This window comes from Dietzia alimentaria 72, from assembly GCF_000226215.1.
Taxonomy (GTDB): domain Bacteria; phylum Actinomycetota; class Actinomycetes; order Mycobacteriales; family Mycobacteriaceae; genus Dietzia; species Dietzia alimentaria.
The window spans coordinates 340,952-396,675 of sequence record NZ_AGFF01000007.1; the positions used below are offsets into that span (position 1 = coordinate 340,952).

Below are 55,724 nucleotides of genomic sequence, written 5' to 3' on the forward strand. Positions count from 1 at the left end.
GGCTTCGAGATTCGCGCGTGCTCCTTCGTCGAAGTCGAGGACGGGGTCGTCACGCGGTGGGCAGACTACAAGAGCATGAAGAGCATCGACGAGATCGTCGGCTGATGGTGTCGCCGATCCGACTGCGCGGGGAGCGATATGAGTGAGTGTCAACCGTCGGCGGAGGGGCCGGGCAAGGTCGCCAGGAAGTTGATCGAGGCCGCGTTCTCGAATGACTTCGAGACCGCCAGAGAACTCTGCGCGCGGGACCTGGTCCTCAACATCGAGAGCATCCAGACCGTCAGGGGACACGACGGGTTGCGTCAGGTCATGGAATTCAATGCTGAGTTCTCCACCGACGTGAGCGTTGAGATCCACCACGTGCTCGAGTCGGGGGACACGGCTGCTATAAACCGCACCGTTAACTTAACTATCGCCGGTACCCCTCTCACGCTGGAGGTCGGTGCGTTCTTCACCCTGAGGGACGGGCTAGTCACCGAGTGGACTGACTACCAGGACATGCAGAAAGTCTCACGCGCGCTCGGGCATTGACTGCGGGCGGCTAAGAACCCAGGTGGGTCGGCGAACCCGCACTACTCACGCCTCGGGGACGAACTCACCGTGACCGAGCTGACGAAGTTCCCTCCGGATGGTCTCGGCCGCAGCGTCCGATTCCGCGGCTGGGGCGTCGGGATTCGCCAACGACAGGTCGAACCCGGACATGTCGTTGGCGGGGAAGACGTGAATGTGAGTGTGCGGGACCTCGAATCCGGCGATCAGGTAGCCGGCACGGACCGCGTCGAAGCCCTTCAGTACGGCCTGGCCCACGGCCTGGGCGACTTCGTTGAGGCGGGTGAGCAGCGCGGGCTCGAGATCGGTCCACTTGTCGATCTCCTTGCGTGGGACCACAAGGGTGTGGCCCGCCGCTACCGGGGCGATCGTGAGGAACGCGACTACCTCGGGGTCCTTCCAGACGAAGCGGCCCGGTAGTTCTCCGGAGATGATCTTGCCGAAAACCGATGTCATACGATTAGACTACAGATTCCGGCTATCGGGAAGACTTGGTTCCGTGGTAGTACGGGGCCTGATGGGTCAACGGCCGTTCACGCCCGTGGCGGTATCTGGTCCCCTCACCAACGCGAAGGAGCATCGACATGGTCGCGACAAGTGTTCCGACAGCAGAGGGCGCGCTGAAGAAGAAGTCCTATCACCACGGCGATCTGAGGAACGCGATCATCCAGGAGGCCACGGTCCGCGCCCGGCACTCGGGTGAGAAGGCGATCGTCCTACGAGAAATCGCCCCGCAGATCGGAGTCTCGGCGACCGCCGCGTACCGACACTTCGCGAACCGTCAGCAGTTGGTCGAGGAGGTCTCCCGACAGGGCTTCGCCGAGATGGGTAACCGCGTCATCGTTCCCGGGGTCCCCGCGCGACACGACAATCCGGCGCTGGCAGCCCTCGTGGACCTGCGCAATGCGGCCGTCGGCATGGTGGAGTTCGCGGTCGCGGAACCAACGTGGGCACGGATGATGGTGGAGAACATGGCGGGCTCCGAGCTCGTCGCGGAGCAGGCGGGCAAGGTCCGTGCGTTCCTCCAGGAGATCATCGAGCGGGGTGTCGACGCCGGAACCTTCCGCGCGGGCACGCGCATAGAAGACCAGCGCGCTTTCTGGGTAGCTGTCGACGGGCTCTCCGTGCATGCCATGTTCGGTGTGCATGCGAATGACTCGGCAGAGGCCGGGTGGGCTGCCGGTCGCACCATCGACCTCTGTATGACGGACATGCTCACCGATGAGGGTCGCCGGCTCCGCGACGATGCCGCGCTCGGGGGCGGTATCGTCACCGAACTGCCGCGCTGAGCAGGAGCCCCACCGTCGCCGACGCGAACGTGTGCGCGTTGATGTTGGGGGGCCGCGGGGTGATCTTGCCGGGCCAGATGGGGTCGTGTCGCGTGCGGGGCTAATGTATGCATGTGCGCATTCTCGTGATCGGTTCCGGTGCCCGTGAGCACGCCATCCTCGTCGCCCTCGCTGCGGATCCAGCGGTGACGGACCTCCACGCCGCGCCGGGTAATCCCGGCATGGTGCAAGCGACGTGTCATGACGTCTCAGTGACTGATCCCGCCGCTGTCACCGCGCTCGCACGGAGGATCGAATCAGATCTCGTGGTGATCGGCCCCGAGGTTCCCTTGGTGGCGGGCGTGGCCGACGCTCTTCGTGCGGCCGGTATCGCGGTGTTCGGGCCATCCGCGGAGGCCGCCCGTATCGAGGGATCCAAGGCTTTCGCCAAGGACGTGATGGCCGCGGCGGGCGTCCGCACAGCGCGCGCCGAGATCGTCGATTCTCCCGCGGATCTCGACGATGCCCTCGACCGCTTCGGCCCCACGTGGGTGGTCAAAGACGACGGGCTCGCGGCGGGCAAGGGAGTCGTGGTGACCCCCGATCGGGCGGCTGCCCACGCCCACGCGTTGTCCTGCCTGGACGACGGCCATCCGGTGCTCCTGGAGTCGTTCCTCGATGGCCCCGAGGTGTCCCTGTTCTGCCTGGTAGACGGCGAGACGGTCGTACCGCTCCTGCCGGCCCAGGACCACAAGCGCGTAGGCGAGGGCGATCGTGGGCCCAACACCGGGGGTATGGGGGCCTACACTCCTCTGCCCTGGCTGCCGGAGGGCATGGTCGAGCGGATCGTGACCGAGGTCTGTGAGCCGGTGGCCCGCGAGATGGTCGCCCGTGGGTGCGGGTTCTCCGGACTGCTGTACGCGGGTTTGGCGATCACCGCCGAGGGGCCCGAAGTGGTGGAGTTCAACTGTAGATTCGGCGACCCCGAGACCCAGGCGGTTCTCGCACTGCTGGAGTCCCCGCTGGGTGAAATCCTGAACGCGGTGGCCACCGGCCAGCTCGCGGGGCAGCCGCCTTTGGTGTGGAGGGACGGATCTGCAGTGACCGTGGTGTTGGCGGCTGAGCACTATCCGGCCACGCCGCGTCGGGGCGATCTCGTCGAGGGTTCAGAGCAGCCCGGTGTCTTCCATGCGGGCACCTCGCGGGACTCCGAGGGCCGCTTGGTCTCGGCGGGAGGTCGCGTGCTCTCCGTCGTCGGCACCGGCGACGATCTGGCGGGAGCGCGTGCAGAGGCGTATCGGATACTCGACGGCGTGTTGCTCCGGGGCGGGCATTTCCGACGCGACATCGGGCAGGCAGCCGAAGAGGGACGCATCAGCATCCCCGGCTGACTCTCTCGGCCACGCGCGGGCACTCTCGTACATCCAGACAGCGCATCCGCCACCACTCACGCTGCATTCCCGGCTTACGCTGGGGAAATGGACGATAATCGGCCCATAAACTGCCAGAAATCGGACAAGCAGGCAGCGTGACTCGCGGAGCCAGCACAACTCCCAGCGGGTGCGCTGGCGACGTGTCCGCGCCGCCCTGGAGCCGGATACTCAGCGGGCGTAGAGATCCATTTGCGGCACCTGCGCCACCATCCAGGGGCTGAATACGAACGGGGTGGCGTCGACGGACGTTCGGATGTCCTCGGGCCGGGCCCAGTGATGGGCGCAGACCTCCTCCGGTCGCGGGTGGAGATCGCCTCGGATCCGCGCGGTGAACACGGGGCAGATCTCGTTCTCCACGATCCCTGAATCGTCGACGGCCAGGTAGCGGAAGTCCGGGATCGCGGGCTCAATCGAGTCGACGCGTGCGCCGAGTTCTTGTTCGGCCCGGCGCACAATCGCGTCGGTCACATTCTCGCCGGGGGCAGGGTGGCCGCAGAATGAGTTGGTCCAAATTCCCGGCCATGTCAGCTTGCTCAGCGCGCGCCGACTGAGAAGGACGCGCCCGTCGTCGTCCACCAGGTGGCACGAGAAGGCCAGGTGGAGCGGTGTCTCGCTGGAGTGGATGACGGCCTTGTCGGCGGACCCGATGGCCTGGCCGTCTTCGTCGAGGAGCACCACCAGTTCAACGTCGCCGGAAGTGGTGGTGGGGGCGTCGGAGTGCGGTGACATGGTGCCCACACTAGGCGTTCGGTGGAGGCGGGGCGCCGAGTCTCAGTTGGTGAGGCCGCGAGCGATCACCAGCCGCTGGATTTGGTTGGTGCCCTCGAAGATCTGGGTGATCTTGGCTTCGCGCATGTACCGCTCGGCCGGGAACTCGCGGGTGTAGCCGACACCGCCGAGCACCTGGACCGCGTCCGTGGTGACCTTCATGGCGGCGTCGGTGGCAGTGAGCTTGGCGATCGAGGCCTCGCGTGAGTACGGGCGGCCGGCGTCCTTGCGGCGGGCGGCGTCGAGGTAGGTGGCGCGGGCGGAGCCGACGGCCGCGGCCATGTCGGCTAGTAGGAAGCCCAGTCCCTGGTGGCCGATGATGGTTTTGCCGAACGCCTCCCGCTCGTTGGCGTAGGCCACGGCGTCGTCCAATGCCCTCTGGGCGATGCCCGTGGCAACAGCGGCGATGCCGAGGCGGCCGGAGTCGAGGGCGGAGAACGCGATCCTCAGGCCGTCGCCCTCGGCGCCGATCAGGCGGCCGGCGTCGATCCGTGCCCCCTCGTACGAGGCAGTGGTGGTGGGCACGCCGTTGAGCCCCATCTTGTCCTCGGGCTTGCCGAAGTGCAGGTTCTCCGTGTCGCCCGGGACGAGGAGGCAGGAGATACCTCCCGAACCATCTCCGGTGCGGAGAAAGGTGTTGTAGACGTCGGCGACCCCGCCGTGGGTAATCCACGACTTGGTGCCGGTGACCACGTACTCGTCCCCCTGCCGCTCGGCCCGACACCGCAGCGCCGCCGCATCAGAACCCGCCTGGGGCTCCGACAGTGAGTACGCCCCGATCTGCTCACCGGCGAGCATTCCCGGCAGCCACTCGGCCTTCTGCTCGTCGGTGCCGACCGTGGCCAGGGGGAAACAGGACAGTCCGTGGACGCTGGTCGCCACCGCGACAGCTGCCCACCGGGCACCGAGCTCCTCGAGCACCTGCAGGTACACCTCGTACGGCTGGTCGCCGCCACCGAACTCCTCCGGGTAGGGCAGGCCGAGCAATCCGACTTCGCCGAGCTGGGCGAACAGCCCCTCCGGGTAGGTGTGGTTGCGCTCGTGCTCCGCGGCGACGGGCTCCAGGAGCTTGTCCGCGACGTCGCGGGTCATCTCTAGCAGCTCGTACGCCTCGTCGGTGGGGAGCAGTCGATCCACGGCCATGGGGTCCTCCGGTTGCGTGCAGGTGTTCTCGCCTTCTCATTAGAGTGCACGCGGTCGCACCGGAAGTGCCAGCCCCGAAAGCGGGGGTGCCCGTCGGTGGGTGGTGGTGGCGGTCAGTCCGACCTCTACGCCAGACTCTGGTGGTATGACCCAGAACACCGCGTCCACGCCCCTGTCCCCGGAGCAGTTGCTGGCTGTCTACGACGTCCCCGGCGCGAGTGCCGCGGAGTTCCTCTGTGACCGTCACGATCCGTCGGCGGTCGCCTTCACGGTGATCGACGCCGACCTCTCCGGTCGGGACATCACCTACGGCGAGCTGAAGACGGAGAGCGAGAAGGTCGCCGCGGCCCTGGCGGAGCTCGGGGTGGGCGAAGGCGACAGGGTGGCCACACTCATGTCCAAGTCGGTGGATCTGGTCTTCACCCTCATGGGAATATGGCGCCTGGGTGCCGTGCACATGCCGCTGTTCACCGCCTTCGCATGGCCGGCCATCGAGATGCGGCTGAACGGCGGCGACGCCAAGGTCATCGTCTCGGACGCCGACCAACGCGGCAAGATCGAGAAGACCCAGGCACCAGTCGTGGTGGCCGGTCTGGCCGACTGCCCCGAGGCCCGCGAGGGCGACATCGACCTGGCGACCCTCGTAGCTGCGCAGAAGCCCGGCCGTGCGGCCGCGGTCACCGGACCCGAAGCCGGAATGGTCATGCTGTTCACCTCTGGCACCACCGGAAATCCCAAGGGTGTCGTGGTGCCGGTCCGCGCGCTGGCCGCGTTCCACCAGTACATCGAGACCGGTCTGGACGTCCGTCCCGACGACGTGTTCTGGAACGGTGCCGACCCGGGCTGGGCATACGGTCTGTACTACGGCATCCTCGGACCGCTGACGGTCGGTCGCCGAAGCCTGCTGCTGCACGCCCGTTACTCACCGGAGCTGGCGTTCGCGGTCCTGCAGTACTTCCACGTCACCAACTTCGCGGCAGCGCCGACCGTCTATCGGACGATGCGAGCCAAGAAGGACATCGCGCCCACGGGTGTGCGCCTGCGCCGCGCCTCGGCAGCCGGTGAGCCGCTCACGCCCGAGGTCATCGAGTGGTCGATCGAGCAGTTCGGTGTGGAGGTCCGCGACCAGTACGGGCAAACTGAGCACGGCATGTTCATCATCAACCCGTGGCACGACTCGCTCCGAGAGGACGTCCGCCCCGGGTCCATGGGTGTGCCGCTGCCGGGTTGGTCGTGCGCGGTCCTGGCCGCTGATGCGGACGAACCCGCCGAGGTGGGCGAGATGGGTCGGGTGGCGATCGACGTTCCCGCCAGCCCGCTCATGTGGTTCACCGGTTACCACGAGGCCCCGGAGAAGACCGCCGAGCGGTTTAGTCGGGACGGCCGTTGGTACTACACCGGTGACGCTGCCAAGCTCGACGACGACGGGCACTTCTACTTCTCGAGTCGCGATGACGATGTGATCATCATGTCGGGCTACCGCATCGGGCCCTTCGACGTGGAGTCGGTCCTGGCCAAGCACGCAGACGTCCTGGAGTCCGCCGTCATCGGTGTCCCGGACGAATTGGCCGGTGAGGTCCTCGAGGCGTACGTCGTCCTGCGTGACGGCGTGGCGGGAGACGCAGAGAAGGAATCCGAGCTGCAGAAGTGGGTCAAGACCGAGTTTGCCGCGCACGCGTTCCCGCGCCGTATCCACTTCAGCCGTGAGCTGCCCAAGACGCCTTCCGGAAAAATTCAACGATTTTTGTTACGGAAGGAACGCGCGGGGCAGGAGTGATCCGGGAGTGAATTGGGTCTAGCCACCGTGGGCCGAAGTCTATAAGTTCGCAGCTATGACGCTCGCGGCCCGTGCACGGCTTCTCGCAGCGGCGGCGCTCGTCGTCGTCGTTCCCCTCGCCTCGGCGACCACCACCGCAACGGCCGCCGCCAACCCGGTGATCTCGTCGGTCGCGCCCGATCCGTCTGTCCAGCGGGGGCCTGACGGGGCGTTCCACGTCTATGCGACCTCGGACGACTGGGCGGACGGGGCCGGGCATCGGCTCGTCCCCCATTTCCGGTCTTTCGACCTGGTGGAGTGGGAGTACGTGGGCGACGCGTTTTCCGCCCTGCCCGCCTGGGCCGGGCGCGGAGCGTTCCTCTGGGCCCCCGACGTCCATATCACCAACACCGGCGCCGCGGTCATGTACTACACGACCGGGGGATCCGCGCCGTGCATCGGCCGCGCCTCCGCGCCGGGCATCGAGGGGCCGTGGAGCCACGACGCCGCGCCGATCGTCTGCTATGGCGCAGCGAAGCCGTACCAGGATCTGGACCCGATGGACCCCGAGGTCGTGGTCACCGATGACGGTCCGGTCATGCTCATGGGCAACTTCGAGGGAATCCATGCGGTGCCGATGACCACCGACGGGACAGCGCTGGACGGCGACCCCGTTCTCGTCGCCGGCAGGGGAGTGGAGGCGCCGGCCGTGGTTGCCAGAAACGGGTTCACGCACCTGTTCACCAGCGCCGGGCTCTGCTGCGACGGCGAGGCGTCGCAGTACCGCGTGCTCGGCGGGCGTGCCGAGGGGCTGTTCGGGCCGTACGAGGACCGAACCGGGCGAGCGCTGGTACAGGGGCCGGGTGCAGCACTTCCGGGTGACGTTGTCCTGCGCGGCAACACTGACTGGGTCGGGCCCGGCCACGTCGATGTGGCCACCGATGATGCCGGACAGGACTGGATGCTCTACCACGCCGCGCCCCGCGGCAACGCCGTGCTACCCAACGGTGTCCAACGGCGCTACATGATGCTCGACCGCCTGGACTGGGTGGACAATTGGCCGGTAGTCGGTGTGGATGGGACGCCGTCCTCGACGCGAGAGACTGACCCCGCCGTGAACTTACCCGTCCGACTCAGCGCGGCGGGAGAGGCCGAATTGCGGCGGGGCGACGACGGCGAACTGCTCGACCTCTCCGTGCGGGTCGACTCCACCGGCGCCGCGTACTCCGGCCAGCTGAAGGCCACCATCACCGGGCCCGACAAGTTGCGGCGCCAGCTGCCCATAGTCACAGACTCCGGAGACCTGCAATCCTTACCGGTGACAGTCTCCGCCGGTAATTCGGTGGACCGGGCACTGACCCTGAGGCCGGCCGCGCCACTGGCCCCGGGCCGCTACGAACTCGTAGTGTCGATCGGTCCTGCCGACGGCGCAGCGCAGGAACTGGCAGTGTTCGGACTCCTGGTGGCCCCTGACGGCACGCTCTCGCTCGGATCGGGCGCACTCGGCTCGGCACCGTTGGGTTCGCTCGGCAGCTAAACGGATGAACCGGGAGGGGATCACCAATAGTCTGATCCCACAGCACCCCGTTGGGAGGCCTCGGGGTCGGTGAATCGCCGAGGAGATCGCTATGGGAACCGACGAGCACGATCGTCCTGACGGTCGCAAGATGGTGATGGCCCCGCATCTGACGGGGTTGGACCCTGACCCGGACCGCGGCATGGAGGTCGACCAGAAGTCGCCTGGAGAACTTGACGAGGCGGTGCCGCGGGGCGAGTTCCTCCGCAGTGTCATCGGCACCGTCGCCGGCCTGGCGGTGGCCCTGATCGTGTACCTGGTGATGCCGGGCGATCTCGAGCACAATGCGCGGCTCACCGCGGCGGTCGCGGTGCTGCTGGGCATCTGGTGGATGACCGAGTGCATCCCGATCCCGGCGACCGCCCTGGTTCCGCTCATCGTCTTTCCGGTGCTGGGGGAGGACATCTCGGTCAACGACGTGGGCGCCGAGTACGGCAACAACATCATCTTCCTGTTCATGGGCGGGTTCCTCATCGCGATCGCCATGCAACGCTGGAACCTGCACCGGCGGATCGCCCTGCTCACGGTGCGCGCTATGGGCACGCGGTCGACGCGGGTCGTGGCCGGTTTCATGATCGCCACAGCCTTCCTCAGCATGTGGGTGTCCAACACCGCGACGGCCGTGATGATGCTGCCGATCGGTGTGTCGGTGCTGATGCTCGCCTCTGAGCTCGGATCCGAATCGGCGATGCCGAAGATCGATGCGTCGGCTGATCCCACGTCGGATTCGGTCAAGGAGGCGGTGATCCGGTCCAACTTCGGAACCGCGCTAATGCTGGGTATCGCGTACGCCGCGTCAGTCGGGTCGCTGGCGACGATCATCGGCACCCCGCCCAACACCCTGCTGGCCGGGTATCTGGAGAGCGAACACGGAATCGAGCTCGGATTCGGGCGGTGGATGCTCGTCGGACTGCCGTTGGCGGTGGTCATGCTTGTCATCACCTGGTTCCTGCTGACCAAGGTCCTGTTCCGGCCCGAGATCGAGGAGATCCCCGGTGGACGCAAGCTCTTCGACGACGAACTGAACAAACTCGGCCGCACTTCCTCCGGCGAACGCCGCGTGCTCGCGGTCTTCATCGCCGCCGCGGTCGCGTGGGTGGCGGTGCCGCTGGTGTGGGAGGACGCGCCGATCTCGGACGCGGGCATCGCGTTGGTGGCCGGGCTGGTGCTGTTCCTGGTGCCCGCGGGTACCGCGCGGGGGGTACGGCTGCTCACCTGGGAGGCGGCGCTCAAGCTGCCCTGGGGTGTGCTGCTGCTGTTCGGTGGCGGATTGGCGCTGTCGGCGCAATTCTCCGGGTCCGGGCTCACCGACTGGATCGGTGAGCAGTCTTCCGCTCTGGGCGGCCTTCCGGTCATCCTGCTGATCGTCGTGGCAGCCGGCGGGGTCCTCCTGCTCACCGAGCTGACCAGCAACACCGCGACAGCGGCCACCTTCCTCCCCGTGGCCGGTGGTGTCGCCCTCGGGCTCGACCTCAACCCGATGTTGCTCGCCGTCCCGGTGGCGCTCGCCGCGACCTGCGCGTTCATGCTTCCGGTCGCGACCCCGCCCAATGCGATCGCTTACGGCTCCGGGTACGTGACGATCGGCCAGATGATCCGCGGTGGGGTGTGGCTCAACCTCATCGGGCTGATCGCCATCACCACGGTCACCATGACGCTGTTGGTGTGGGTGTTCGGGTTGACCCTCTGATGTGGGTGGCTGGCCCGCACTTCTCACGGCGGCGCTAGCGTCGGGTGCATGACCGTCGCACGTGAACCCTCCCTCCGGTCGGCCGTCGAGCCGTTCCACGTCATGAGCGTCCTGGCCGCGGCGGCCCGGCGGCAGGAGACCCACGGGGATGTGATCTCCCTCTGCGCGGGGCAACCCTCCACCCCTGCCCCCGGCCCAGTGCTGGCCGCCGCCCACCACGCTCTCGACACGGAGATCCTGGGGTACACCGAGGCGCTCGGCATCCGGCCCCTTCGCGAGGCGATAGCCGGGTATCACCGGCAACGGGATGGCGTGAACGTGAACGCTGACGACGTCGTCGTCACCACCGGCTCCTCCGGCGGCTTCACCGTGCTCTTCCTCGCCGCGTTCGACCCCGGAGACACCGTCGTCATGGCGCGCCCCGGGTACCCCGCCTACCGCAACACCCTTCAGGCACTGGGCTGCCAGGTCCGCGAGATCGCGTGCGGACCCGAGACCCGATACCAACCCACGGTCGCGCAACTCGACGCAGTCACGTCGGAATTAGGCCACGCGCCTGCCGGGCTCATCGTCGCCAGTCCCGCTAACCCCACCGGCACGATCATCGACGCGGGAGAACTCGCGGCGCTCGCACGCTGGTGTGAGGCAAACGGCACGCTTCTGGTCAGCGACGAGATCTACCACGGCGTCACCTACGGCCGCGAGTGCGCGAGCGCCTGGGAGACCAGCCGCGAGTCGGTGGTGATGGGGTCGGTGTCCAAATACTTTTCCATGACCGGCTGGCGGATCGGCTGGATGCTGCTCCCGGCGTACCTGCGCGATCCGGTGGACAGGCTGATCGGCAATCTCACCATCTGCCCGCCCGCAGACGCGCAGTTCGCCGCAGTGGCGGCGTTCACCCCGGGGTCAGCCGAAGAACTGGACGGCCACGTGAAGCGGTACGCGCGCAATCGCGAGCTGGTTTTACGCAGGCTCGGGGAGCTGGGAGTCGAGGAGGTGGCGCCGCCGGACGGCGCCTTCTATGCCTACTTCGACGTCTCCCGCTGGACCCACGACTCGGTGGCGTGGTGCGCAGAGATTCTCGAGCGAACCGGTGTGGCGCTGACCCCGGGAGTCGACTTCGACACGGTCGACGGGACGCACACCGTCCGATTGAGCTTCGCCGGGGGGACCGCCGAGCTCGCCGAGGCCATGGACCGGCTCGAATCGGTTCTGCTGAGATAGGCGCGAGGGCCCCATAGGTACCGGTCCCGCGGGCGGTCCCGGGAGGCTACCGTCGGCCCATGGGTTCCACAGAGATCATCACGAACATCGTCTACTTCGTCAGGCCGTGGCTGCTGCTACAGGCACCGCTCACGGTAGAGCAGGTCTACCTCAACGCCCGCGAGATCCTGGCCGGCTCGACCGGCGGCGCGGTGATCTCCTGACCGGGCTGCGATACTGGGGTGTGTGACCGTCAAGCCGCGCATCTCCAACGTCCTCGCCTCGCGCTACGCGAGCGCCGACCTGGCCACCCTGTGGTCCGCCGAGTACAAGATCGTGCTCGAGCGTCAGCTGTGGATCGCGGTGCTTCGCGCCCAGCGTGACCTCGGCATCGAGGTGCCCGACGGGGTGATCGAGGCCTATGAGGCCGTGGTCGAGGAGGTCGATCTGGACTCGATCGCCGACCGTGAGCGGGTCACCCGCCACGACGTGAAGGCGCGCATCGAGGAGTTCAACGCGCTCGCCGGTTACGAGCACGTGCACAAGGGCATGACGAGCCGGGACCTCACCGAGAACGTCGAGCAGCTACAGATCGTTCGCTCGCTGGAGCTCGTGCGCGACCGCGGTGTGGCCGCCGTCCGCCGTCTGGCAGAGCACGCCGTCGCCCACCGCGACACCGTGATGGCCGGGCGCAGCCACAACGTCGCGGCCCAGGCCACGACCCTCGGCAAGCGATTCGCTTCTGCGGCCGACGAGCTGCTCGGGGCTCTCGAGCGGGTGGAATCGCTGCTGCAGCGCTATCCGCTGCGCGGCATCAAGGGCCCTATGGGCACGGCCCAGGACATGCTCGACCTTCTCGGCGGAAACGCCGCCCAACTGGCGGAGCTTGAGAACCGGATCGCCGAGCACCTGGGCTTCTCCCGCACCTTCGACTCGGTCGGCCAGATCTACCCACGTTCCCTGGACCACGAAGTCGTCTCCGCGCTGGTGCAGCTGGGCGCCGGGCCGTCGTCCCTGGCCCACACCATCAGGCTCATGGCCGGGCACGAGCTCGTCACCGAAGGTTTCCAGCCCGGCCAGGTGGGCTCGTCGGCCATGCCGCACAAGATGAACACCCGCTCCTGCGAGCGGGTCAACGGTCTTCAGGTGGTGCTGCGCGGGTACGGCTCGATGGCGGCTGAGCTCGCGGGTGCGCAGTGGAACGAGGGTGATGTGTTCTGCTCCGTGGTCCGTCGCGTGGCCCTGCCTGACGCGTTCTTCGCGCTGGACGGCATGTTCGAGACCTTCCTGACTGTGCTCGACGAGTTCGGTGCGTACCCCGCGGTGATCGATAAGGAACTCCAGCGGTATCTGCCATTCCTGGCCACCACCAAGGTCCTCATGGCCGCGGTGCGCGCGGGGGTCGGCCGCGAGGTCGCTCACGAGGCGATCAAGGAGAATGCCGTCACCGTCGCACTGGCCATGCGCGAGGAGGGCCGCGAACCCGACCTCATCGATCGCCTCGCCGCCGACGACCGGCTGCCGCTGGACAAGGCCGCGCTTGAGGAGGCATTGGCCGACCGCGCCGCGTTCGTGGGCGCGGCCGCCGACCAGGTCGACGCGGTCGTGGCGAGGGTCGAGGCGCTGGTGGCGCGGCACCCGAAGGCGGCGGGATATGCGCCGGGTGCGATTCTCTGACCGCGCCCGGGGCCCGGTGGGGCTAGGGAAGCAGGAGCTCCCACAGCAGTCCGCCACCGATCCCCAACGCGAGGATTCCGCCCGCGCCGACGAGGGCGGTGAGGTACCCGGACCGCCGCACAGTCGCGCTAGTACCCGACCCGCCCGCGGCGCGGTCGGGTGTGAAGGCGGGGGCCAGCCAGCGCAGGTAGTAGAACAGGCTGGCCACGGTGTTCACCGCTGCCACCACCGTGAGCCAGGCGAACCCGCCGTCCCAGGCCGCCGAAAAGGTGGTGAGCTTACCGAGGAACACCGCCGTCGGCGGAGTCCCCACCAGGCTCAGCAGGCTGACGGCCAACGCCACCGCAAGCAGTGGGTTCCGGCTCACCAGCCCCCGGTAGTCCGATAGCACACGGAGTTGGGGCACCGCGGCGATCACCGCGAACGCGGTGATGTTGGTGACCGCGTACCCCGCCAGATAGAGCAGCAGTGAGGGTGCCGCCAGGTCACTGAGCCCAGCGACCGCGACTGGCAGCAGGAGGTAGCCGACCTGGCTGATCGTCGACCAGCCCAGTAGTCGACGCGGATCGTCCTGCAAGAAGGCGGCGAGGTTGCCCAGAGTCATCCCCACGGCCGCCAGGACCGCGACGAGCATCGACCATTCGATGCCGGGGGAGACCTCCTCGAGAAACCGGTAGATCGCGATCATCCCGCCGACCTTGGGCACCGTGGTCGCATAGGCGGCCGCCCAGGTGCTCGCCCCCTGCGCGGCATCGGGCACCCAGTAATGGGCGGGCACCGCCCCGGCTTTGAACAGCAGACCGCCGAGGACGGCCACGACGCCAAACGCGATGATCACCGGGGAGACGGCGGGCAGGGCACGCGCGAGCTCGTCGTACTCCGTGGCTCCGCCGGCGCCGTACAGGACGGTCACCCCGAGGAGAAGTCCGACACCGAACAGGGCACCGAGCAGGTAGGTCTTCAGGGTCGCCTCGGCGGATTTCGAGGTGCGGCTCAACCCGATGATCGCGTACAGCGGAATGCTGGCCAGGAAGAAGCCGACGGTCAGCACCAGCAGGTCGGTGGCACCGGCCATCACGAGGGCCCCGAGGGCGGCGAGCAACAGCAGCGAGTAGGCCTCGCTCTCGCGCTCGTGACCGCGTAGTTCATCGATCCCGAGGGTGATGACCAGCAGGGTGGCTCCCGCGATGATGAGGGCCGCCACCGAGGTGGGCGTGTCCACGGCGAACGTGTCGGAGAATACGCGCCGGGGTGATCCGGCGAGCGCGGCGACCGCGGCCGCGGCGCTGCCCAGCAGGGCGGTGATGGCGATCAGGCGCGCGACCAACTGCCGGTGGCGGGCCAGGAACGACCCCGTCAGCAGGGTGAGCACGGCGCCGGCGAACAGCGCGAGAGCCATCGCCATCGCCAGCGAATCGGAGGCCATGTTCATGCCGGTGGTCATCTGCGCGTCCATCTAGCGGCTGACCAAGTGCGTCACGGTCACGGCGGCGGGCTCGATGACCGCGAGCAGTGGCCCGGGGACCACCCCGATGACCAGGGAGAGCAACAGCAATCCGCCGATGGGTACGGCCTCGTGCACGCGGACATCGGCGAAACCGACCGAGCCGCCCTGCGGCGGGCCGGCGAGGATCGCCTGCACGGCGCGGAGCAGGACGGCGGCCATGAGGACGATCCCCGGAAGCGCGATCGCCGCGAACGCGGTGACGCCGATACTGCCGGTGAAGATCTGGAACTCGGCGATGAAGCCACTGAAGGCGGGAATGCCCAGAGAGGCGAACGCCGCCACGGCGAACAGCCCGGCGTAGCGGGGCGCGGTCGACGCCAGCCCGCCGAACCGCGACATCTCGTAGGTCCCCGCACGATCGCGGAGCAGCCCGGCCAGCAGGAACAGCGCGGCCGTGATGAGGCCGTGGCTGACCATCTGCACCATCGCCCCGGTCACGGCGATCTCGCGGGCCCGGGTCGCCGAATCGACCAGGATCCCGGCCGCGCCGACCGCGAGGACGATGTAACCCATGTGGTTGACCGAGGTGTAGGCGACCATTCTCTTGACGTCGCTCTGCGCCAGCGAGACGAGGGCGCCGTAGAGCACGGAGACGATGCCGACCGCGACGATCACCCACGCCCAGGCTTGCCACGCCTGTGGGAGTAGTGGCATCGCGATGCGCACGAACCCGTAGGTCCCCATCTTCAGCAGCACCCCGGCCAACACCGCCGAGCCGACGGCGGGAGCGTCGGTGTGCGCGGGCGGCAGCCAGGTGTGGAACGGGACGGTCGGGGTCTTGACGGCCAACCCCAGCAGGATGGCGGCCATCACCAGCCCCCCCGCCAGGCCGCGGCCAGCGAGTGGGTCGGCGCGCGCGAGTTCGACCATATCGAAGGTGTGTGGGTCGGCGGCCAGGTACAGACCGATGAACCCGAGCAGTAGCGCCAGCGAGCCGAGGAAGGTGTAGAGGAAGAACTTCAGGGCCGCTCGGCGCGCGTTCCCATGACCCCAGCCGGCGATGACGAAGTACATGCCCACGATCGACAGGTCAAAAAAGACGAAGAACACCAACAGGTCCTGGGCGGCGAACAACCCCAGGCACGTCGTCTGTAGAGCGAGTAACAGTCCGGCCTGGCCCCGGGGCCGGTCACGTTCACGAAGTGCGTAGATCGCGCACGCGAAAAAGACGATGTTGGTCAGCGCCACCAGCGGAAGTGACAAGCCGTCCAGCCCGACGTGGTAGCTGCTGCCCACCGTGGGCATCCACTCCAGTCGCTCCTCGAATGCCAGGGTCCCGCCGCCCTCGTGGCCGGCCCACAACCACACGGTCAGTCCGAGCTCGGCAGCGGTGACCGCGATCCATCCCCACCGCGCCACGACCCGGGCCGATGCGGGGAGGGCGGCGATCGCCAGCGCGGCGATGAGGGGAAGGAAGATGACGACGCTGAGCACGTTTACCTCACGATCAACACGAGTAGGAGGGCGGCGGAGCCGCCGATGACGGCGTGGACGTAGTAGTGGTGCAGTTGGCCGGTCTGCACCCGGGGGACCCGCGCACCGAGTTCGCGGGCGCCCCGGGCGAAGCCCTCCACCGCGCCGTCGACCACGTGAGTGTCAACGGACGCGAGGCGCTGACCCGCGCGGGTGGTCGCTGCCGCGGTGGCGACGACGACGCCGTCGACGGCCCCGTCGTCGAGACGGGCCAGTTGCGAGGCCGCCGCCGTCACCGTGGAGCCGGTGGCGTGGACGGCGCGGTCGAGGCCGCGGTCGTCGACGCGGGCCAGCGCACCGGCGAGGGCGAGGGTCGGCCGGGTCACCAGCGTGCTCGTGGCCCGACCCAGCCCGAGCCACCGGGACGCCCACGCCGGTTCCGGCGTCCCGAACCGGAATACCAGGCCGACGACAACGAGCGCCAGCGCCGCCGAGGCGACCAACTCGATGGCCCCCGGGGCCGGTGGGGCCTCGAGCCCGATCGCGTCCGTGACGGGGCCCGCCACCGCGGGTAGGACGAGCAGTCCGAGGACGCCGGCACCGGCCGTGAGCGGAACGAGCGGGAGCTGCTGCCACACGGTGATCTCACGAGTGCCCGCGGTCTCGGTGTCGTACGCGGGGTGCTCCGCGATCGCGTCCCACGCGACGAGCAGTATCTTTCCCGCATACGCGGCTGAGAGCCCGGCGGCCGCCAACCCCACCACGTACAACGCCGGCGCGTCGGCGAGAGCGGCGGCGAGGGCGTGATCCTTGGTCGCCCACAGCGACAGCGGCGCCACGCCGGCCAGGCTCAGCGCACCTACCGTGAACATCGCGCCCGTGACTGGCCACCGCCGGGCGGCACCCCGGAGCGCGTCGAGTTTCTTGGTGCCCAGCGCCGAGAGCCACGCGCCAGCCACCAGGAACAGCAGAGCCTTGGTCGCGGCGTGGGCGAGCAGATGCGCGGCGCCGCCAGCGACCGCGCCCAGCCCGGCGGCGAGCACGACGAATCCCAGCTGGGCCGCGGTCGACGCGGCGAGCACCTGTTTGAGATCGCGCTGCGCCACCGCGACCGCGCCCATCAGCAGCGCGGTGCCCGCCCCGATCCACGCGCTCACGGGGCCGGCCCATCCGGTCGCCTGGAGCAGCGGCGCGGAGCGCAGCAGCAGGTAGCCGCCCATGGCGACCATCGCCGCCGAGTGCAGGAGCGCGCTGACCGGGCTCGGGCCCGCCATCGCCCGCGAGAGCCAGAACGAGAAAGGCAGCTGCGCGGCCTTCCCCAGAGCGGCCACGAGGACCCCGGCCGCGACGACATCGCGGTAGCCCGGCGGGAGCTCGCCCAGACCGTCGATCGACAGCGTGCCCCCGCCCGCTAGTGCTGCGCCCGCGGCCAGGTATAGGCCCAGGTCGGCGGTACGGGTGGTGAGGAAGGCGGTGAGGCCGGATGAGACCCGATCGGGGTCGGCGTGGTGAAAACCGATCAACGCATAGGACGCGGCTCCCATCACCTCCCAGGCGAACAGCAGGGCCGGGAGGGTGGTGGCCGTCGCGGTCGCCATCACCGCAGCGAGGAAGATCAGCATCAGCCCGTGGAACCGCGACCGCGGGACCATGCCCTCGGCTGCGGCATAGCCGATCACCAGCAGGGACACCGCCGCCACCGCGACCACCACCGGGGCGGACAGGCCGTCGACGGCGAGGCTGAACGTGCTGCCCGCTACGAACGGTGCCGCGACCGAGGGTTCACCGGCGGCGACCGCGAGCGCGAGCCCGAGAACAACGGCGGCCGTCGCCACCGCCACCGGAACCGCGACGCGCTCGAGCGCCCGGCCGCCGAGTGCCAGTAGTGCGCCCAAGGCGGCGGGGACGGCGACGACGGCCCAGAGCAGCGCGGTCATCGCGACAGGTCCGTGGCCATGTCGGTCATGTCCGCTCCGCGCACACGGTGGTAGAGAATCGCCACGGCGAATCCCATTGCCATCTCCACGGTCATTGCGGCCAGGATCACCAGTAGCAGCACCTGCCCCTGCGGTACGGGAGCCAAGTACCACCACATCGCTGCTGCCGCCAAGATGATGCCGTTGATCATCAGCTCCAGGCCCATCATGATCATCACCACGACCTGCTGGGACAACGCGCCATAGAGACCGACGGCAAACAGCGCCGCAGCCACCACCAGAACGGTTTCGAGCGTCATCGGCCCAGTCCTCCGCGCCGGGAATCCTGTGCGGGGCGGCGCCGCAGGTCGTCGCCGAACCGCTGATACCGGCCGCTGGGCAGCGTCAGGACGAGGCCGGCCACGATCGTCGCGAAAAGGACCGCGCCGACCGTCATCATCACCAACATGTGTGGGCCCATGATCGCCTCGCCGAGCGCCGCTGTCCGGTCTGCCCGCGGCCCGGGCAACTCGCGACTCTCGGCGGGCCAGGGGACGAGCACGGCGCCCGCGGCTAATGCCAGGAAGACTGCAACCGAGATCCCCACGGCGCCCTTGTTGTTGTGCACCATGCTCATGGGCATCAGGGCCGGGTTCATCCCCATGAGCATGATCATGAAGATCGCCATGATGGCCATCTCCATCACCATCATCAACACGGTAATGAGGCCGATGTAGTCAAGCCTGAGCAGCAGCACGGCGCCGCCGACCGCGACGAACGAGATCGCGAGTGCGTAGGTCGCCCGGGCCATGGAGTCCACGCGGAACACCGCGATCCCTGCGACCACCGCGATAACGGACAATATCCAGAACGCGATGGCTTCCGGCACGGACGCATCAGGTACGGGCACGGCTCACCCTCCTAGGACAACGACGGATACGACGAGCAGCTGGACCAGGGCCACCGGCAGCAGGATCAGGAACCCGACTTCGGCGAACCGGTCAGGTCGGATCGCCGGTAGGAGACGGCGCAGGCCGACAAACACGGCGAGCAGCGCGACGGACTTCATCAGCGTCCAGACCCAGGCCGGCAGCAGGGGGCCCGCTCCGCCGCCCAGGAACAGCGTCACAGCGAAAGCGGCCCCGGCGGTGAGCAGCGCGTAGCGACCGGCGAGCAACAGCAGCCGGTCCACCCCGGACAGCTCGCTCAGCACACCCCCGGACAGATCCGCACCTGCCGGCGTGGAGAACGGCCCCCACACCGAGAACGCGATCACGCTCACGCAGAACACGAGGAACGCCACCGGCATCCAGACAACGAACCACAGGTCCTGTTGAGCCAGCACGATGTCGCCCACCCGCAGACTGGCGGCGGCCACGACAGGTGCGGTGAGCGCGAACATCAGGGGCAGCTCGTAGGACAGCGCCTGCGCGAGGAAGCGATATCCGCCGATCAGCGAGTGCGCGCTGTTCGCCCCCCATCCGGCCAGCCACACGAGCGCCCAGATCGCCACGTCCATCGCGTTGAACCAGACCACGCCTGCGGGCATATCGGACAGGGTCCACACGCCGAAAGGTATGACTGCGATCTTGAGGAGGGCGACGACGACGAGGCCGGCACCACCGACACGCCACAGCACGAGGTCGGCCGAGACCAGACGTCTGCGACGTTGCCGGAGCAGCCGTGCGGTCTCGTCGAATGGCCTGAGCAGTCCCGCAACCATGGGCGCTCCGACGGATCGTCGCCTGGCCGCGCCGTCCACGCACGCACCCGCGGTGGCGAGGACGAGGACCAGCGCGGCCGCCGGGACAGCCCACCCCGCTCCGACCTCGATGATCTCAGACACGGTCGCGCTTCTTCGTGCGCAGCAGCGGAGCGCACCCTGCGACGACCATCCGCGCCGACGCGATGTCCAAGCCCACGACGCGTTCGGCGAGAGAGGCGGGTGAGGACGGTGTCACGGGCCGAGGCGTGGAGCCGGCGTCGAGTATGTGCTGCGCCTCTCGCAGCCAGGACGCAGGTCGGGTGAACAGGTTGACCTCGGAGCCCCCGTGATCCGGCACCGCAAGCCCTCGCAGCGCCCACCGCAGGCTGCGGCTGCGACTGATCCGATCGGCGGTTCTACCGATGTCGCCCGCGCAGCGAGCCGTGGAGTCCGAGCCAAGCAGCGCGTCCCGGTGTCGTCGCGCGGCATCCGCGGCCGCGTCCCAGCCCGCCACGGTCAGCAGCCGTGCGGCGTCGTCGCAGTACCGGGCGGCGTGCCATCGAGGGGCGACGTCGTCGTCGTCGGAGGGCCGGTCGTCGTCGCCGCGGCGGGTGGGCTCGTGGTCGGCGTCGGACCACTCGGCGTCGGCGGTGACGATCAGGTCGCCGTTGAGGGTGCACCGCAGCACGAGCGTTGCCGGCCAGTGTGCGAGGACGGGCCCGAGGGGGACCGTCAACGCGTCGAGTGTGAGCCCGTCGTGGTCTTCGGACTGCTCGGCCAACGCTATGCCGTTCGGCGCCATCTCCATGTCATCGTGGTCCGTGTGGCTGTGGTCCATATCGCCGTGGCCCATTTGCTCGTGACCCGTGCTGACGTCGTTCGCCTCGTCGCCGTCGTCGTTCCCCTCGTCGTGAGTCCCCGGGTCATTCTCGGGTTCGGGAGGGCCCGGGGGGCGGTCGCGTGTGTCGCGGCGTTGCTCGTAGTCGTCGGCGAGAAGCTGCGCGGCTTGGGCCAGAGCGAACTCCACACCCGTCGGCGAATGTACGGATGCGCGCGCGCGTGGGCCCGGCATCTGTTCCCACACGCGGTCGATCGCGGCCGTCAGCTGCGGGCCCGGGTTGCCGCACACGAGCAGGATGTCGGCCTCTGCTGGGGAGAGGGCCGCGCTCCACCCGCGGCCCGTCAGCGCGCGTTCGGTAAGCATGCGTAGGCGCGCCGAGCCGGGGCTCTCCACCACGAGGACGTGCGCAACCCGGACCGCGCGGCGCGCCAACAGCGTTCCTATACCCACCTCAGCGCCCCCTCTCGCCAGGCCCACACGACGCCGACCATGAGCACGCCGAGGAACACGAACATCTCGACGACCGCGCTGATGCCGACGTCCGCCACGACGACCGCCCACGGGTACATGAAGAGCATCTCCACATCAAATGCGAGGAACAGCACGGTGAGCGGGTACCAGCGCGCGTGGTACCGGGACAGGGCGTGTTCGCTGGGGCGCCAACCGGACAGGAACGGCAGTGACGTCAACGGTTCAGAGGCGACGGCAGCGCGCCGCGCGACCACGTAGAGCAGGAGAACCAGGACGAAGGACGACGCCAGCATGGCGAACGCGCCCAGGTATGTGCCCATATTTCGAGCTCCTTTCGTTGCCGAGCGGCTTGTCGAGCGTAAACACTGCGAGGGGTCGACATGTCGGATAGTCGCAGATATCCCGCAGCGTCACCGGGCCAGAATCGTGCCCATCATCCCGAGGTCCTCGTGGTCCAGAATGTGGCAGTGATAGACGGTGCGGCCGACGATGTCGCCGAACGCGACGCGGACGGTGACGCGGCCGAAAGCGGGGATGTTGACCACGTCCTGCCAGATGGGGCTAGCGCCCTCGTCGACGACCTGCATAGGCCAGACATGCAGGTGCATCGGATGGTCCATGGGGCCGGTGTTGGTCAGGGTCCATTCCTCCACAGTTCCGGAGCGGACGGTGATGTCGGTCCGGCCCGCGTCGAACTGTTGATCGTTGATGGTGAACGACATCATTGATCCGCGCCCACGCGCGCCATCCCTCATCCCGCGGGCTCCTCCCATGCCCATGCCGAATGCGAGGGTCCGCGTTTGAGTGACGGGCTCGGTACGCAGATCCCGTAGAGCGGGGCCCGTGGGTACGGGGTCGAGAGCCGCTGCCGCGGTCCCGGTGACCTCCAGATCGACGAGCTCGATCGGCTCGTCGCGTGTGCTGGGGGCGCCGGCCATAGGGCCGCCCATCATGCCGGGCATGGTGCCACGATTCACCGGGGTGGCGAGCAGGATGGAGATGCCTCGGCGGGTCTCCACGAGCAGATCGACCCTGTTGCCGGGAGCGAGCGTCACGTCGGTGACGTCGACCGGCCGGGCAAGGCGACCGGTGTCACGGCTCAACAGGCTGAGTGTCTGACCATCTAGGGTCAAACGTAGGTAGCGCGACGGGCAGGCGTTGACGATCCGCCACTGCTCCCGCCCACCCGGCGCTGCGGTCGCATGGGGCCGGACCTGGCCGTTGACCAGGACGGTCTGGCCCTCGCGGCCCATCATTTTCTCCGGCGGAGACGCGGCAGCCGGGTTGCCGTTCCTGTCGAGGGTGATGTCGGAGATGACCAACGTGCGCTCTCGGGAGACCGGTACAGGGACGGGGTCCTCGACGATGATCGCCCCGTAGAGCCCGGCGGCGAGTTGGTCGGCGACATAGCCGTGCAGGTGTGGGTGATACCAGAATGTGCCGGGTGGGTGGTCGTCCGGCAGGACGAACTCGTAGTCGAAGCTCCCGCCGGGATCGATGCTCACAAACGGATTGTCGCCGTTGTCTTCGGGCGAGACATGAAGTCCGTGTACGTGCAGGTTGGTTGGCGCATCGAGTTGATTGGCCAGGGATACGCGAAGCGTATCTCCAGCTCGCACCCGCAGGGTCGGGCCGGGCAGAGTGCCGTTGAACGCATGCACGTCCGCGTTCCGACCGCCGATTCTGACCCGTGCGGTGGCGGCCACCAGGCCTATCTCGAGCACGCCGTCGCGACTGGCCAGGACGTCCGGTTCCAGGAGGTCGTCGTCGGTGCCGGTGAAGCCACCACCGGACGTGGTGTCGCCCTCACGGGCAGTCCACCACAGGCCTGCCCCGCCCACGGCCGCCGTGCCGGCGCCTGCGAGCCCGACGGCGAGGAGTTGCCGGCGTGTCAGTTGGCTCACCCCGGACCTTGGTCGAGGTTGTGTAGACGTTCCCGGTACTCGTCGGTGCTCAGCTCTCCGCGCGCGTACCGCTCATCGAGGATGCCTAGTGGACCCGCGCGGTGGTCCTCTCCCGGGGGATGTGCGCTGCGGCCACCCGTTAACGCCTTCATCACCACAGCCGCGACCACCACTGTTCCCAGAATCAGCAGGACCCAGAACACCCATGACCAGCTCATGCCGAAGTTCATCCCGTGGCTTCCCATCATCATGATCCTCCGCAGCAGACTCCATCGTTCAACAATCCACGTGTCAGGCTGGCAGACGATCACGCGCGTTCGTGTGGAGATCGTGTGAAGGTCTGCTCAAGATCTCGCCCCCGAGACGTGCACCCTCCGGGTCGTCGAAGTGCGGAATTCGGGCGCTGGAGGCGGCTAGTGTGACGCCCATGCGAGAGACTTTGATCCCCGTCCCCGGCACCGGCGGTCTGCAACTGGCCGTACATCGTGCCAAGGACCCGCGAGCGCTGCTCCTGCTGGTCCACGGATTCGGTGAGCACTCGGGCCGCTACGGCCGGACCATCGAGTTCCTGCAGGGTCGCGGGATCACCGTCGCGGCTTACGACCTCCGCGGCCACGGCACTGCGCCCGGACCGCGGGCCAAGGTCGCGATGGAAACCCATATTGAGGACAACCTGGCTGCACGCGATGCGCTGGTCGAGTGGAGTCGTTCTGCAGACGCCAACGGTGCAGACGCTCTTCCGAGACTGCTCATGGGCCATTCGATGGGCGGACTGATAGCCGGCGAGTCCGCGCTCCGTCGCCCCTGGGACCTCAAGGGGCTCGTGCTGTCGTCCCCGGGTCTCGTCGTGGGTGAGGACACCCCTGCGGCGCTGAGAGCCGTGGCACCGGTGATCGGCCGACTTCTGCCGTTCCTGCCGGTGGAGAAGTTGGACGCGCGAGAGATCTCCCGTGTCCCCGAGTACGTCGAGGATTACAACACCGACCCCCTGGTCCATCACGGGGGAGTTCCCGCACTGTCGGCGGGAACACTGCTCGCGGGGGGCCGTCGGCTGCTCGAGCGTTCACCCGCGCTCCGTCTGCCCACGCTCGTGCTCAACGGCGGAGCGGACACCATCACCTCCCCGACGGGCGCGCGCCGGTTCGCCCAGGTCGCGGGATCGGCCCACGACCCGAGACCGGAGATCACCTATCGGGAGATCGAAGGTGGCAAGCACGAATTGTTCAACGACCTGTGCGCCGACGAAGCGTACGCGGCGCTGGGGGAGTGGCTTGACGCCCGTCTAGGTTGACCTCCGGCGGCCATCGCGGTCCGACTACGCTGGCCGTCATGCGACCCGAGCTCTCTTCCTACCGCCATCTCGCCGCGGGCAAGGTGCGCGAACTCTATGAGATCGACGCCGAGACCCTGCTTCTCGTGGCCACCGACCGGATCTCCGCGTATGACCATGTGCTGGACACGCCGATCCCGGACAAGGGCCGGGTACTCACCGCGATGAGCGCCTACTTCTTCGACGCCCTCGACGTGCCCAACCACCTGGCGGGTCCATTGGATGACGAGCGGATTCCCACCGAGGTCCTGGGCCGGGCGATGGTGGTGCGCCGCCTCGACATGGTCCCGGCAGAGTGTGTGGCCCGCGGCTACCTGACGGGCTCGGGCATGGTCGAGTACCGCGCGTCGGGCACGGTGTGCGGCATCGAGCTCCCGGAGGGTCTGGTCGAGGCCAGCCGCCTGCCCGAGCCGATCTTCACCCCTGCCACCAAGGCCGCGGTGGGCGACCACGACGAGAACATCTCTTTCGATCAGCTCGCAGACATCGTCGGCGCCGATCTGGCCCAGCGCCTGCGCGCGGCGACGCTGGACATCTACTCGAGCGCCGCCGAGATGGCATCAGCTCGCGGCGTGCTGCTCGCGGACACGAAGTTCGAGTTCGGCGTGGCGGACGACGAGTTGATCCTGGCTGACGAGGTGCTGACCCCGGATTCTTCGCGCTACTGGCCCGCCGACGTCTACGAGGCGGGTCGCGTCCAGCCGAGCTTCGACAAGCAGTTCGTGCGCGACTGGCTCACCGGCGCGGACTCAGGCTGGGCCAAGGGGTCGGATTCGCCACCGCCCCCGCTTCCCGCGGAAGTTGTCGATGCCACGACGGCCCGGTACATCGAGGCCTACGAGCGCATCTCGGGCTTGTCCTTCTCTGACTGGATCGGGAGCGAGAACGCATGAGCAACTCTGACTTCGCGGCGAAGGCCGCCACCCCCACACCGCCGGTGGCCGAGCGTCGCCCGCACACCCGTGAGCACCACGGGCGGGTCTTCGTGGACGACTACGAGTGGTTGCGCGACAAGGACTCCGCGGACACGATCGCCTACCTCGAGGCCGAGAACGCCTACACCGACGCCATGACGGCGGATCTGAAGCCGTTGGAGAACGCGGTCTACGAGGAGATCCGCTCGCGGGTGAAGGAGACCGACATGTCGGTCCCGGTCCGCGCCGGTGGTTGGTGGTATTTCTCGCGCACGGCTGAGGGGAGCTCTTATGCGCAGCACTGCCGTGTTCCGGTGCCGGCTGAGTTCATAACGGATGCCGCCGACCCCGCGGGTTGGGTGCCGCCCGAGGTCTCGCCCGGTGTGGAGCTCCCGGGCGAGCAGCTTCTGATGGACGGCAACGTCGAGGCTGCGGGACACGAGTATTTCGCGCTCGGCGCCTTCTCCGTCAGCCACGATGGTCGAATTCTCGCCTGGGCGTCGGACACGGAAGGCGACGAGCGGTACACCCTGCGTTTCCGCTCGCTGGATCCGGAGGTCACCGCGCCTGACGAGGAGATCCCGGGCATCGCGGCAGGGGTGACGTGGTCCCGCGATGGCCGGTACGTCTTCTACGTGACGGTGGATGAGGCATGGCGACCCGACACTGTGTGGCGTCACCGATTGGGCTCGTCGAGTGACGACGACGACAAGGTGTTCCATGAGCCCGACGAGTCCTACTGGATCGGGGTGGGCGAGACGCGGAGCGAGAAGTTCCTGCAGATTGCGGCGGGGTCCAAGATCACCACAGAGGTGTGGTGTCTGGACTCGTCCGATCCGGCGGGTGAGTTCTGGTGTGTCCGGCCGCGTGAGGAAGGCGTCGAATACGACGTCGAGCACGCGGTCATCGGCGGCGAAGACCGGTTCCTCATCACCCACAACGCGGGGGCGCCCAACTCCACTGTGGTCGAGGCTCCAGTCGGTCCTGTGGACAAGGACTTCCGAGAGCTGAACACTCTTGTGCCACATCGCGAGGACGTGCGCATCGAGGGCGTCGACGCGTTCGCGCGCGTGCTGGTGCTCGGTTACCGCGAGGGCGCGCTCCCACGGTTCGCTCTGATGCCGCTGGATCCGGATTCGACCGCTGGCGTGGGGGCCTACTCCGAGTTCGCCCCGGTGGAGTTCGACGAAGAACTGTTCACCTCGGGCCCGGGAGCTAACCCCGAGTGGGATTCGCCGGTGCTTCGCTACGGCTTCGGCTCGTTCGTGACTCCCGGCCGCATCTACTCGCTCGATCTTGCATCAGGGGAGCGGACCTTGCTGCGTGAGCAGGAGGTGCTGGGCGGCTACGACCCGAGCCGATACGTGCAGCGCCGTGACTGGGCGGTCGCCGAGGACGGGACCCGAATCCCGATCTCGCTCGTGATGTCGGTCGACACCGCCGCGCGCGTGGACGCCGGCGAGCAGGTCCCCACGCTGCTCTACGGATACGGCTCGTATGAGTCGAGCATCGACCCGGGCTTCTCCGTGGCGCGGCTGTCCCTGCTCGACCGCGGAATGGTCTTCGCCGTGGCCCACGTGCGGGGCGGCGGCGAGATGGGCCGCCTCTGGTACGAGAACGGCAAGAAGCTCTTCAAGCGGGCCACCTTCACCGACTTCGTGAACTGCGCTCGGCACCTGGTGGGCTCGGGGCTCACGGCCCCGGACCGGCTGGTGGCAGAGGGGGGTAGCGCAGGTGGTCTGCTCATGGGCGCGGTGGCCAATCTCGCGCCGGAGTTGTTCGCCGGCATCCAGGCAGGTGTGCCTTTCGTGGACCCGCTCACCTCGATCCTCATGCCTGAGTTGCCGCTCACGGTGATCGAATGGGATGAGTGGGGCGACCCGCTGCACTCCGACGAGGTCTACGACTACATGGCTTCCTACTCGCCGTACGAGAACATCGAGGCCAAGGACTATCCGTCGATCCTGGCGGTGACCTCGCTCAACGACACCCGGGTGCTCTACGTGGAGCCCGCCAAATGGGTGGCCAAACTGCGCGCGGTATCGACCTCGGCCAACTCGGCGGATCGCCCGGTTCTTCTGCGCTGCGAGATGAGCGCCGGCCATGGCGGCGTTTCCGGACGCTATGAGCGGTGGCGCCAGACGGCCTTTGAGTACGCCTGGACCATTCACACCGCAGGCGCGGTCTAAGAAGGCAATCCCAGTAGGCTGCGTCACATGAGCAACGACATCGGCAGCGTCCACAACATCGAGTTCACGACCATCGACGGCGAGACCGCGTCCATGGCTGACTACGCGGGCCACGCGGTCCTGGTGGTGAACGTGGCCAGCGAGTGCGGCCTGACGCCGCAGTACGAGGGCCTGCAGGAATTGGCCGACGACTACCGCGAGCGCGGCTTCTTCGTCCTGGGTTTCCCCTGCAACCAGTTCATGGGCCAGGAACCCGGCGATGAGGACACCATCAAGGAGTTCACCTCCGGCAAGTACGGAATCACCTTCCCGCTCGCCGCCAAGGTGGACGTCAACGGTCCCGAGCGGCATCCGCTCTACGCGGAGCTCACCAAGGCCGCTGACGCCGACGGTGAGGCCGGCGACGTGCAATGGAACTTCGAGAAGTTCCTGCTCTCCCCGGACGGCAAGGTGGTCGGCCGCTTCCGCCCCAAGGTGGAGCCGGGCGCGACTGAACTCATCGACGCCATCGAGGACGTCCTCCCGGTCTGATCCGCTGAGCGTTCGGTCCTCCGCCCGCCTGCGGGTAGGATCTTTACCTGAGCCCCGGCCCGTCCGGGACCGTTCCGCGTTTTCACCGATCGAGGAGTTCCCACCGTGGCCCGAGTCGTCGTCGAAGTCATGCCCAAGGCCGAGATCCTCGACCCCCAGGGGCAGGCGATCCACCGCGCTCTGGGCCGTCTGGGCCACGCTGGCGTCACGGACGTTCGCCAGGGCAAGCGGTTTGAACTCGAGGTGGCCGACGACGTGTCGGATACCGAGCTCGAGGAGATCGCCTCCACGCTCCTGGCCAACACGGTCATCGAGGACTGGAAGGTCGTCCGCGTCGACACCGCCGAGGTGGCCTCGTGACGGCCCGGATCGGCGTCATCACCTTCCCCGGGACGCTCGACGACGTCGACGCGATGCGCGCTGTATCCCGTTCGGGCGCGGAGGCCGTGTCACTCTGGCACGCCGATGCTGACCTGAAGGGCGTCGACGCCGTGGTGGTACCCGGGGGCTTCTCCTACGGCGACTACCTGCGCTGTGGCGCCATCGCTTCGCTGGCCCCCGTCATGGGCGAGGTCATCACGGCTGCCAAGGGTGGGATGCCCGTGTTGGGCATCTGCAACGGCTTCCAGATCCTGTGCGAGGCAGGACTGCTGCCCGGCGCGATGGGCCGCAACCGAGACATGCACTTCATCTGCCGCGACGAGTGGCTCCGCGTGGAGAACACCAGCACTGCCTGGACCTCACGATTCGAGCAGGGCGCGGAGATCCTCATTCCGCTCAAGTCCGGTGAGGGCCGTTATATAGCGTCCCCCGAGACTATCGAGCAGTTGGAGGCCGAAGGGCGCGTCGTGTTCCGTTATTCAGGCGACGCACCGAACGGCTCCACCAACAACATCGCCGGCATCGCTTCGGAGAACGGTCGCGTCGTGGGACTCATGCCGCACCCCGAGCACGCGATCGACCCGCTTACCGGACCGTCCGACGACGGGCTGGGGCTGTTCCTGTCCGCTCTGGATTCGGTCGTCGCCGCGGGTTAAGAAACAGTGTGCATATCGAGGGCCCGCCCGGAATCGTCCGGGCGGGCCCTCACCCTTCGTTCGAGGGCCGGGACGGAGGCAACTTCAACCCAATGCGGTAGAACAATGGGATGACCGCTTCCGATCAGTCCACCTCCGCAGACAAGTCCACACGTCAGTTTGACATCGTTCTCTACGGTTCGACGGGTTTCACCGGGGGGCTCGTGGCCGACTACCTGATGCGCAACATGCCCGAGGGGGGCTCGTGGGCGGTGGCGGGGCGCAACCGCACCAAGCTGGATGCGCTGGCGGCCAGACTTGCGGCAGAGATGCCGGATGTCCCGGCGCCGGGCATTGTGGTGGCCGACACCGAGGACCGCACCTCACTCGATGAGATGGCCGGTTCTGCGCGGGTGGTCATTACAACCGTGGGCCCGTACCTCGAATACGGTGAGCCCCTTGTGGCCGCCTGCGCAGAGGCGGGAACAGACTACGTGGACCTGACCGGCGAGCCTGAGTTCGCGGACCGCATGTACCTCGCGTACCACGACACCGCGGTGGCTTCCGGTGCGCGGATCGTCCACGCCTGTGGCTTTGATTCAATTCCCCACGACCTCGGCGTGTTCTACACAATGAAACAGGTCCCGGAGGGAGTGCCAGTGGCGGTGTACGGCGCCGTCCGTGCCAACGCGCAGTTCTCAGGCGGGACTTTCCACTCGGCGATCGGGCAGTTCGCTCGTCTGCGTGAAGCCGGCCGAATAGCCAAGCAGCGACGCGAGAAGCAGGGCCGAGCCGACGGTCGGCGCATCAAGGCGGTAGGCGGAAAGCCGCACCGCGACGAGGTGCTGGGGCGCTGGCTGGTTCCGCTGCCCACTATCGACCCACAGATCGTGTTGCGGTCTGCGGCCGCCCTGGACAGTTACGGTCCGGACTTCACCTACTCGCACTACGCGTCACTCGGCTCACCGGTGATGGCCGCGACCGCGGTGACGGGGGTGGGTGCGCTCGCACTGGGCGCGCAGGTCGGCCCCATCCGTTCACAGCTGCTCAAGCGGATAGACCGCGGCTCCGGACCCAGCGACTCCCGCCGCGCCCGCTCGTCGTTCGATGTCACCTTTGTCGCCCTGGCCGGCGGCCGCCGCGTCGTCACCCGGGTCTCCGGGGGTGATCCCGGATACACGGAGACGTCCATGATGATCGCCGAGTCCGCACTGTGTCTGGCGTTCGACGACCTGCCCGCGAAGTCCGGTCAGGTCACCACCGCGGAGGCGATGGGGGACTTCCTCCTCGAGCGCCTCGAGCGGGGTGGACTGACCTTCGAGGTCCTGTCCACCTGATGCGGGGTGTGGCCGACGAGGGAGTAGATTCGCGGGGCGGAAGAAGCCGACTAGACTCTGCGCCGTGACCACTCCTGTCGATTCCACCGCGAACGCCGCCGCCACCCCCGACCTGGAGCAGCCGTGGGCCGAGCTCGGCCTCAAAGAGGACGAGTACGCCCGGATCCGCGAGATCCTCGGCCGACGCCCCACTGACGCGGAACTGGCCGTCTACTCCGTCATGTGGTCCGAGCACTGCTCGTATAAGTCCTCCAAGGTGCACCTGCGCTACTTCGGTGAGACCACGACGGAGGAGATGCGGTCCTCGATGCTCGCCGGTATCGGCGAGAACGCCGGCGTGGTGGACATCGGTGACGGCTGGGCGGTGACCTTCAAGGTTGAGTCCCACAACAGCCCCTCGTACATCGAGCCGTACCAGGGTGCGGCGACCGGCGTGGGCGGGATCGTCCGCGACATCATGGCGATGGGCGCCCGCCCGGTGGCCGTGATGGATCAGTTGCGATTCGGCCCCGCCGACGCCGATGACACCCAGCGTGTCCTTCCGGGCGTGGTGGCGGGGATCGGCGGTTACGGCAATTGCCTGGGGCTTCCCAATATCGGTGGCGAGACGGTCTTCGACTCCTCGTACGCCGGTAACCCGCTCGTCAACGCTCTGTGTGCCGGGGTCATGCGGGTCGAGGACCTGCACCTCGCGTTCGCGTCCGGAAAGAACAACCGCATCATCTTGTTCGGCGCCCGCACGGGTCTCGACGGAATCGGCGGTGTCTCGGTCCTGGCCTCGGAGAGTTTCGCCGTCGACGAGGACGGAGTCCCGGTCAAGCCCCGCAAGCTTCCCAGCGTTCAGGTGGGCGACCCGTTCGCGGAGAAGGTGCTCATCGAGTGCTGCCTCGAGCTTTACCGTGACGACCTCGTGGTGGGCATCCAGGACCTCGGCGGTGCAGGCTTGGCCTGTGCCACGTCCGAGCTCGCGGCCGCGGGCGACGGGGGCATGCACATCGTCCTGGACAACGTCCCGCTGCGCGCCGAGGGGATGACCGCGGCCGAGATTCTCTCGAGCGAGTCGCAGGAGCGGATGTGTGCTGTGGTGGCGCCGGAGAACGTCGAGGCGTTCATGGAGGTGTGCCGTCGCTGGGACGTGCTGGCCAGCGACATCGGCGAGGTCACGGACGGCGACAATCTGACCATCGAGTTCCGGGGTGAGATCGTCCTGGACGCGCCGCCGAGCACGATCGCCGACGAGGGCCCGGTGTATGAGCGGCCAGTTGAGCGGCCCGCCGACCAGGACGCCCTCCAGGCGGATACCACGGCGAACCTGCCGCGTCCGTCCACCGGTTCAGAGCTGCGGCAGACGCTGTTAGACATGGTCTCCAGCCCGGCACTCTGCTCGCGCGCTTTCATCACCGAGCAGTTCGACCGTTACGTCCGCGGCAACACCATCCTCGCCGAGCACGCGGACGGCGGGGTGCTGCGACTCGACGAGGAGTCCGGCCGCGGTATCGCGCTGTCGACCGACGCCTCGGGCCGCTACACGCAGCTGGATCCGTACACCGGTGCCCGCCTCGCGCTGGCGGAGGCGTACCGCAACGTCGCCGTCACCGGCGCCACCCCGGTCGCCGTGACCAACTGCCTCAACTTCGGTTCGCCTGAAGACCCGGGGGTCATGTGGCAGTTCCGTGAGGCCGTCCACGGGCTGGCTGACGGGTGCGCCGAGCTGGGCATCCCCGTCACCGGCGGCAACGTGTCGTTCTACAACCAGACCGGCACCACTCCGATCCTTCCGACCCCCGTCGTGGGCGTTCTCGGTGTGATCGACGACGTGGCCCGCCGCACCCCCACCGCGTTCGGGGACACCCCGGGCGAGAGCATCTATCTACTGGGCGAGACCCGCGATGAGCTTGACGGTTCGATCTGGGCCCAGGTCGCCCACGACCATCTCGGCGGCACGCCCCCGGTGGTCGACCTGAAGTGGGAGGCCACGCTCGCTCGGATCCTCGCCACCGCGTCCAAGGACGGTCTCATCTCCGGCGCCCACGACCTGTCGGAGGGCGGCCTCGCCCAGTCGCTGGTCGAGTCGGCGCTGGCGGGGGAGTGCGGTATCCGTGTGGTCCTGCCGGGGGACGCCGACCCGTTCGTGTGGCTGTTCTCCGAGTCTGCTGGCCGCGTCGTCGTCTCGGTCCCGCGCGGCGAGGAGATCCGTTTCCAACAGATGCTCACCGCCCAGTCCATCCCGCACACGCGCGTCGGCGTGACCGACACGGATGCGGGCACGTTCGAGGTGCAGGGGCAGTTCACGCTGACCACCGAAGAGCTTCGTGCAGCGCACGAGGGCACATTGCCCGCCCTGTTCGGAGTGGACCCCGTCTGATCGACCGGTAGGCGGGCGAGCCGATGCGTGATCTCCGCAGGCGCGAGCGCGTCCTGGCAGTGGTGCTGGCCGGCACCGCCGGCTTTGTGGACGCCGTGGGCTTTCTCGTTGTGGGCGGGTACTTCGTCTCGTTCATGAGCGGCAACTCCACCCGCATGGTGGTGGACCTCGCGGAGGGAGACTTCGCGGGGGCCGGCATCGCCGCTGTCGTCCTGGTGTCGTTCTTCCTCGGCGCGGTCGCCGGTGCACTGGTTACCCGCCGTCGTAACCTCGATGACCGGCCCGCGGTCCTTTTGCTGGTCGCCGTGCTCCTGGTGACGTCGCTGGCACTGCACTGGATGACGTCCGCGGCAGTACTGGCGGTCCCGCTGTCGATCGCGGTGGCCGCGGCCTCGATGGGTGCCATGAACTCGGTATTCCATTCCCGCGGCGAGGTCTCGCTGGGCGTCACCTATATGACGGGTGCGGTGGTCAAGTCCGCCCACCGACTGGTCGACGCGCTGGCCGGCGGCTCGTGGGCTCCCTATCTGCAGCAGGTGGCGTTGTGGTCGGCACTGGGGCTTGGCGGTATGACCGGCGCGCTCCTGCACAAGGTGGTGGGCCCGAACGCATTGGGGCTCGCGGCGGCGGTCGTGGTGGTGACGCTGATCGTCACTGTCTGTCTGCGAGCCCGGGATTACCGCACGCCCTGAGGGGCTCCAGAACCCAGCTTCCGGCTCAGCTTCGTCGTCGAGCCTCGAGGTAGGCCTCGCGCGCGGCGAGGCCACGGACCGCCTCGTCCAGCATCGGGCGCACGAACCGGGCGTGGTGCGCGGGGTCCGAGGCCGCGGCGGCCGCCAGGTTGAGCGCGGAGAACGCTGCGAGTGCGAGTGATACCCGCACCAGGGTCACGCTCACCGGGATTCCTGCGAGCAGCCCGCCTGGTTCGTGAGTGGGGCGCAGGGTCCAGCGTGTCTCCGTGGCTTCGGGGATCGCGATCCAGCCCAGGAACAGGAAAAACCCGAACACCAACGTCGCGAACAGTGCCGCCTGGATGAGCGTGGCCAGTACCGGTATCAGCAGGATGTTCACCCGTTCGGTCGTCCGAAGCGTGTGAGCCGGGCGGGCGTCGCGCAATTCGTTCACCATGTCGTCGCGGGTGGTGATCCCCACCAGCAAAACGGTCAGGCCCGCCATCGTGCCGACGACCGCGAACGTGCGCGGCCAGGAGAGCGCGACCATGATCTGCCAGATCTCGGCGCTGAAGAACAGGAACAAGACGGCCAGCGTGAGGATCGGAAGGACGCGAGCGACCATCTGGCCCATCGTGCCCACCTCGCGCCGCACCCGCCCCGCGGCCCAGCGCACCAGCGGCCAAAGGCCGAGGTAGGTGCCGATCAGGACCGCCGCCGCGAGAACCGCGGTGGTGCGGAGGGTGGGGCCGTCGTGCGGGTCGAAGGACAAGGGAGCGACGACGACGAGTGCGGCGATTGCACCGAGCCCGAGGAGGACCCGCGCCACCCGGCCCACGCGTCGGCTGAGCGCGGATACCAGCCACCCCACGAACGGCGCCGCGGCGAGGAGCGCGAGCGCCGAGAACAGCAGAAAGACGACCGGGTCGGAGAATTCGAGGTCGTCAAACACGGCGGTGTCAGCGTCCGCCTGGTCGAGCAGGTCGATCATGTAGTCGTTCGACCGGTCGAGCGAGGAGAGCGCGAGGGTGGCAGTGGTCAGACCTGCCGCGACCCCGGCGGACCGGGGTAGGACCTCGCGCAGGCGCGTGGCGGGCGAGATCATCATGGGCAACCCGAGCGAACGTAGGTGGGTCTCGTGGGAGTGGAGGCTACTGGCCGGTGTCGGGGCGGGCGTGGGCACCGGCATATTCTCTCAGTAGTCACGGCCCCAGGTGGGCTGACCACCGACTATCGTGAAGATGTGTCCATCAGTGAGCGCGCCGCGCCGGTCGGTCCTCCTGTGTACGTCACCCCGCCATCCAAGGTGCGCGACGACGACGTACGCCCACCGCTGCCGGGGCAGGTCGTGGACACATTGTTCTTCGCAGCAGCCACAGTCGCGGCGGGGTGGTTGGGCTTCCGGCTGCTGGACGACGTGTGGCGGCACGACTGGTGGCACCTTTTCCTGTTAATCCCGTTCTGGGCACTGGTGGCGTACCTGGTTCTGCCGAGACTGCAAATGCTTCTGACCTCGATTTACGTGCCCGCTTACTTCATCGCGCGAACCCGCACCTCCGACGGGTTGCTGGGCGACCCGGTCAATCTGGCGGTGGACGGGACAGCGCGTCAGATCCATGAGGCCATGACCGCGTGTGGTTGGGTGCTTGCGGACGACATCACGGTGCGGTCCTCGTGGGGGATCGTGGCGTCGTCGGTGTTCCGCCGCTCGTACCCGGCAGCCCCCGTGAGTCCACTACGCATCTTTGGTCGCAGGCAGTGCCTGGCCTACCAGCAGGAGGTCGAGGGCAACGCGGCACAGCGTCATCATGTGCGCTTCTGGCGGTGCCCGGACGGCTGGCTGCTGCCCGGCGGTCACCGTGTCCAGTGGCTCGGAGCGGGCACCTATGACCGGGCGGTGGGCCTGTCGTTGTTCACACTTCAGGTCACTCACAAGATCGACGCGGACATCGACGTGGAGCGCGACTACATCGTCGGATCGATCCTCTACCACGTGCCTTCGGCAGGCGTCCGGGTGCTCGAAAACTTCTCGACCGGTTATCACTCGCGGAATGGCGGCGGGGACGCGATCCGCACCGACGGCAACCTTCCGGTCCTGCATCTGGGAGCGGTCCCGGTGGGGCCCGCGACGGTTGCCGACCTGCCCTCCGGCGTAACCCGGGCGGCACGGGGTTACGACGACCCGATGGCAGAGGGCGGCGTCGCGTCGGGGGACCGGGACCGGCCCGTGGACGATATGGCCCCGGTCCCGGGGCACCTACCTAGGCCCGCCGCGCTGACGGCAGGCTGCGCGCTGGTGGCGGCGAGTGTGCTCGCGCTGGCGGTCCTGGCGGTGCTGGACCTCCTGAACGGGCAGGGACTGGAGGAGTTCGCCGGGCTCGACCAATCGGAGGTGGTGCCGGTGATCCTGGCACTGGCGGTCTTCTTCGCCGCGGTCTATGGCGCGATGGGGGTCCTGGCGCTCCTGACCTACCGGGGCTTCGCCCGACCGCGGGTGTGGTTGCTCGCGCTGACCGTGGTGAGCACGGTGTCCGCCGAGTCGGGGCGCGTGACGACCGACGCCGGGGTGGGGACGGTACTGGGGGGCTACCTGGTGTTGGCTGTCAACGTGTTGATCCTTCTTCTGCTCACCAGCCAGGAGACGCGCACCTGGAGCCGCCGGACGGCGTGGGAGCGCCGGTCTCGTCGGCGTGGCCCCGTGGGCAGTCCCCGGTGAGCCGCGGGCCGAACGTCGAGGCCGTCCGTGCGGCGGTCGAGGTGGTGACCCCATGGCTCGACGACGGCGACGAGTTTTCGAAGCCGGGACGGCCCGCACTGGCCGCGGCGGTCAGGGGGACGGTCGAGGTCCTGGCGGCCGAATTGCCGGGGCGCTCGGTCGAGATCCGTGTTCCGCCCTTCGCGGCCGCGCAGTGTGTCGAGGGCCCGAGGCACACCCGGGGTAGCCCCCCGAACGTCGTGGAGACGGACCCGCGCACCTGGTTGCAGTTGGCCACAGGCCGTCTCACCTGGGATGTCGCGGTCGCAGAAGGCAGAGTGACGGCCTCGGGGACCCGTGCTGGTGCTGTCGCGGCCGGCCTACCGGTGATCCTCACCACGCGGACTTGGGGCCATGGGGGCGGGGGAACGTAGACTCGTGTTAGCGCCGCCCGGGTCCGTCCGTGCGGACCGCCCCAGAAGTCGCGAGGGAGCACCAGCACGTGGAGAGCACATCGTCACGACCGGCACGGCCCGGTTCCCTTCGCAGTACCGGGGGCAGCACCTCCGTCGGACTCGGTCTTCCCGATCCCTCCGTCCCCGGCCCGGCCGGACTCCCGGTCGATGCCGAGCGGATCGGCCCGGTTGAGGAGTGCGGCGTCTTCGGGGTCTGGGCCCCGGGCGAGGATGTTGCCAAGCTCACCTATTACGGCCTGTACGCGCTGCAGCACCGGGGCCAGGAGGCCGCCGGGATCGCGGTGGCGGACGGCGAGAAGGTTCTGGTCTATAAGGACCTGGGCCTGGTGAGTCAGGTCTTCGACGAGCAGACGCTCGAGTCCATGCACGGGCACGTGGCGATCGGGCACTGCCGGTACTCCACGACCGGAGCAGCGACCTGGGATAACGCCCAGCCCATGTTCCGGCCCACCACTGATGGCGGGTCCGTGGTGTTGGGCCACAACGGCAACCTGGTCAACACCCACGAGCTCAAGCGTCACGCCTCGTCACTCGGTATCCGCGGATACCGGGGGGAGAGCACGCATTCGGACTCTGACATCATCACCACCCTTCTCGCCCACGAGGCTCTCGACGGTGGCCTCGAGGAAGCTGCCGCGCGCCTTCTTCCGAAGCTGCGTGGCGCCTATTGCTTGACCTTCTCCGACGAGAACACGCTGTACGCGGCCCGCGATCCGCACGGGGTCCGGCCGCTGGCGCTGGGCCGTCTCGAGCGGGGCTGGGTGGTCTCCTCCGAGACCTCCGCGTTGGACATCGTGGGTGCGTCGTTCGTGCGGGACATCGAGCCGGGTGAGCTCATCGCGATCGACGCGAACGGTGTGCGGTCCCGCAGATTCGCTGAGGCCACTCCCAAGACCTGCGTGTTCGAGTACGTGTATCTGGCCCGGCCCGACTCGGTGATCAACCAGCGGTTGGTCAATTCGGCGCGGGTGGACATCGGTCGTCGACTGGCCGCCGAGCACCCGGTCGACGGCGACCTGGTGATCCCGGTGCCGGAGTCCGGGACCCCGGCCGCGGTCGGGTACGCCCAGGGCTCGGGAATCCCATTCGCCCAGGGTCTCACCAAGAACGCCTACGTGGGGCGAACATTCATCCAGCCAAGCCAGACCATCCGTCAGCTGGGCATCCGCCTCAAGCTGAACCCGCTTCGCGAGGTAATCCGGGGGCAGAAGCTGGTTGTGGTGGACGACTCAATCGTCCGGGGCAACACGCAGCGGGCCCTGATCCGGATGCTCCGTGAGGCCGGCGCTCTCGAGGTGCACGTCCGCATCGCCTCACCGCCAGTCCGCTGGCCGTGCTTCTACGGCATCGACTTCGCCAGTCCGGCCGAACTGATCGCCAACGGCGTCGACGTGACGGATGGGATGCTGGAGGGGGTTCGCCGGGCGATCGGTGCCGACAGCCTCGGCTACGTCTCCGTCGACGGGATGATCGAAGCCAGCGGGCAGCGCCGTGATGAACTGTGCGCGGCGTGCTTCGATGGGCGTTACCCCATCGAGCTCCCGGACGACTCGGCCATGAGCGCAACGGTGCGGGCGTTGGCGGCCGAAGTGGCATCGGAGAACCCCGCCCCCACCGCCGCTACGGCAGAGAACCCCGCCCCGAACCACACCGTGGACGCAGTCCGCCGACCCTGACGAGGCAACCCGGATACGGGCGCCCACGAGGAGAAATCAGAATGACCGACAACTCACACCTGCCGTCCGGCGCGTCGTACGCCGCCGCCGGTGTCGACATCGACGCCGGCGAACGCGCTATCGAACTGTTCGCGCCCCACGCCAAGCGTGCGACCAGGCCGGAGGTGATGGGCGGCCTCGGCGGTTTCGCCGGACTGTTCTCGTTGAAGAACTCCTACCGCCAGCCGCTTCTTGCGTCGTCGACCGACGGTGTGGGCACCAAAATCGCCGTGGCACAGGCCATGGACGTTCACAACACCGTGGGCATCGACCTGGTGGCGATGGTCGTGGACGATCTGGTGGTCTGTGGCGCGGAGCCGCTGTTCCTACAGGACTACATCGCCATCGGCAAGGTCGTGCCCGAGCACGTCGCCAGTATCGTCGAGGGCATCGCCGAGGGCTGTGTCCGCGCCGGTTGCGCTCTCCTGGGCGGGGAGACGGCTGAGCATCCGGGCCTCATGGCGCCGGGGGAGTACGACATCTCGGCCACCGGTGTCGGCATCGTCGAAGCCGACGAGATACTCCAGGCGGACAACGTTCGCCCCGGCGACGTGATCGTGGGCATGGCCTCCTCCGGGCTGCACTCCAACGGTTACTCGCTCGCACGGCACGTCCTGCTCGACCTGGCGCGCCTTCCGCTCGAGGGGCACGTCGAAGAGTTCGGCCGGACGTTGGGCGAAGAGCTCCTCGAGCCCACCCGCATCTACGCGCTCGACTGCCTCAGCCTGATTGCTGAGACGGATGTCCGCGTGTTCAGCCACGTCACCGGTGGCGGACTGGCGGAGAACCTGTCGCGGGTCATGCCTCGCGGACTCGTCGCGCGGCTCGACCGCGGCCGCTGGTCCGTACCGGCTGTCTTCGGCACCATCGCCCACCACGGCCGCGTGGAGCAGGCAGAGATGGAGCGCACGTTCAACATGGGCGTGGGCATGGTCGCGGTCCTGCCCGCAGAGGATCTGGACCGGGCGCAGGCGGTCCTCACCGCCCGGCACGTGGACAACTGGGTGATCGGACACGTGGAGAAGTCCGGCGAGGACGCCGATGCCCCGCGCGTCATCCTGGAGGGCTCACACGCGCGCTTTTGATCGCGCCACGGACGAGTGAACGACCCGGTTGGGAATGTCCGGCCGGGTCGTCTCCGCTATCCGGTCGTTTCTTCGGCCAGCGCAGGACCGCAGCGAGGCGACCGGCGCCAATCCGCTCGCCGGCCCACCTGCGACACAGGTGGGCCGGGCATCCGTGCTGGATGCCCGGCCCACACGTGTCAGTGCCAGTTGTCGGCAGTCAGTACCTGCTATCGCCGTCGGACCACGGCCCGTATGGGTCGTCGTCCTCCTCGGTGCTGAGTCGGGTGGAGGATCCCCCACCCGACAACTCCTGCTGAAGACGTTCTAGATCCGTCTGCGGAGTGTTGTACTTCAATTCGCGAGCGACCTTGGTCTGCTTCGCCTTCGCGCGGCCTCGGCCCATTGACCTGACCCCCTCGGAAACGGTGCTGGGCCACCTCGGGGGTGCCCATCGCAAGTGTGAGTATCTGCCTGCCCACAGGATAGCGTGCCCGGCGCGGAATGTCCGCTCGGGTGCCCGCCGGAGCCACTCCTGCGCCTTTCCGGGGTTGGCGATCGGTGCGGTTTTACGCCTGGCCGCGCAGTCGGCGGATGGCCTCCCGCCCCGCCTGGAGGCCGGAGTCTCCCGGTACAGAGTCGGGATCAATGGCCGCGGAGGTCCCGCCGATCTCGAGTTCAGTGTCGGCGGAGACGTTCCGCTTGAGCAGCGCCAATGCCACCGGGCCGTCCTCATGGTGTTGGACGACGGTGCCCACCCGGCCCACGGTGCGGCCTCCCGCGCGGACCTCGGCCCCCGTCGCCGGCAGTTCGTCGCCGCCCGAGCCGTCGAGTTGGAGCCGGACCAGGACCCGGGGTGAGCGCCCGAGGTTGTGCACGCGGGAGACCGTCTCCTGGCCGCGATAGCACCCCTTCTCCAGGTGCACGGCCCCGTGCTCGGCCACCGCGCCGATCCAGGTGGGCACCTCGTGCGGGATCGTCTTTTCGTCAGTGTCCAGTCCCAGCCGTCCGCGGAGCGGGGTCGTGCCTGCGGCGCGCAGGGCCTCGAACGCCCAGGACCCCGCGGGCCGCGCGCCCGCCGCCACGACCGTGTCGAACCAGGCGCTCAACCGCGCACGGGGGACGATGAGGTCGACGGAACCGTCCGCCGGCCACGGCATCCGCCGTGCGATGCCGCCGCCGGGCAGGGCAATCCCGGCGTAGTCGCCGACCGGCAGTTCGACCTCGGTGCCGTCCGGTGCGGTGAGTGTGCGCGGTAGAGCGGTGCCGGCGAGGGTGAGGACCGCCAGGTCCGCGGCCGCAGGCGAGGCGTCCGCCCAGAAGACCATCTTGGTGAGGAACTGCAGCAGATCCGCACCCCGACCGGGTTCGGTGTCCATGATGAGCGTGGAGTCGATATCGGAGAGCACCGCGTGGTGCTCGATCCGCCCGTTGGCGTCCAGCACGAGGGTTTCGGCGCCGCCGCCGTCGGGGAGTTCTGACACGTGCTGGGACACGAAGCCCTCGAGCCAGGTCAGGCGTTCGCCACCTCCGATGGTGAGTACATCCCGGTGGGACCGGTCAACGATGACGGGTCCGCGATCGGCGGCACGCTGCTCCCCGAACGGGTCCCCGTAATGAAACGGGACCCCGGCGTCGAGGGTGGGGCCGGCCGAGTCCACCGCGCCGGGTCGGGTCAGGATCGGGCTGCGATAGCCGCTGTTAGTCCTGTCGGGCACAGCTGGGTCGGTCACGATCGCGAGTCTACGTTTCCAGCCGTAGTGTTGCCGCCATGGGCACTGCAGCAGGTATGGGTAGGGAACGGCAGAAGGACGCGCGGGTCGTCGTACTGGTCTCCGGGGGGCCGGAGGGGTCGCGACCCCGCGTGCACCCGGCGGACGAGCCACTGTTGTTGGCTGATGACCTCGCAGCCGTCCGCGGGGACGGGTGTTTTGAGACTCTTCTCGTGGTCGGTGGTCGTCCGGCCAAGCCGGAGCGCCATCTGGCGCGGCTGGAGCGCTCCTCGGCCGCCTTGGGGCTGACGGGGCCGACCCCCGTTCGATGGCGGGAGGGCATCGAGCTCGCGGCACGGGAATGGGGACCGGATTCCGAGGCGATGCTCAGGCTCGTGCTTTCCCGCGGCCCGGAACGCGGTGGCGACGCGACCGCGTACATCACCGTCGCGCCGGTCAGCGATGCCGCCCTGCGGGCGCGCGCCGACGGGATCGCGGTGACAGCGCTGAACCGGGGTTTCGCGTCAGATGTCGCCGACTCTGCGCCGTGGATGCTGCTCGGGTCCAAGACCCTGTCCTACGCGACCAATATGGCCGCCCTGCGTCACGCTGCCGCCGGCGGGTTCGATGACGTGATCTACCTGTCCTCGGACGGCGAGGTGCTGGAGGGGCCGCGCTCAACGGTGGTGATCGCACGTCAGGGTGAACTGATCAGCCCGCCGGCCGCGATCGGGATCCTCGAGGGGACCACGCTCGGTGCCATGGCGGAGGTGGCGGAAGCCACGTCTGTGCAGGTGCGTCGCGAGCGGCTACTGCTCACCGACCTCCTTGCGGCCGACGGGGTATGGCTACTGTCGTCGGTCACCCTGTGTGCACGAGTCCGACGGATCGACGACGTCGGGTTGTCGGCAGGTGATCCGGGGGTCAACGTCGCGGATCTCGTGGACAGGGCCGTGGGCCGGGCCTGACTTCGCGGAGGGCGCGGTTGGATCCCTCGGATCGAGGATCAGCCGGCGACCCGGTGCAGCCGCGCAGACATGTGTGGGACCAGGCCCTTGTCGGGTTGGACCCGCTCCTCGACCCAGCCGAGGTCACCGCCCTCGACGATCCCGTAGATGCGCTTGGCTCCTCCACGCTTGGGGCCGGTGGGGGAGGCCAGAACCACGTCCGTGGCCATTTCCCACGCGGATTGCGTGATGGGCGCCCCGTAGTACATCTCGATGACACCCGAGGCGTGAGCCACGAGGAATTCGAGTTGGTCGTCCTCCGAGATGCGCCAGAACCCCGACTCGCGGTAACTGCCCTCGTCCACCGCGCCGCCCGTGTCGTAAGTCCAGGCGCGCGAGGTCCAACTCAGGTAGTTGGCGCCGTCGTGAGAGACCACGACCTGCTGCCCGAACCGGTGCTGACCACGTTCCTCGGTGTCAGCCTCGCCCTCGCCTTCCCAGACCCCGACAAGGGGCAATAGGGCGAGCAACCCGGGGTGCAGGTCGGGACCGAACCGGAGGTTTGCGGTGTCCTCCGGGACCGGCAGGTCAGAGAACGGAGTGATGTTGCGACCGCTGGTCTCCTGGGAGCGCTTGGCTGCGGCATCGACGGCAGCGTTGCCGGATCCGGGAACCACCGATTCGCCGCCCGCACCCCCGGGGGCGGGCGGAGTGGGGTCGCCTGAGCCGATGTTGTGCTCGCCCGTCACGACTCGTTGGTGACCGTGCGGTACGCGATGTAGCAAGTGGCCCACAGGATGGCCAGTGTGCAGAGGACAAGGAGGATCTCGAAGAAGAGCACCATGGCCTAATCCTAACCCCGAAGTGTCAGCCCAGTGAGATCTGGGCGTCGATCGAGTGGATGAGGCAGTCCTCCGCCGGGACCACGAAGTCCTCACTGACCGTCGCCCTGAGCCCGAGCACGGTCACGAGAGTGAACTCAGCGTGCACCACGCCCTCCCGGCCTGGTGGGTCGACGGTGAGCTCGATATCGCGGATCTCCCGGATCGCCGCGTACTGCAGATGCAGGTGAAGGTCCCACCGGAGTTGGTTCGCGCTGAACCCGGTCTTCAATCCGTTCTCGCGTCTGGTGCAGTCGGCGGCGAACGGAACCCGGAACGCGGCCGCGGGGACCGTCAGGGCGGTGATGTACATCCGGACGGCGTCCTTCCGCTCCTCAGGGGAGTAGGGGCCGGGGTGGTCCGGGACGGCAGGGGTGGCGCCACGGCGCTGGTCGAGACCCACGAGGACGGTGGAAGCGACCGAGGCACCGACAGCCACCACGGAGGCCCGTCCTGCCATGCTGAGCGCGCGCGAGATCAGAGACATACCTGCGAGGTTAGCGAGTCGGTCGCCGATGCGGGACCGCTCCCGGCGTCATCTCTCGACGGGGACACCGATGAGTGATCCGTACTCCACCCAGCTGCCGTCGTAGTTCACGACGTCAGGCTGGCCGAGGAGCTCGTGGAGGACGAACCACGTGTGGCTCGAGCGTTCCCCGATTCGGCAGTAGGCCACCACACGGCGACCGCAGTCGCCCAGGAGGTCGGCGTAGATCTTGCGGAGTTCGGAGTCGGGCCGGAAGGTGCCGTCACGGGTCACGGCCCGGTTCCACGGGATGCTCACGGCGCCGGGGATGTGCCCCCGCTGACGCCCGCCCTCCTGTGGGAGCCCGGCCGGTGCGGTGAGGCGGCCCGTGTACTCGTCCACCGAGCGGACGTCCACCAGGGCATCGGTGCCCAGGCCGGCGAGCACATCGTCCCGGAACGCCCGTATCGACAGGTCCTGCGGCTCGGCCGCGTAGTCCGTGGCGGGGCGTTGCGGTACGTCGGTGTCCAGGGGGAGCCCGTCGCGCTCCCAGCGCATACGTCCACCGTCGAGTAGCCGCACATCCGGGTGTCGGTAGAGACGGAGGTACCAGTAGGCGTAGGCGGCGAACCAGTTGTGATTGCCGCCGTAGACCACCACGGTGTGCTCCCGGGTGATGCCCAGTTGCGACATCAGTTCGCCGAAGCGCTCGCGATCGACGAGGTCGCGGACGAACGGCTGCTGCAGGTCTGTCCGCCAGTTCAGCGCGACGGCACCGGGGATGTGACCGTCGGTGTGATAGGCCGTCACGTCCTCGTCGACCTCGAGGAAGACCACCGAGTCGTCGGCCAGGCGCGATTCGGCCCAGCGGGTGCTGACCAGTACGTCGTCGCGACTCATGGTGGCGAGTCTAGTGGTCGGCCCGCGCGAGGTCGTCGAGCGGCGCGGTACCGGGTCCGCCGGTCCCGGTGGCGGTGATGCCGCCGCCCCTGACGGTGAGGGTGTCCACGCTGACTCCCAGCGGGAGGACATCAGGGTCCAGCGTCAGGGCGGTACGACGAAGGGCCAGATCTCCGTTCTGGTCCGGCAGGCCTGCGGGTCCGGTCGCTGGTGCGACCGGGGTGAGGTGGGCGCCACGGGCGTCGACGACGAGGTCGACGAACGCCGAGACACGGATGTCGGATCCCACGAGGGTCCCTGTCACGCGGGCCCGATGTTCGATCCCTCCGGCGAGGCTCGGGTCGTCGGCGGCCGCGACGAGTACGTCTCGCATCCCCAGGGCGGGACCGAGAGAGTCTCCGGTGATCTGCACCGAGACGGTGTTCGACCGCGCCGTCATGCCCTCTAGGGGGTCCTCGGGAAGCCGAAGATCGGTGGCATCCACCTCGACCGCGACAGGGCCGAGCCCGGGGCGTTCGACACCCTCCACCCGCACGGACACGGAACCAAGGGTGTCCGGACCCGACCACCGGGAGGTGGGTGCCCCGCCGATCGAGACCGCGGGGGTGCTCGCCCCCTCCGAGCCAGAAGCGATCCGGCTCGAGATCTCTGCCTCCGTCTGCGAGATGGCCACGGAGTCGACAGTGAATGCGACGCCTGCAGCGACCGCCGCCGTGGCGGCCACGGCGACGGCACTACGGGGGATTCTCATGGGATTCAGGTCTACTCCATTGCCGGTTTCGGGGGTACGTCTCGCTAGTATCGTCTGGTTCCCCGAGTGGAAAGGAGCCGACATGGACGTGGTGCTCCTCACTGTGGAACCTGATCCGGAGACAGTGGCCCCGGCGCTTTCCCTGTTGGCGCATTCGGTCCGGATACTCCCTCCCTCGGCGTCGTCCGTCGGGTGCCTGTCCGGCGAGGCCGTGGCGCTGGTCGACGCGCGGAGCGACCTCGCCGCGTCGCGGGCACTGTGTCGGCTGCTGTCGGGGACCGCGAACATGGCCGTGATCGCCGTGGTCTCGGAGGGTGGACTCATCGCGGTCAGCGGCGATTGGGGGATCGACGACGTGTTCCTCCCCACGACGGGTCCAGCGGAGGTTGACGCGCGCCTCCGGTTGTCCGCGGCCAGGCATTCCTCACAGGGCGACGCGGACGCGGTGATCACAGTCGGTGAACTCGTGATCGACGAGGAGACCTATGTCGCCCGGGTCCGCGGGCGGCCCCTGGACCTGACCTACAAGGAGTTCGAACTCCTCAAACATCTGTGTCAGCACCCCGGACGTGTGTTCTCCCGCGCCCACCTCCTGCAGGAGGTCTGGGGCTACGACTTCTTCGGTGGGACCCGCACCGTCGACGTGCATGTACGGCGCCTGCGTGCCAAGTTGGGGCCGGACCACGAGTCCCTCATCGGCACTGTCCGTAACGTCGGGTACAAAGCGGTCCGACCCACGGACCGCAGGGAAGAGGGAGGGGACGCATGACCGTCGTCGAGCGCGCAGTGGACACAGTGACCGCGGACCGGATCGATGAGCTCGTCGCCGCGGTGGAGTCGGTCGACGGGGTGGCGCCCCTGGGGGAGCAGCCCCTGCGGGCACTCCGGGTGACCGCGGAGCCGGGCGTGCGCCACCTCGTCGTCGAGGAGTCAGACCGCGCGGCCGGGCCCGGCGGCGCGGCGAACACGACGCGCGTCGTCGGCTACGCCCAGGTGAGCGGGACGGGCAAGAGTGCCACCGCAGAACTGGCCGTCCATCCCGATCATCGACGTCGTGGGAACGGCTCCGACCTCGTGCGCGCGATCTTCGATCGTGCACCCGACGCTGCGGTCTGGGCCCACGGTGACCTCCCTGCGGCCGAGGCGCTCGCGGAGAAGCTCAGCCTGGCCCGGACCCGCGAGCTGCTCAAGATGCGTCGGCGGACCGCGGACGCACCGCGTCTGCCGCAGGCTGACCCGGCACCGGGTATCGAGACCGGCACTCTCGCCGATGCCACCTCGGAGGGCGGCTCCCGATGGCCGTCGTTGGATGCGCGGGCCGAGTTCCTGCGTGTCAACAACGCGGCGTTCCACTGGCATCCCGAACAGGGCGGGTGGACCCGGGCCCAGCTCGATGAGCGGCTAGCGGTGGACTGGGTCGACACCCGCGCGATATTCCTCGCCGTCGACACCACCGGCGCCGAGTCCCGGCTGGCGGGGTTCCACTGGACCAAGACCGTCAGCGAGCCAGGGCAGCCTGTGGAGGGCGAGGTCTACGTGGTGGCGGTCGACCCGGCCGACCAGGGGCGCGGTCTCGGTGGGTTGCTCACGGCGATGGGTGTGGCGCACCTGGAAGGCCCGGTGGGGGCCGGGTCGGTGGTCCTCTACGTGGAGGGCGACAACCACCCGGCCGTTCGTACCTACGAGAAACTCGGGTTCGAGGTCGAACACCGCGATGTGACCTACGCTGCCGGAAGGTGAGTGGCGGCCTGTGCAGGCGGCACCCCCGCCATTACCCCGGCGGGGGTGCCGCGGCCGGCTGGCGCTGAGTCGCCCGAACTGGCCTGTACTGCAAGTTCATCTGGCGTTCACCCAGCTTCGCGGGAGCGTTCACATCGGAGCCTTAGGTTCTCCACATCGGGCCGCAGGTGTCGCCCGGTCTTGCGACGTAAGCGCAAAGAACTTGCCCCGGTGAAAGCTCGCCGGACAAACCAAGGAGATTTGTGTCCCTCAAGCGCTCCGGTGCCCTGCTCGGGCTCGCCACGCTGACGACGGTCGGTTTGGCCGCCTGCTCTGACGACAACGGCTCATCAGCGAATTCGGCCCAATATGTCGAGGGCATCGAATGCGAGGGTGAACCCGCGCTCAACGCCTCGGGTGCCTCGTCGCAGAACAACGCCATGACGATTTTCGCCAATTCCTACACGGTGAGTTGCGATGGCAAGACCCTCGATTACAACTCCAACGGCTCCGGCTCCGGAGTCAAGGAGTTCATCGGTGGTCAAACCGACTTCGGCGGCTCCGACTCACCGCTCAAAGACAACGAATACACGCAGGCCGAAAAGCGGTGCGCGGGCCCGGCGTGGAACCTCCCCGCCGTATTCGGACCGATCGCCGTTGCCTACAACCTGGACGGCGTGGACGTGGCGCTCTCCGGTGCGACCGTCGCCGAGATCTTCAACGGTGGGATCACGACCTGGAACGACCCTGCGATCGCCGCCGAGAACGACGGCGTAGATCTGCCAGCGCAGGACATCACGGTGATCTTCCGCTCGGACGAATCGGGCACCACCGACAACTTCCAGAAGTATCTCGAGGACGCGTCCGACGGAGCGTGGGCCGAAGGCGTGGGCAAGATCTTCGCAGGTGGCGTCGGCGAGGGTGCGAAGGGTAACGAGGGCGTCTCCGGCGCCGTCGCCCAGACCCCGGGCACCATCGGCTACACCGAGTGGTCGTACGCCACAAGTCAGGGCCTCGGCATGGTCAACATCATCACTCCGGCCGACGCGGAGGGCGTGGAGCTCAACGCGGAGACCGCCGGTGCGACCATCGATTCCGCGAAGTTGAAGGAGGAGGGCTCGAACGACCTGGCCATCGACACCTCCTCGTTCTACGTCCCCGAGTCCGCAGGTGCGTATCCCCTCCTCATGCCGACCTACGAGATCGTGTGCTCGACATACGACGATCCGGACACGGCAGCTGCCGTGCGTTCCTTCCTCAGCGTGGCGGTATCCGAGGAGGTCCAGGCCCAGCTCGAGGACGAGGGATACATTCCGGTCCCCGACGCGTTCCGTGGCAAGCTGACTGACGCGATCGCCGCGATCTCCTGATCCGGTGAACTCATCAGCCCGCCCGCGCCTCCGCCGGGACGTGCCCGTAGCACCCCCGCATGACGACCCCGAGCGACTGAAGGTCCTATGACTGTTCACGAATCCGTCGACCGCGACGCCGACTCGAATGCCGCCGGCAACCCCGACGGCACCGCCACCGGACCGGGATCGGGCGACAGGGGCGACCTCCTCGGGATGAAGACCTCCAGAACGACGGATGCCGTCTTCCGCAGCGTCACCGTGGCAGCCGGTGGCACGATCGTGGCCCTGATCGCCCTGATCGGCGTCGTCCTGGTGGCGCAGGCCGTGCCTTCGCTGCAGGCGAACCAGATCAACTTCCTGACCGCGTCCGAGTGGAACACCTCGGACCCGGACAATCTGCGTTTCGGCATCCTCGACATGCTCAAGGTGACCGTGCTGAGCTCGCTTTTCGCGCTCGCGCTGGCGGTCCCGGTCGCGATCGGCATCGCCACATACCTGGTGCAGTACGCGCCGGCCCGGCTGTCCCGCGCCTTCTCCGCGGTCATCGATCTTTTGGCCGCGGTTCCGTCGATCATCTACGGCATGTGGGGCCTGTTGGTCCTCGGGCCGTGGATGGTCCCGTTCGCCACCTGGCTCAACGAGAACCTCGGGTGGGTCTTTCTGTTCAGCGACGGCAACGTCTCGATCGCCGGTGGCGGCACGATCTTCACCGCCGGCGTGGTCCTGGCCATCATGATCCTGCCGATCATCACCTCGATGGCCCGCGAAACCATTCGGCAAACCCCACCGTTGCACCAGGAGGCCGCGCTCGCGCTCGGCGCCACCAAGTGGGAGAAGATCCGGATGACGTGCTTCCCCTACGCCAAGTCGGGCATGGTCGCGGGTTCGATGTTGGCGCTGGGCCGCGCCTTGGGGGAAACCGTGGCGGTCCTGATCATCCTGCGCGCTGCGAGCTCCCCCGGGACCCTGTCGCTCTTCGACGGCGGTTTCACGTTCGCCGCCAAGATCGCCTCTGCCTCCGCAGAGTTCAACCATCCGCTCCCGACCGGCGCCTACATCGCCGCGGGCCTGGTGCTCTTCATTCTCACGTTCATCGTCAACCTCATCGCACGGTCTGTGTCCGGCGGAAAGGTCAACGGCTGATGTCCTCTGTAACCCCGACCCCGACTCCGGACCTGGCGAAGCCGGCCAAGCCGGCGGAGACCTTTCTCCCCGTCGCCGCTAGCCGCAAGTTCAAAAACAAGCTTGCGACCATCGTCTTCACTGCCTGCTTCATCCTCGCTGTGATCCCACTGGTCGCCCTGCTCTACAAGGTCATCTCCGCCGGTCTGCCAGCGATCCTCTCCGCGACCTGGTGGACCAATTCCCTGCACCTGGTGTCTCCGTCCACGATGGCGGGCGGCGTCGGACACGCCATCTACGGCAGCCTCGTCCAGGCCCTCATCGCGGCGGTCATCTCGATCCCGCTCGGTGTCGCCGCGGGCGTCATGCTTGTCGAGTACCCAGACTCCCGGCTGTCCAAGCCCACCACGTTCATGGTGGACGTCCTGGCCGGTGTCCCGTCCGTCGTGGCCGCGATCTTCATCTTCGGAGTGTGGGTCACCACGTTCCAGCTCGGCCTCAGCGCCTTTGCCGTGAGTCTGGCGCTCGTGCTGCTCATGATCCCGCTCGTTGTCCGGTCCACCGAGGAGATGCTCAAGCTCGTCCCGGACGAACTCCGCGAGGCCTCATACGCGCTCGGTGTGCCGAAGTGGAAGACCATCGTGAGCATCGTGGTGCCCACGGCACTGTCGGGCATGATCTCGGGCATCTTTCTCGCCATCGCCCGTGTCATGGGTGAGACCGCACCCGTGCTGATCCTCGTCGGCTACACCGCGCGCTACAACTACGACCTGTTCGAAGGCAACATGGCGTCTCTTCCGTTGCTGATCTACAACCAGCTGTCGAACCCCACGGAGGCCGGCCAGTATCGAATCTGGGGCGCCGCCCTGACCCTCATAATCATCATCGCGTTGGCGAATGTCCTCGCCACGTTCGCCGCCAAGGCGCTCGCGCCGAAGACCAAGTAAGGATCCGACATGGCCAAGCGTCTCGACCTCGAGAACGTCGACATCTTCTACGGCGACTTCCACGCCGTGAAGAACGTCAACCTGCACGTGCCGCCGCGGTCGGTGACTGCCTTCATCGGGCCCTCCGGGTGTGGCAAGTCCACGGTGCTCCGTTCGCTGAACCGCATGCACGAGGAGATCCCGGGTGCCTCCGTCAAGGGATCGATCAAGCTCGATGGTGTCGACATCTACGACAAGAAGATCGACCCGGTGGCTGTTCGCCGGACCATCGGTATGGTCTTCCAGCGCCCCAACCCGTTCCCCACGATGTCCATCAAGGAGAACGTGATCGCGGGGCTCAAGCTCCAGGGCGTCAAGAACAAGAAGACCCTCGACGAGGTCGCGGAGAAATCGCTGCGCGGCGCGAACCTCTGGAACGAGGTCAAGGACCGACTGGACAAGCCGGGCGGCGGGCTGTCGGGTGGCCAGCAGCAGCGTCTGTGCATCGCCCGTGCCATAGCGATCGAACCGCAGGTCTTACTCATGGATGAGCCCTGCTCGGCGCTCGACCCCATCTCGACCCTGGCGGTCGAGGACCTCATCTCGGAGCTCAAGAACGAGTTCACCATTGTGATAGTCACGCACAACATGCAGCAGGCGGCTCGCGTCTCCGACCAGACGGCGTTCTTCTCGCTCGAGGCGACCGGGATGCCGGGCCAGCTCGTGGAGGTCAACTCCACCGAGCGCATCTTCTCCAACCCGGAGAACAAGCAGACCGAGGATTACGTTTCCGGCCGTTTCGGCTGATCATCTTCCCCGCGTGAAGCCGGGTCTCGGTCCAGTCTCTGCTCGAAGGCCCGGTCCGTCTCGTTGAACCGCCGCACCAGCTCCTCGCTGGAGCGGCTCGGCTCCTCCGAATCATCCTCGGGCAGCGGCGCGTACTCGCCGGTGGCCAAAAAGATGACTCGCTGGGCGACCTCGACCGCGTGGTCGGCGAACCTCTCGTAGTAACGGCCGAGGAGCGTCACATCCACGGCCGAGGCCACGCCCCACTTCCATTCCCGCACGGTGAGCAGCGTGAACAGGTGGCGCCTCAGGTCGTCTACAGCGTCGTCCTGGTGCGCGAGTGTCGCGGCCTGTTCGGCGTCCCGGTTCAGTAGCACCTCGGTGGCCGAGCGGCCCAGCGAGATCGCCACGCGACCCATCTCGGCGAAGTATCCGTTGACCGGCTCGGGGAGCACAGCCTCCGGGTGGCGCCGCCGGACGATCTTGGCGACGTGGCCGGCAAGGGTACCCATACGGACGAGGTCCTGGACCAGCTGGATGGAGGTGACCACCTGACGCAGATCGCGGGCCACCGGCGCCTGCAGGGCCAGCAACGCGAACCCGCGCTCCTCGTTCTCGGTCGCCATCCGTGTCATCTCCGGAGTGGACTCCAGAACCCGCTCCGCGGCGGCCAGATCGCTCTGGAGAAGAGCGTGCGTGGCCAACTCCATGTCATCGGTCGCGAGGGAGCACATGCGAGCCATCGAGGTGGCCAGATCCGCGAGTTCTTCGGAGTAAACAAGACGCATATGGCCAGCATACGCGCATGTAGACCGCAGGTTCGGGCTCCGCCGTCAACCTCCGGCGAATTGCCCGGAGGTGGTGCTCAGCCGCCTGAATTCTGCGCGTCCGCGCCCTCGAGCGCCACGGCGTCGTCCTCGGGATCGTCCAGCCAGTTCTCGGGTAGGAGCACCTTGGAGGGGGAGCCCTGGCGCCCGCGGGGTCCGTACCCGTCGGCCGGAAACGGCTCGTCAGGCGGGAGATCGGCGAGCATCTCCGCGAGATCATCCAGAGTGCGCACCGCCGAAAGGGCGACGCGTTTCTGAGACCCGGCAGGGAAGCCGCGGAGATACCAGGCGACGTGCTTGCGGATATCGCGCATCCCCTTGTCCTCGCCGTGGTGCTCGGCCAGCAGTTCGCCGTGGCGGAACATGATCCGCGAAACCTCGCCCAGCGTGGGCGGGGTAGGGGCCTCGCGGCCGTCCAGTCGGGCGGCGAGCTCGGAGAACAGCCAGGGACGCCCCAGACAGCCGCGGCCGATCACCACGCCCGCGCACCCCGTCTCCTCGCGCATGCGCACGGCGTCCTCCGCGGAGAAGATGTCGCCGTTACCCAGGACCGGTACATCGGAGATCGCACCGATGTGCTCGACCAGTCGGGCGATCTGCGACCAGTCGGCTTCGCCGGAGTAGCGCTGGGCGGCGGTTCTGGCGTGCAGTGCAACGGCCTGCGCACCTTCCTCCACCGCGATGCGGCCGGCGTCGAGGTGGGTGTGATGCTCGTCATCGATCCCTACCCGCATCTTGACCGTGACCGGGATGTCGGTGCCCTCGGTGGCGCGCACCGCGGCGGCGACGATCGATCGGAACAGCCGACGCTTGTAGGGGATCGCTGACCCGCCGCCACGTCGGGTCACCTTGGGGACCGGACATCCGAAGTTGATGTCGATATGGTCGGCGAGGTCCTCATCCACGATCATCTTGGCCGCCGCATAGGTGTACTCGGCATCAACCGTGTAGAGCTGCAGGCTGCGGGGATTCTCATCGGGGGCGAAAGACGCCATGTGAAGGGTTCCCGGCTGACGCTCGACGAGCGCACGCGCCGTGACCATCTCACAGACGTACAGACCGGATACCGATCCCTGTTGTTCCCGCTCGATCTCCCTGCACAGGCTGCGAAACGCCACGTTGGTCACCCCGGCCATCGGTGCGAGGACCACTGGAGACGCCAGTTCGAACGGGCCGATGCGTAATGCGGGAGCGGCGGTGGTGGGTGCGGACATGTACCGAGTGTCCCAGCGCGTGGCGGGCAGGTCCAATGGGCCGGCAAGTGCCGGGTGGTGGTGCCCCCAGCCGGGCTCGAACCGGCGACCTGCGGATTACAAGTCCGCGATAATCGCGTTCCCTAGCCGCCCCGGCATAGAGGACCACTGCCCCCGCGAGATCGCAGCATGAGCAATCATCACGTCTCCCTGGTCGGCCCGTGCAACCGCGAGGTGACCTGCCGCGCCCGCATCGTCCGCGAATACCCGACGAGGACGATGGTCCGCTACTGGATGGGCGAAGGCTGGTCCGACGTGCAAGAAACGCACCCGGACACGATCGTTCACGACGGCGGGAAACTGGCCGACTGGACCACCGCGAATCACACGCCTGTAGTACAACGATGACGTTACGGGCAGGCAACACCGGCACCACCCTCCGTGCGGTCGGTGACGATGTGTCCATGCCGATCACACACCTCGACGACTACGAACTGTGGCAGTCCGCGCGCCGTCTAGCAGCCACAACCATCTCCGAACGCCGTCGCGTCCTCGCCCAGTTCAATCGTGAGACGAGCGTCCAGCCCGCCCACGCTCAGCCAATCGACATCACCCGCTGGATCGCCTCTCATGACGGGTGGTCGGACTCCACGATCGCCAACTACTGCGGGTACCTCTCCGCCTGGTTTAAGTGGCTCCAGGCGCAAGACCTCCGCGCCGACAACCCGATGGCGAAAGTCGGTACCCCGCGGGCACCACAGCGACTTCCACGCCCGGTGTCTCGCCGTGATGTGCGCAAACTCCTGTCCGCACCAACCCGCATGTCTACGCACGCCATGATCCTGCTCGCCGCTCTACAGGGCCTACGGGTGCATGAGATAGCGAAACTGCGCGCCGAAGACATCGACCTCGACCGGGCTGTCCTGTACGTGAAGGGCAAAGGGAAGAAGCCGGCCGAGCTGCCGCTGCATCTGCTGGTGGCGGAATGGTCCCGGAGAATGCCTGACAAAGGGTGGTGGTTCCCCTCCCGCCACTACCCGTCCGAGCACGTCCAAGCCAAGAGCGTGTCGCGGACGATATCCGACCAGATGCGGCGGGCCGGGGTGAAGGGCACCCCGCACGCGTTGCGGCACTCATTCGCGACACAACTCCTCGCCGACGGTGCCGACATCTACACCGTCCGCGACCTCCTCCGGCACCAGAACGTCGCCACCACAGCCATCTACGCCGAACTACCCAACGAGGTACGGCGTGCCGCCATCGACCGACTAGACCCGTGGCAAACCGCCCCGGGCATTAACCGAGCAGCATAAGATCACATTATGCGTTCTGCTGTCCCCGTCGTCGTTTCCTTGCTTGTCCTCACTGGCTGCGCTTCGCCGGGGGGCCAAGAGCCCGCCGACGCTACAACCACGGTGACCGCCACCGCGTCCCCTGAGCGGGGCAGTTTCATCACCGACAAAACCGGAAAGCGCGACCCTGAAGCTCTCCGCGAGTTCCACCCCGATGGCCAGGTGTTACCCGCCGCCACCCTCGACGAGTTAGCGCAGTCGATCTGCCGGGCGCTGGCCGCCGGCACACCACCCGCCGAGGTGGGCAACATCATCGCGGATGCAGGGGAGATGACTCGCGGAGAGGCAACAGTGTTTTCGATGACCGCGAACCTCGAGTACTGCCCCGACCTCGCGTAGCCCCTACGAACGCAGTAACGCGCCCCACCCGCCTCGACAAACGAGGTAGGTGGGGCGCAATCATGCGGTGTGACAGTTCAACTCCGGAAATGCTCCGCGATCCTCGCCGGCGGTTCCGGTAACCGCAACGTCGGATCTTGACGCTGCAGCTCGTCGCGCAGAATTCGGATATGGCCCAGGGCGTCATCGAGATCATCAGACAACTCGTCAATCTTCCGATCACGCGACCGCAAATCCTTACGCAAAGACTCCAGGTCAGCGTCGAACTTTCCGATCTTCGCCCACAGTTGACTATTCTGCTCAGCGAGCAGCTTAATCTGCTCCCCGGCGGTCGCCTCGATAATTTGTGTCGTCTCCGCCCCGTTCTTTCGCCACCCCACGACCGCGACGACAAGCGCGGTAATCACCGAGAACACGCCGCCGCCGGTCCCGATAATGGCCCACGGGTCAGACATGCCGCACCACCCACAACGTGTGAGTGATCTGCCACCACCGCACCGCCGACGCCCCAGTGACGGCGATCGCCCACCACACCGCAGGGGACACCCACCACGGGGAATCCATCCAGATCAGAGCCGCCACGAAGTAGATACCCGTCCCGAACAGTAGGCCGGAGTGACCGGCGCTCTCGATGCGTAGACCGAATGCGACGGGCCGCATCCACGCCCCGGCCAGCACCAGCAGGCCGCCCAGTAGCAGGAGTGATGACCAGACGGTGCCGACGGTGGGGGAGGCGGTCGCAGCAAGGTTCGCTGGCAAAGTGTCGGTAGCGATCTGCACCGCCCCCGCAGCGACAGAGGCCACCGCCACCGCAGACATGTGCGGAGCACGCGCCTGGGCGTGAACAGCTGCTGGCATCAGTGCCTCCCAACTGCGGTCGCGGCTCGCGCCGCGGCCAGAAACGCCGCGCAGGCGTACACCAACACCCCGGGCAATGCGACTGCCTCACCACTGTCCAAAGCCGCGATGCCGAACATCGCGGCGAAAATCGACAACCACACCCCGGCAATGGTGGCCCCGGCACCAACCACCCGCTCCCGCCGGGTGATCGTGCCGACCACAAGCAGCAGAGCCGACACAAAGGCCGCCACCATCCACGTCACCACCCCACCCGGCACCGACAAGGCCGGGCCGTAGGTTCGCAGTGACCACAGGTCCTCACCGTGACCGAGCAGTAGCATCCCGTAGCCGCCAAGCAGCGCCGCCAGGACGAGCGCCACGACCCGTTCCGTCACCAGCCCGGCCGCGATCTCCCGACGCGGATCCGTCACCCTCACCCCTCCAGGCGATGCCGAGCCGGGTCCGCGGCGAGGGTGTCCGCCGCGGCG

Annotated in this window: 59 protein-coding genes and 1 tRNA gene (2 of these 60 running past the window's edge); 33 read left to right on the plus strand and 27 right to left on the minus strand. The window is 67.9% G+C overall.

Translation table 11 applies throughout. From position 1 onward, the window contains the following. Both ON04_RS04040 and ON04_RS04045 read left to right on the plus strand, forming a co-directional pair. A protein-coding gene (locus ON04_RS04040; RefSeq protein WP_010540306.1) for a nuclear transport factor 2 family protein crosses the window boundary here: on the plus strand, positions 1–105 show its final stretch. It extends 270 nt beyond the left edge of the window; only the last 105 of its 375 coding nucleotides appear in the window; its start codon lies beyond the left edge, outside the window; it ends in the stop codon at positions 103–105. Between the two features lie 33 nt (positions 106–138). Beyond that, a complete protein-coding gene (locus ON04_RS04045) occupies positions 139–531 on the plus strand; it encodes a nuclear transport factor 2 family protein (protein ID WP_010540307.1) in 393 nt (130 codons plus the stop codon). Positions 532–576: 45 nt separating this feature from the next. Here ON04_RS04045 and ON04_RS04050 read toward each other — a convergent pair whose 3' ends face one another. Further along, positions 577–1,005, minus strand: a complete 429-nt coding sequence (locus ON04_RS04050; RefSeq protein ID WP_010540308.1) for an HIT family protein — start codon at positions 1,003–1,005, stop codon at positions 577–579. Positions 1,006–1,133: 128 nt separating this feature from the next. Between ON04_RS04050 and ON04_RS04055 the strand changes: the two genes are divergently transcribed. After that, a complete protein-coding gene (locus ON04_RS04055; RefSeq protein ID WP_010540309.1) occupies positions 1,134–1,838 on the plus strand; it encodes a TetR/AcrR family transcriptional regulator in 705 nt (234 codons plus the stop codon). A 113-nt stretch (positions 1,839–1,951) separates the two neighbouring features. Further along, a complete protein-coding gene (gene purD, locus ON04_RS04060; protein ID WP_010540310.1) occupies positions 1,952–3,208 on the plus strand; it encodes a phosphoribosylamine--glycine ligase in 1,257 nt (418 codons plus the stop codon). 210 nt (positions 3,209–3,418) lie between these two features. On the opposite strand, the gene idi is transcribed toward purD, so the two are convergent. Further along, the gene (gene idi / locus ON04_RS04065; protein WP_050815256.1) at positions 3,419–3,979 is read right to left on the minus strand and encodes an isopentenyl-diphosphate Delta-isomerase; all 561 of its coding nucleotides are present in this window, start codon (positions 3,977–3,979) and stop codon (positions 3,419–3,421) included. Positions 3,980–4,021: 42 nt separating this feature from the next. After that, positions 4,022–5,161: an acyl-CoA dehydrogenase family protein gene (locus tag ON04_RS04070; protein ID WP_010540312.1), complete on the minus strand. Its 1,140-nt coding sequence runs from the start codon at positions 5,159–5,161 to the stop codon at positions 4,022–4,024. A 145-nt stretch (positions 5,162–5,306) separates the two neighbouring features. On the opposite strand from ON04_RS04070, the gene ON04_RS04075 reads away from it, so the two are divergent. The 6 genes from ON04_RS04075 (at position 5,307) to purB (ending at position 13,063) form a co-directional block, all read left to right on the plus strand. Next, positions 5,307–6,938 (plus strand): AMP-binding protein, encoded by a 1,632-nt coding sequence (locus ON04_RS04075; protein WP_010540313.1) that lies wholly within the window; start codon positions 5,307–5,309, stop codon positions 6,936–6,938. 55 nt (positions 6,939–6,993) lie between these two features. Then, a complete protein-coding gene (locus tag ON04_RS04080; protein WP_010540314.1) occupies positions 6,994–8,454 on the plus strand; it encodes a family 43 glycosylhydrolase in 1,461 nt (486 codons plus the stop codon). A 136-nt stretch (positions 8,455–8,590) separates the two neighbouring features. After that, a complete protein-coding gene (locus tag ON04_RS04085) occupies positions 8,591–10,183 on the plus strand; it encodes an SLC13 family permease (RefSeq protein ID WP_033444058.1) in 1,593 nt (530 codons plus the stop codon). A 48-nt stretch (positions 10,184–10,231) separates the two neighbouring features. Then, the gene (locus ON04_RS04090; RefSeq protein WP_010540316.1) at positions 10,232–11,407 is read left to right on the plus strand and encodes an aminotransferase class I/II-fold pyridoxal phosphate-dependent enzyme; all 1,176 of its coding nucleotides are present in this window, start codon (positions 10,232–10,234) and stop codon (positions 11,405–11,407) included. Positions 11,408–11,466: 59 nt separating this feature from the next. Then, on the plus strand, positions 11,467–11,610 hold the full coding sequence (locus ON04_RS16630; protein WP_158217817.1) for a hypothetical protein: 144 nt from the start codon (positions 11,467–11,469) through the stop codon (positions 11,608–11,610). A gap of 22 nt (positions 11,611–11,632) precedes the next feature. Next, the gene (gene purB, locus ON04_RS04095; protein WP_010540317.1) at positions 11,633–13,063 is read left to right on the plus strand and encodes an adenylosuccinate lyase; all 1,431 of its coding nucleotides are present in this window, start codon (positions 11,633–11,635) and stop codon (positions 13,061–13,063) included. A 22-nt stretch (positions 13,064–13,085) separates the two neighbouring features. On the opposite strand, the gene ON04_RS04100 is transcribed toward purB, so the two are convergent. The 10 genes from ON04_RS04100 to ON04_RS04145 form a co-directional block, all read right to left on the minus strand. Beyond that, positions 13,086–14,507: an NADH-quinone oxidoreductase subunit N gene (locus tag ON04_RS04100; RefSeq protein ID WP_010540318.1), complete on the minus strand. Its 1,422-nt coding sequence runs from the start codon at positions 14,505–14,507 to the stop codon at positions 13,086–13,088. A 12-nt stretch (positions 14,508–14,519) separates the two neighbouring features. Next, positions 14,520–16,004 (minus strand): complex I subunit 4 family protein, encoded by a 1,485-nt coding sequence (locus ON04_RS04105; protein ID WP_010540319.1) that lies wholly within the window; start codon positions 16,002–16,004, stop codon positions 14,520–14,522. 2 nt (positions 16,005–16,006) lie between these two features. Continuing rightward, a complete protein-coding gene (locus ON04_RS04110; protein WP_010540320.1) occupies positions 16,007–17,920 on the minus strand; it encodes a proton-conducting transporter transmembrane domain-containing protein in 1,914 nt (637 codons plus the stop codon). After that, positions 17,917–18,219 carry an NADH-quinone oxidoreductase subunit NuoK gene (locus ON04_RS04115; protein WP_010540321.1) on the minus strand — a complete coding sequence of 101 codons (303 nt, stop codon included), beginning with the start codon at positions 18,217–18,219 and terminating at the stop codon, positions 17,917–17,919. Before ON04_RS04115 ends, ON04_RS04110 begins: the two co-directional genes overlap by 4 nt. Then, the gene (locus ON04_RS04120; protein ID WP_010540322.1) at positions 18,216–18,809 is read right to left on the minus strand and encodes an NADH-quinone oxidoreductase subunit J; all 594 of its coding nucleotides are present in this window, start codon (positions 18,807–18,809) and stop codon (positions 18,216–18,218) included. Before ON04_RS04120 ends, ON04_RS04115 begins: the two co-directional genes overlap by 4 nt. Positions 18,810–18,812: 3 nt before the next feature. Continuing rightward, complete coding sequence (locus tag ON04_RS04125; protein ID WP_010540323.1) at positions 18,813–19,745, minus strand: complex I subunit 1 family protein; 933 nt, start codon at positions 19,743–19,745, stop codon at positions 18,813–18,815. Further along, entirely contained in the window at positions 19,738–20,895 is a 1,158-nt protein-coding gene (locus ON04_RS04130; RefSeq protein WP_010540324.1) for a hypothetical protein, read from the minus strand. Before ON04_RS04130 ends, ON04_RS04125 begins: the two co-directional genes overlap by 8 nt. Next, complete coding sequence (locus ON04_RS04135) at positions 20,886–21,236, minus strand: NADH-quinone oxidoreductase subunit A (RefSeq protein ID WP_010540325.1); 351 nt, start codon at positions 21,234–21,236, stop codon at positions 20,886–20,888. The genes ON04_RS04130 and ON04_RS04135 overlap by 10 nt, the downstream gene beginning before the upstream one ends. Before the next feature lie 90 nt (positions 21,237–21,326). After that, positions 21,327–22,820, minus strand: coding sequence for a multicopper oxidase family protein (locus tag ON04_RS04140; RefSeq protein WP_010540326.1), 1,494 nt, complete (start codon positions 22,818–22,820; stop codon positions 21,327–21,329). Further along, complete coding sequence (locus ON04_RS04145) at positions 22,817–23,065, minus strand: SHOCT domain-containing protein (RefSeq protein WP_238529226.1); 249 nt, start codon at positions 23,063–23,065, stop codon at positions 22,817–22,819. The genes ON04_RS04140 and ON04_RS04145 overlap by 4 nt, the downstream gene beginning before the upstream one ends. A 182-nt stretch (positions 23,066–23,247) precedes the next feature. Between ON04_RS04145 and ON04_RS04150 the strand changes: the two genes are divergently transcribed. From ON04_RS04150 to ON04_RS04190, 9 genes are all read left to right on the plus strand, one after another. After that, positions 23,248–24,111, plus strand: coding sequence for an alpha/beta hydrolase (locus tag ON04_RS04150; RefSeq protein WP_010540328.1), 864 nt, complete (start codon positions 23,248–23,250; stop codon positions 24,109–24,111). A gap of 38 nt (positions 24,112–24,149) precedes the next feature. Further along, positions 24,150–25,043 (plus strand): phosphoribosylaminoimidazolesuccinocarboxamide synthase, encoded by an 894-nt coding sequence (locus tag ON04_RS04155; RefSeq protein ID WP_010540329.1) that lies wholly within the window; start codon positions 24,150–24,152, stop codon positions 25,041–25,043. Further along, the gene (locus tag ON04_RS04160; RefSeq protein ID WP_010540330.1) at positions 25,040–27,253 is read left to right on the plus strand and encodes a S9 family peptidase; all 2,214 of its coding nucleotides are present in this window, start codon (positions 25,040–25,042) and stop codon (positions 27,251–27,253) included. Before ON04_RS04155 ends, ON04_RS04160 begins: the two co-directional genes overlap by 4 nt. A gap of 27 nt (positions 27,254–27,280) precedes the next feature. Next, positions 27,281–27,784 carry a glutathione peroxidase gene (locus tag ON04_RS04165; RefSeq protein WP_010540331.1) on the plus strand — a complete coding sequence of 168 codons (504 nt, stop codon included), beginning with the start codon at positions 27,281–27,283 and terminating at the stop codon, positions 27,782–27,784. A gap of 105 nt (positions 27,785–27,889) precedes the next feature. After that, positions 27,890–28,144: a phosphoribosylformylglycinamidine synthase subunit PurS gene (purS, locus tag ON04_RS04170; RefSeq protein ID WP_010540332.1), complete on the plus strand. Its 255-nt coding sequence runs from the start codon at positions 27,890–27,892 to the stop codon at positions 28,142–28,144. Next, positions 28,141–28,821: a phosphoribosylformylglycinamidine synthase subunit PurQ gene (gene purQ / locus ON04_RS04175; protein WP_010540333.1), complete on the plus strand. Its 681-nt coding sequence runs from the start codon at positions 28,141–28,143 to the stop codon at positions 28,819–28,821. The genes purS and purQ overlap by 4 nt, the downstream gene beginning before the upstream one ends. A 110-nt stretch (positions 28,822–28,931) precedes the next feature. Next, positions 28,932–30,137, plus strand: coding sequence for a saccharopine dehydrogenase family protein (locus ON04_RS04180; RefSeq protein WP_010540334.1), 1,206 nt, complete (start codon positions 28,932–28,934; stop codon positions 30,135–30,137). A gap of 64 nt (positions 30,138–30,201) precedes the next feature. After that, the gene (purL, locus tag ON04_RS04185) at positions 30,202–32,502 is read left to right on the plus strand and encodes a phosphoribosylformylglycinamidine synthase subunit PurL (RefSeq protein WP_010540335.1); all 2,301 of its coding nucleotides are present in this window, start codon (positions 30,202–30,204) and stop codon (positions 32,500–32,502) included. A gap of 23 nt (positions 32,503–32,525) precedes the next feature. Further along, entirely contained in the window at positions 32,526–33,194 is a 669-nt protein-coding gene (locus ON04_RS04190; RefSeq protein ID WP_010540336.1) for a YoaK family protein, read from the plus strand. 25 nt (positions 33,195–33,219) lie between these two features. Here ON04_RS04190 and ON04_RS04195 read toward each other — a convergent pair whose 3' ends face one another. Further along, the gene (locus ON04_RS04195; protein WP_010540337.1) at positions 33,220–34,362 is read right to left on the minus strand and encodes a hypothetical protein; all 1,143 of its coding nucleotides are present in this window, start codon (positions 34,360–34,362) and stop codon (positions 33,220–33,222) included. A 54-nt stretch (positions 34,363–34,416) separates the two neighbouring features. Here ON04_RS04195 and ON04_RS04200 point away from each other — a divergent pair, with 54 nt between their 5' ends. The 4 genes from ON04_RS04200 to purM all read left to right on the plus strand — a co-directional run bounded on the left by ON04_RS04200 (position 34,417) and on the right by purM (position 39,144). Beyond that, a complete protein-coding gene (locus ON04_RS04200; RefSeq protein ID WP_010540338.1) occupies positions 34,417–35,889 on the plus strand; it encodes an LssY C-terminal domain-containing protein in 1,473 nt (490 codons plus the stop codon). Continuing rightward, positions 35,886–36,302: a sterol carrier family protein gene (locus tag ON04_RS04205; protein ID WP_050815258.1), complete on the plus strand. Its 417-nt coding sequence runs from the start codon at positions 35,886–35,888 to the stop codon at positions 36,300–36,302. The genes ON04_RS04200 and ON04_RS04205 overlap by 4 nt, the downstream gene beginning before the upstream one ends. A gap of 68 nt (positions 36,303–36,370) precedes the next feature. Beyond that, positions 36,371–38,020, plus strand: coding sequence for an amidophosphoribosyltransferase (gene purF / locus ON04_RS04210; RefSeq protein ID WP_010540340.1), 1,650 nt, complete (start codon positions 36,371–36,373; stop codon positions 38,018–38,020). Between the two features lie 41 nt (positions 38,021–38,061). Further along, positions 38,062–39,144: a phosphoribosylformylglycinamidine cyclo-ligase gene (gene purM, locus ON04_RS04215; protein ID WP_010540341.1), complete on the plus strand. Its 1,083-nt coding sequence runs from the start codon at positions 38,062–38,064 to the stop codon at positions 39,142–39,144. A gap of 199 nt (positions 39,145–39,343) precedes the next feature. On the opposite strand, the gene ON04_RS04220 is transcribed toward purM, so the two are convergent. Together ON04_RS04220 and ygfZ are read right to left on the minus strand one after the other, a co-directional pair. Further along, the gene (locus ON04_RS04220; RefSeq protein ID WP_010540342.1) at positions 39,344–39,529 is read right to left on the minus strand and encodes a DUF3073 domain-containing protein; all 186 of its coding nucleotides are present in this window, start codon (positions 39,527–39,529) and stop codon (positions 39,344–39,346) included. Between the two features lie 163 nt (positions 39,530–39,692). After that, a complete protein-coding gene (gene ygfZ, locus ON04_RS04225) occupies positions 39,693–40,856 on the minus strand; it encodes a CAF17-like 4Fe-4S cluster assembly/insertion protein YgfZ (RefSeq protein ID WP_010540343.1) in 1,164 nt (387 codons plus the stop codon). A gap of 38 nt (positions 40,857–40,894) precedes the next feature. On the opposite strand from ygfZ, the gene ON04_RS04230 reads away from it, so the two are divergent. Continuing rightward, positions 40,895–41,803, plus strand: coding sequence for an aminodeoxychorismate lyase (locus ON04_RS04230; RefSeq protein WP_238529227.1), 909 nt, complete (start codon positions 40,895–40,897; stop codon positions 41,801–41,803). 38 nt (positions 41,804–41,841) lie between these two features. Here ON04_RS04230 and ON04_RS04235 read toward each other — a convergent pair whose 3' ends face one another. The 4 genes from ON04_RS04235 to ON04_RS04255 form a co-directional block, all read right to left on the minus strand. Continuing rightward, positions 41,842–42,531 carry a heme-binding beta-barrel domain-containing protein gene (locus ON04_RS04235; protein WP_010540345.1) on the minus strand — a complete coding sequence of 230 codons (690 nt, stop codon included), beginning with the start codon at positions 42,529–42,531 and terminating at the stop codon, positions 41,842–41,844. Positions 42,532–42,649: 118 nt separating this feature from the next. Then, complete coding sequence (locus tag ON04_RS04245) at positions 42,650–43,150, minus strand: DUF8021 domain-containing protein (protein ID WP_029457697.1); 501 nt, start codon at positions 43,148–43,150, stop codon at positions 42,650–42,652. A gap of 48 nt (positions 43,151–43,198) precedes the next feature. Next, on the minus strand, positions 43,199–44,029 hold the full coding sequence (locus tag ON04_RS04250; RefSeq protein ID WP_010540347.1) for a sulfurtransferase: 831 nt from the start codon (positions 44,027–44,029) through the stop codon (positions 43,199–43,201). Positions 44,030–44,039: 10 nt separating this feature from the next. Beyond that, positions 44,040–44,780: an LmeA family phospholipid-binding protein gene (locus ON04_RS04255; RefSeq protein WP_010540348.1), complete on the minus strand. Its 741-nt coding sequence runs from the start codon at positions 44,778–44,780 to the stop codon at positions 44,040–44,042. Positions 44,781–44,862: 82 nt separating this feature from the next. Here ON04_RS04255 and ON04_RS04260 point away from each other — a divergent pair, with 82 nt between their 5' ends. The 6 genes from ON04_RS04260 (at position 44,863) to pstB (ending at position 50,706) form a co-directional block, all read left to right on the plus strand. Further along, positions 44,863–45,549 (plus strand): winged helix-turn-helix domain-containing protein, encoded by a 687-nt coding sequence (locus ON04_RS04260; RefSeq protein ID WP_010540349.1) that lies wholly within the window; start codon positions 44,863–44,865, stop codon positions 45,547–45,549. After that, complete coding sequence (gene mshD / locus ON04_RS04265) at positions 45,546–46,520, plus strand: mycothiol synthase (RefSeq protein WP_010540350.1); 975 nt, start codon at positions 45,546–45,548, stop codon at positions 46,518–46,520. Before ON04_RS04260 ends, mshD begins: the two co-directional genes overlap by 4 nt. Before the next feature lie 242 nt (positions 46,521–46,762). Further along, entirely contained in the window at positions 46,763–47,869 is a 1,107-nt protein-coding gene (gene pstS / locus ON04_RS04270) for a phosphate ABC transporter substrate-binding protein PstS (protein ID WP_010540351.1), read from the plus strand. A gap of 87 nt (positions 47,870–47,956) precedes the next feature. Further along, positions 47,957–48,994 carry a phosphate ABC transporter permease subunit PstC gene (gene pstC, locus ON04_RS04275; protein ID WP_010540352.1) on the plus strand — a complete coding sequence of 346 codons (1,038 nt, stop codon included), beginning with the start codon at positions 47,957–47,959 and terminating at the stop codon, positions 48,992–48,994. Beyond that, entirely contained in the window at positions 48,994–49,920 is a 927-nt protein-coding gene (gene pstA / locus ON04_RS04280) for a phosphate ABC transporter permease PstA (RefSeq protein ID WP_010540353.1), read from the plus strand. Before pstC ends, pstA begins: the two co-directional genes overlap by 1 nt. A 9-nt stretch (positions 49,921–49,929) precedes the next feature. After that, positions 49,930–50,706 (plus strand): phosphate ABC transporter ATP-binding protein PstB, encoded by a 777-nt coding sequence (pstB, locus tag ON04_RS04285; RefSeq protein WP_010540354.1) that lies wholly within the window; start codon positions 49,930–49,932, stop codon positions 50,704–50,706. Here the strand turns inward: pstB and phoU are convergent. The 3 genes from phoU to ON04_RS04300 form a co-directional block, all read right to left on the minus strand. Beyond that, entirely contained in the window at positions 50,682–51,473 is a 792-nt protein-coding gene (phoU, locus tag ON04_RS04290; RefSeq protein ID WP_010540355.1) for a phosphate signaling complex protein PhoU, read from the minus strand. The genes pstB and phoU overlap by 25 nt on opposite strands. A 77-nt stretch (positions 51,474–51,550) precedes the next feature. Further along, on the minus strand, positions 51,551–52,726 hold the full coding sequence (gene dusB / locus ON04_RS04295) for a tRNA dihydrouridine synthase DusB (RefSeq protein ID WP_010540356.1): 1,176 nt from the start codon (positions 52,724–52,726) through the stop codon (positions 51,551–51,553). 58 nt (positions 52,727–52,784) lie between these two features. Continuing rightward, positions 52,785–52,862: transfer RNA gene (locus ON04_RS04300), tRNA-Thr, on the minus strand. Between the two features lie 32 nt (positions 52,863–52,894). Between ON04_RS04300 and ON04_RS04305 the strand changes: the two genes are divergently transcribed. The 3 genes from ON04_RS04305 to ON04_RS04315 are packed head-to-tail and all read left to right on the plus strand — an operon-like array spanning position 52,895 to position 54,396. Beyond that, positions 52,895–53,113, plus strand: a complete 219-nt coding sequence (locus tag ON04_RS04305) for a hypothetical protein (RefSeq protein ID WP_010540357.1) — start codon at positions 52,895–52,897, stop codon at positions 53,111–53,113. Beyond that, positions 53,110–54,018, plus strand: coding sequence for a tyrosine-type recombinase/integrase (locus tag ON04_RS17170; protein WP_010540358.1), 909 nt, complete (start codon positions 53,110–53,112; stop codon positions 54,016–54,018). Before ON04_RS04305 ends, ON04_RS17170 begins: the two co-directional genes overlap by 4 nt. 9 nt (positions 54,019–54,027) lie before the next feature. Further along, entirely contained in the window at positions 54,028–54,396 is a 369-nt protein-coding gene (locus ON04_RS04315) for a DUF732 domain-containing protein (RefSeq protein ID WP_081477117.1), read from the plus strand. A gap of 77 nt (positions 54,397–54,473) precedes the next feature. Here ON04_RS04315 and ON04_RS04320 read toward each other — a convergent pair whose 3' ends face one another. The 4 genes in view from ON04_RS04320 to ON04_RS04335 are tightly spaced (at most 2 nt apart) and all read right to left on the minus strand, a layout consistent with a single transcriptional unit that may run on beyond the window. Further along, the gene (locus ON04_RS04320) at positions 54,474–54,851 is read right to left on the minus strand and encodes a hypothetical protein (RefSeq protein ID WP_010540360.1); all 378 of its coding nucleotides are present in this window, start codon (positions 54,849–54,851) and stop codon (positions 54,474–54,476) included. Then, positions 54,844–55,254 (minus strand): hypothetical protein, encoded by a 411-nt coding sequence (locus ON04_RS04325; protein ID WP_010540361.1) that lies wholly within the window; start codon positions 55,252–55,254, stop codon positions 54,844–54,846. Before ON04_RS04325 ends, ON04_RS04320 begins: the two co-directional genes overlap by 8 nt. Beyond that, a complete protein-coding gene (locus ON04_RS04330) occupies positions 55,254–55,667 on the minus strand; it encodes a hypothetical protein (protein WP_010540362.1) in 414 nt (137 codons plus the stop codon). Before ON04_RS04330 ends, ON04_RS04325 begins: the two co-directional genes overlap by 1 nt. A 2-nt stretch (positions 55,668–55,669) precedes the next feature. After that, positions 55,670–55,724 carry the 3' portion of a hypothetical protein gene (locus tag ON04_RS04335; protein ID WP_010540363.1) on the minus strand. 362 nt of this gene lie beyond the right edge of the window, so the window shows 55 of its 417 coding nt (coding positions 363–417); its start codon lies beyond the right edge, outside the window — the gene reads right to left on this strand; the stop codon is at positions 55,670–55,672.

Excerpts from the sequence above, each read along its gene's own strand:
- ON04_RS04250 (WP_010540347.1), bottom strand. The coding sequence starts at position 44,029 with ATGAGTCGCGACGACGTACTGGTCAGCACCCGCTGGGCCGAATCGCGC.
- ON04_RS04305 (WP_010540357.1), top strand. The coding sequence starts at position 52,895 with ATGAGCAATCATCACGTCTCCCTGGTCGGCCCGTGCAACCGCGAGGTG.
- ON04_RS04155 (WP_010540329.1), top strand. The coding sequence starts at position 24,150 with ATGCGACCCGAGCTCTCTTCCTACCGCCATCTCGCCGCGGGCAAGGTG.
- ON04_RS04325 (WP_010540361.1), bottom strand. The coding sequence starts at position 55,254 with ATGCCAGCAGCTGTTCACGCCCAGGCGCGTGCTCCGCACATGTCTGCG.
- ON04_RS04230 (WP_238529227.1), top strand. The coding sequence starts at position 40,895 with ATGGGCACTGCAGCAGGTATGGGTAGGGAACGGCAGAAGGACGCGCGG.
- pstB (WP_010540354.1), top strand. The coding sequence starts at position 49,930 with ATGGCCAAGCGTCTCGACCTCGAGAACGTCGACATCTTCTACGGCGAC.
- dusB (WP_010540356.1), bottom strand. The coding sequence starts at position 52,726 with ATGTCCGCACCCACCACCGCCGCTCCCGCATTACGCATCGGCCCGTTC.
- pstA (WP_010540353.1), top strand. The coding sequence starts at position 48,994 with ATGTCCTCTGTAACCCCGACCCCGACTCCGGACCTGGCGAAGCCGGCC.
- ON04_RS04090 (WP_010540316.1), top strand. The coding sequence starts at position 10,232 with ATGACCGTCGCACGTGAACCCTCCCTCCGGTCGGCCGTCGAGCCGTTC.
- ON04_RS04115 (WP_010540321.1), bottom strand. The coding sequence starts at position 18,219 with ATGACGCTCGAAACCGTTCTGGTGGTGGCTGCGGCGCTGTTTGCCGTC.
- phoU (WP_010540355.1), bottom strand. The coding sequence starts at position 51,473 with ATGCGTCTTGTTTACTCCGAAGAACTCGCGGATCTGGCCACCTCGATG.
- ON04_RS04110 (WP_010540320.1), bottom strand. The coding sequence starts at position 17,920 with ATGACCGCGCTGCTCTGGGCCGTCGTCGCCGTCCCCGCCGCCTTGGGC.
- mshD (WP_010540350.1), top strand. The coding sequence starts at position 45,546 with ATGACCGTCGTCGAGCGCGCAGTGGACACAGTGACCGCGGACCGGATC.
- ON04_RS04050 (WP_010540308.1), bottom strand. The coding sequence starts at position 1,005 with ATGACATCGGTTTTCGGCAAGATCATCTCCGGAGAACTACCGGGCCGC.
- ON04_RS04100 (WP_010540318.1), bottom strand. The coding sequence starts at position 14,507 with ATGACCACCGGCATGAACATGGCCTCCGATTCGCTGGCGATGGCGATG.
- ON04_RS04145 (WP_238529226.1), bottom strand. The coding sequence starts at position 23,065 with ATGGGAAGCCACGGGATGAACTTCGGCATGAGCTGGTCATGGGTGTTC.
- ON04_RS04255 (WP_010540348.1), bottom strand. The coding sequence starts at position 44,780 with ATGAGAATCCCCCGTAGTGCCGTCGCCGTGGCCGCCACGGCGGCGGTC.
- ON04_RS04045 (WP_010540307.1), top strand. The coding sequence starts at position 139 with ATGAGTGAGTGTCAACCGTCGGCGGAGGGGCCGGGCAAGGTCGCCAGG.
- ON04_RS04165 (WP_010540331.1), top strand. The coding sequence starts at position 27,281 with ATGAGCAACGACATCGGCAGCGTCCACAACATCGAGTTCACGACCATC.
- purM (WP_010540341.1), top strand. The coding sequence starts at position 38,062 with ATGACCGACAACTCACACCTGCCGTCCGGCGCGTCGTACGCCGCCGCC.
- ON04_RS17170 (WP_010540358.1), top strand. The coding sequence starts at position 53,110 with ATGACGTTACGGGCAGGCAACACCGGCACCACCCTCCGTGCGGTCGGT.
- ON04_RS04260 (WP_010540349.1), top strand. The coding sequence starts at position 44,863 with ATGGACGTGGTGCTCCTCACTGTGGAACCTGATCCGGAGACAGTGGCC.
- ON04_RS04315 (WP_081477117.1), top strand. The coding sequence starts at position 54,028 with ATGCGTTCTGCTGTCCCCGTCGTCGTTTCCTTGCTTGTCCTCACTGGC.
- ON04_RS04075 (WP_010540313.1), top strand. The coding sequence starts at position 5,307 with ATGACCCAGAACACCGCGTCCACGCCCCTGTCCCCGGAGCAGTTGCTG.
- ON04_RS04180 (WP_010540334.1), top strand. The coding sequence starts at position 28,932 with ATGACCGCTTCCGATCAGTCCACCTCCGCAGACAAGTCCACACGTCAG.
- ON04_RS04220 (WP_010540342.1), bottom strand. The coding sequence starts at position 39,529 with ATGGGCCGAGGCCGCGCGAAGGCGAAGCAGACCAAGGTCGCTCGCGAA.
- ON04_RS04190 (WP_010540336.1), top strand. The coding sequence starts at position 32,526 with ATGCGTGATCTCCGCAGGCGCGAGCGCGTCCTGGCAGTGGTGCTGGCC.
- ON04_RS04055 (WP_010540309.1), top strand. The coding sequence starts at position 1,134 with ATGGTCGCGACAAGTGTTCCGACAGCAGAGGGCGCGCTGAAGAAGAAG.
- ON04_RS04135 (WP_010540325.1), bottom strand. The coding sequence starts at position 21,236 with ATGGGCACATACCTGGGCGCGTTCGCCATGCTGGCGTCGTCCTTCGTC.
- ON04_RS04070 (WP_010540312.1), bottom strand. The coding sequence starts at position 5,161 with ATGGCCGTGGATCGACTGCTCCCCACCGACGAGGCGTACGAGCTGCTA.
- idi (WP_050815256.1), bottom strand. The coding sequence starts at position 3,979 with ATGTCACCGCACTCCGACGCCCCCACCACCACTTCCGGCGACGTTGAA.
- ON04_RS04195 (WP_010540337.1), bottom strand. The coding sequence starts at position 34,362 with ATGCCGGTGCCCACGCCCGCCCCGACACCGGCCAGTAGCCTCCACTCC.
- pstC (WP_010540352.1), top strand. The coding sequence starts at position 47,957 with ATGACTGTTCACGAATCCGTCGACCGCGACGCCGACTCGAATGCCGCC.
- ON04_RS04245 (WP_029457697.1), bottom strand. The coding sequence starts at position 43,150 with ATGTCTCTGATCTCGCGCGCGCTCAGCATGGCAGGACGGGCCTCCGTG.
- ON04_RS04150 (WP_010540328.1), top strand. The coding sequence starts at position 23,248 with ATGCGAGAGACTTTGATCCCCGTCCCCGGCACCGGCGGTCTGCAACTG.
- ON04_RS16630 (WP_158217817.1), top strand. The coding sequence starts at position 11,467 with ATGGGTTCCACAGAGATCATCACGAACATCGTCTACTTCGTCAGGCCG.
- ON04_RS04080 (WP_010540314.1), top strand. The coding sequence starts at position 6,994 with ATGACGCTCGCGGCCCGTGCACGGCTTCTCGCAGCGGCGGCGCTCGTC.
- ON04_RS04160 (WP_010540330.1), top strand. The coding sequence starts at position 25,040 with ATGAGCAACTCTGACTTCGCGGCGAAGGCCGCCACCCCCACACCGCCG.
- ON04_RS04085 (WP_033444058.1), top strand. The coding sequence starts at position 8,591 with ATGGCCCCGCATCTGACGGGGTTGGACCCTGACCCGGACCGCGGCATG.
- ON04_RS04320 (WP_010540360.1), bottom strand. The coding sequence starts at position 54,851 with ATGTCTGACCCGTGGGCCATTATCGGGACCGGCGGCGGCGTGTTCTCG.